The sequence below is a fragment of the Streptomyces sp. MP131-18 genome (assembly GCF_001984575.1).
GTDB classification, from domain to species: domain Bacteria; phylum Actinomycetota; class Actinomycetes; order Streptomycetales; family Streptomycetaceae; genus Streptomyces; species Streptomyces johnsoniae.
Map to the genome: position 1 here is coordinate 1,433,488 of NZ_LZNS01000001.1, position 57,017 is coordinate 1,490,504.

46 protein-coding genes and 4 pseudogenes (2 of these 50 only partly in view) are annotated in these 57,017 nt (G+C 73.2%); 20 read left to right on the plus strand and 30 right to left on the minus strand.

Annotated features, from left to right (window positions below):
• Positions 1-284: the beginning of an isocitrate lyase/phosphoenolpyruvate mutase family protein gene (locus STBA_RS06245; protein ID WP_077058284.1), read on the minus strand. 1,246 nt of this gene lie to the left of the window's left edge; the window shows 284 of its 1,530 coding nt (coding positions 1-284); it begins with the start codon at positions 282-284; its stop codon lies beyond the left edge, outside the window.
• A 65-nt stretch (positions 285-349) separates the two neighbouring features.
• On the opposite strand from STBA_RS06245, the gene STBA_RS06250 reads away from it, so the two are divergent.
• Positions 350-1,024 carry a winged helix-turn-helix domain-containing protein gene (locus STBA_RS06250; protein ID WP_077058285.1) on the plus strand — a complete coding sequence of 225 codons (675 nt, stop codon included), beginning with the start codon at positions 350-352 and terminating at the stop codon, positions 1,022-1,024.
• A 272-nt stretch (positions 1,025-1,296) separates the two neighbouring features.
• Here the strand turns inward: STBA_RS06250 and STBA_RS06255 are convergent, their stop codons facing one another.
• From STBA_RS06255 to STBA_RS06265, 3 genes are all read right to left on the minus strand, one after another.
• On the minus strand, positions 1,297-2,517 hold the full coding sequence (locus tag STBA_RS06255) for a histidine kinase (RefSeq protein WP_077058286.1): 1,221 nt from the start codon (positions 2,515-2,517) through the stop codon (positions 1,297-1,299).
• A 7-nt stretch (positions 2,518-2,524) separates the two neighbouring features.
• Positions 2,525-4,699, minus strand: coding sequence for an MMPL family transporter (locus tag STBA_RS06260; protein ID WP_107484985.1), 2,175 nt, complete (start codon positions 4,697-4,699; stop codon positions 2,525-2,527).
• 306 nt (positions 4,700-5,005) lie between these two features.
• Positions 5,006-5,821, minus strand: coding sequence for a nucleotidyltransferase domain-containing protein (locus STBA_RS06265; RefSeq protein ID WP_077058287.1), 816 nt, complete (start codon positions 5,819-5,821; stop codon positions 5,006-5,008).
• Positions 5,822-7,227: 1,406 nt separating this feature from the next.
• On the opposite strand from STBA_RS06265, the gene STBA_RS06270 reads away from it, so the two are divergent.
• The 6 genes and pseudogenes from STBA_RS06270 to STBA_RS36285 form a co-directional block, all read left to right on the plus strand.
• Complete coding sequence (locus STBA_RS06270) at positions 7,228-8,340, plus strand: non-reducing end alpha-L-arabinofuranosidase family hydrolase (RefSeq protein WP_077058288.1); 1,113 nt, start codon at positions 7,228-7,230, stop codon at positions 8,338-8,340.
• An 86-nt stretch (positions 8,341-8,426) separates the two neighbouring features.
• Complete coding sequence (locus STBA_RS06275) at positions 8,427-9,377, plus strand: hypothetical protein (protein WP_077058289.1); 951 nt, start codon at positions 8,427-8,429, stop codon at positions 9,375-9,377.
• A 49-nt stretch (positions 9,378-9,426) separates the two neighbouring features.
• A complete protein-coding gene (locus STBA_RS06280; RefSeq protein ID WP_077058290.1) occupies positions 9,427-11,076 on the plus strand; it encodes a glycoside hydrolase 43 family protein in 1,650 nt (549 codons plus the stop codon).
• Between the two features lie 79 nt (positions 11,077-11,155).
• Positions 11,156-12,268, plus strand: a complete 1,113-nt coding sequence (locus tag STBA_RS06285) for an endo-1,4-beta-xylanase (protein ID WP_079251756.1) — start codon at positions 11,156-11,158, stop codon at positions 12,266-12,268.
• A gap of 173 nt (positions 12,269-12,441) precedes the next feature.
• Positions 12,442-12,663, plus strand: a pseudogene (locus STBA_RS06290) (amidohydrolase family protein); the annotation flags it as partial.
• Positions 12,664-12,983: 320 nt separating this feature from the next.
• Positions 12,984-13,133 (plus strand): annotated as a pseudogene (locus tag STBA_RS36285) (IS630 family transposase); the annotation flags it as partial.
• Positions 13,134-13,767: 634 nt separating this feature from the next.
• Here STBA_RS36285 and STBA_RS06300 read toward each other — a convergent pair.
• From STBA_RS06300 to STBA_RS06315, 4 genes and pseudogenes are all read right to left on the minus strand, one after another.
• Positions 13,768-14,406 (minus strand): M15 family metallopeptidase, encoded by a 639-nt coding sequence (locus tag STBA_RS06300; RefSeq protein ID WP_107484987.1) that lies wholly within the window; start codon positions 14,404-14,406, stop codon positions 13,768-13,770.
• A complete protein-coding gene (locus STBA_RS06305) occupies positions 14,403-14,849 on the minus strand; it encodes a hypothetical protein (protein WP_171987657.1) in 447 nt (148 codons plus the stop codon). The genes STBA_RS06300 and STBA_RS06305 overlap by 4 nt, the downstream gene beginning before the upstream one ends.
• Entirely contained in the window at positions 14,834-17,164 is a 2,331-nt protein-coding gene (locus tag STBA_RS06310; RefSeq protein ID WP_253194569.1) for a glycoside hydrolase domain-containing protein, read from the minus strand. The genes STBA_RS06305 and STBA_RS06310 overlap by 16 nt, the downstream gene beginning before the upstream one ends.
• 385 nt (positions 17,165-17,549) lie before the next feature.
• Positions 17,550-17,765: pseudogene (locus STBA_RS06315) on the minus strand (transposase); the annotation flags it as partial.
• 665 nt (positions 17,766-18,430) lie between these two features.
• On the opposite strand from STBA_RS06315, the gene hydA reads away from it, so the two are divergent.
• Positions 18,431-19,834, plus strand: coding sequence for a dihydropyrimidinase (gene hydA, locus STBA_RS06325; protein ID WP_077058294.1), 1,404 nt, complete (start codon positions 18,431-18,433; stop codon positions 19,832-19,834).
• A 25-nt stretch (positions 19,835-19,859) separates the two neighbouring features.
• On the plus strand, positions 19,860-20,873 hold the full coding sequence (locus tag STBA_RS06330) for a TIGR03842 family LLM class F420-dependent oxidoreductase (RefSeq protein ID WP_077058295.1): 1,014 nt from the start codon (positions 19,860-19,862) through the stop codon (positions 20,871-20,873).
• A 79-nt stretch (positions 20,874-20,952) separates the two neighbouring features.
• On the opposite strand, the gene STBA_RS06335 is transcribed toward STBA_RS06330, so the two are convergent.
• Together STBA_RS06335 and STBA_RS06340 are read right to left on the minus strand one after the other, a co-directional pair.
• Positions 20,953-21,822, minus strand: coding sequence for a hydrolase (locus tag STBA_RS06335; protein ID WP_077058296.1), 870 nt, complete (start codon positions 21,820-21,822; stop codon positions 20,953-20,955).
• Between the two features lie 48 nt (positions 21,823-21,870).
• Positions 21,871-22,620, minus strand: a complete 750-nt coding sequence (locus tag STBA_RS06340) for a Sir2 family NAD-dependent protein deacetylase (protein ID WP_077058297.1) — start codon at positions 22,618-22,620, stop codon at positions 21,871-21,873.
• Between the two features lie 23 nt (positions 22,621-22,643).
• Here STBA_RS06340 and STBA_RS06345 point away from each other — a divergent pair, with 23 nt between their 5' ends.
• The 5 genes from STBA_RS06345 (at position 22,644) to STBA_RS06365 (ending at position 29,623) form a co-directional block, all read left to right on the plus strand.
• Positions 22,644-24,452: a gamma-glutamyltransferase gene (locus tag STBA_RS06345; protein WP_077063142.1), complete on the plus strand. Its 1,809-nt coding sequence runs from the start codon at positions 22,644-22,646 to the stop codon at positions 24,450-24,452.
• A 116-nt stretch (positions 24,453-24,568) separates the two neighbouring features.
• Positions 24,569-25,942 carry a hypothetical protein gene (locus STBA_RS36295; RefSeq protein WP_143659442.1) on the plus strand — a complete coding sequence of 458 codons (1,374 nt, stop codon included), beginning with the start codon at positions 24,569-24,571 and terminating at the stop codon, positions 25,940-25,942.
• Positions 25,943-26,036: 94 nt separating this feature from the next.
• Complete coding sequence (locus tag STBA_RS06355; protein ID WP_077058299.1) at positions 26,037-26,855, plus strand: inositol monophosphatase family protein; 819 nt, start codon at positions 26,037-26,039, stop codon at positions 26,853-26,855.
• A 110-nt stretch (positions 26,856-26,965) separates the two neighbouring features.
• Entirely contained in the window at positions 26,966-28,387 is a 1,422-nt protein-coding gene (locus STBA_RS06360; protein WP_077058300.1) for an NAD(P)/FAD-dependent oxidoreductase, read from the plus strand.
• Between the two features lie 99 nt (positions 28,388-28,486).
• The gene (locus STBA_RS06365) at positions 28,487-29,623 is read left to right on the plus strand and encodes a glycerate kinase (RefSeq protein ID WP_077058301.1); all 1,137 of its coding nucleotides are present in this window, start codon (positions 28,487-28,489) and stop codon (positions 29,621-29,623) included.
• A gap of 431 nt (positions 29,624-30,054) precedes the next feature.
• On the opposite strand, the gene STBA_RS06370 is transcribed toward STBA_RS06365, so the two are convergent.
• From STBA_RS06370 to STBA_RS06385, 4 genes are read right to left on the minus strand one after another with little or no spacing between them, the layout of a single operon-like run.
• Positions 30,055-31,491 (minus strand): hypothetical protein, encoded by a 1,437-nt coding sequence (locus STBA_RS06370; RefSeq protein ID WP_143659443.1) that lies wholly within the window; start codon positions 31,489-31,491, stop codon positions 30,055-30,057.
• Between the two features lie 34 nt (positions 31,492-31,525).
• Entirely contained in the window at positions 31,526-32,167 is a 642-nt protein-coding gene (locus STBA_RS06375; protein WP_077058303.1) for a GNAT family N-acetyltransferase, read from the minus strand.
• Positions 32,168-32,183: 16 nt separating this feature from the next.
• The gene (locus STBA_RS06380) at positions 32,184-32,741 is read right to left on the minus strand and encodes a hypothetical protein (RefSeq protein ID WP_077058304.1); all 558 of its coding nucleotides are present in this window, start codon (positions 32,739-32,741) and stop codon (positions 32,184-32,186) included.
• Positions 32,738-33,886, minus strand: coding sequence for an ROK family glucokinase (locus tag STBA_RS06385; protein WP_077058305.1), 1,149 nt, complete (start codon positions 33,884-33,886; stop codon positions 32,738-32,740). The genes STBA_RS06380 and STBA_RS06385 overlap by 4 nt, the downstream gene beginning before the upstream one ends.
• A 243-nt stretch (positions 33,887-34,129) precedes the next feature.
• On the opposite strand from STBA_RS06385, the gene STBA_RS06390 reads away from it, so the two are divergent.
• Positions 34,130-35,170, plus strand: a complete 1,041-nt coding sequence (locus STBA_RS06390; RefSeq protein ID WP_171987658.1) for a LacI family DNA-binding transcriptional regulator — start codon at positions 34,130-34,132, stop codon at positions 35,168-35,170.
• A 352-nt stretch (positions 35,171-35,522) separates the two neighbouring features.
• On the opposite strand, the gene STBA_RS06395 is transcribed toward STBA_RS06390, so the two are convergent.
• From STBA_RS06395 to allB, 3 genes are all read right to left on the minus strand, one after another.
• Complete coding sequence (locus tag STBA_RS06395; protein WP_107484988.1) at positions 35,523-35,978, minus strand: ribonuclease domain-containing protein; 456 nt, start codon at positions 35,976-35,978, stop codon at positions 35,523-35,525.
• 131 nt (positions 35,979-36,109) lie between these two features.
• Positions 36,110-37,237, minus strand: coding sequence for an allantoicase (gene alc / locus STBA_RS06400; RefSeq protein ID WP_077058307.1), 1,128 nt, complete (start codon positions 37,235-37,237; stop codon positions 36,110-36,112).
• A complete protein-coding gene (allB, locus tag STBA_RS06405; protein WP_077058308.1) occupies positions 37,234-38,601 on the minus strand; it encodes an allantoinase AllB in 1,368 nt (455 codons plus the stop codon). Before allB ends, alc begins: the two co-directional genes overlap by 4 nt.
• A 128-nt stretch (positions 38,602-38,729) precedes the next feature.
• Here allB and STBA_RS06410 point away from each other — a divergent pair, with 128 nt between their 5' ends.
• The 3 genes from STBA_RS06410 to aceB are packed head-to-tail and all read left to right on the plus strand — an operon-like array spanning position 38,730 to position 41,781.
• A complete protein-coding gene (locus STBA_RS06410) occupies positions 38,730-39,545 on the plus strand; it encodes an IclR family transcriptional regulator (protein ID WP_077058309.1) in 816 nt (271 codons plus the stop codon).
• A gap of 4 nt (positions 39,546-39,549) precedes the next feature.
• The gene (locus STBA_RS06415; protein WP_077058310.1) at positions 39,550-40,137 is read left to right on the plus strand and encodes a nucleotidyltransferase family protein; all 588 of its coding nucleotides are present in this window, start codon (positions 39,550-39,552) and stop codon (positions 40,135-40,137) included.
• A 45-nt stretch (positions 40,138-40,182) separates the two neighbouring features.
• Entirely contained in the window at positions 40,183-41,781 is a 1,599-nt protein-coding gene (aceB, locus tag STBA_RS06420) for a malate synthase A (RefSeq protein WP_077058311.1), read from the plus strand.
• A 19-nt stretch (positions 41,782-41,800) separates the two neighbouring features.
• On the opposite strand, the gene STBA_RS06425 is transcribed toward aceB, so the two are convergent.
• The 9 genes from STBA_RS06425 to STBA_RS06465 all read right to left on the minus strand — a co-directional run bounded on the left by STBA_RS06425 (position 41,801) and on the right by STBA_RS06465 (position 49,770).
• The gene (locus STBA_RS06425; protein ID WP_077058312.1) at positions 41,801-43,042 is read right to left on the minus strand and encodes a sulfite oxidase; all 1,242 of its coding nucleotides are present in this window, start codon (positions 43,040-43,042) and stop codon (positions 41,801-41,803) included.
• Positions 43,043-43,366: 324 nt separating this feature from the next.
• A complete protein-coding gene (locus tag STBA_RS06430; RefSeq protein WP_077058313.1) occupies positions 43,367-45,124 on the minus strand; it encodes a caspase family protein in 1,758 nt (585 codons plus the stop codon).
• Complete coding sequence (locus STBA_RS37635; RefSeq protein WP_171987659.1) at positions 45,121-45,528, minus strand: hypothetical protein; 408 nt, start codon at positions 45,526-45,528, stop codon at positions 45,121-45,123. The genes STBA_RS06430 and STBA_RS37635 overlap by 4 nt, the downstream gene beginning before the upstream one ends.
• 78 nt (positions 45,529-45,606) lie before the next feature.
• Positions 45,607-46,986, minus strand: a complete 1,380-nt coding sequence (locus tag STBA_RS06440) for an 8-oxoguanine deaminase (protein ID WP_077058315.1) — start codon at positions 46,984-46,986, stop codon at positions 45,607-45,609.
• Positions 46,987-47,003: 17 nt separating this feature from the next.
• Positions 47,004-47,894 (minus strand): factor-independent urate hydroxylase, encoded by an 891-nt coding sequence (gene pucL, locus STBA_RS06445; RefSeq protein ID WP_077058316.1) that lies wholly within the window; start codon positions 47,892-47,894, stop codon positions 47,004-47,006.
• Positions 47,895-47,901: 7 nt separating this feature from the next.
• A complete protein-coding gene (uraD, locus tag STBA_RS06450; RefSeq protein ID WP_077058317.1) occupies positions 47,902-48,744 on the minus strand; it encodes a 2-oxo-4-hydroxy-4-carboxy-5-ureidoimidazoline decarboxylase in 843 nt (280 codons plus the stop codon).
• 32 nt (positions 48,745-48,776) lie between these two features.
• Positions 48,777-49,157, minus strand: coding sequence for a helix-turn-helix domain-containing protein (locus tag STBA_RS06455; RefSeq protein WP_077058318.1), 381 nt, complete (start codon positions 49,155-49,157; stop codon positions 48,777-48,779).
• The gene (locus tag STBA_RS06460; RefSeq protein ID WP_077058319.1) at positions 49,154-49,408 is read right to left on the minus strand and encodes a hypothetical protein; all 255 of its coding nucleotides are present in this window, start codon (positions 49,406-49,408) and stop codon (positions 49,154-49,156) included. Before STBA_RS06460 ends, STBA_RS06455 begins: the two co-directional genes overlap by 4 nt.
• Before the next feature lie 62 nt (positions 49,409-49,470).
• Entirely contained in the window at positions 49,471-49,770 is a 300-nt protein-coding gene (locus STBA_RS06465) for a DUF5955 family protein (RefSeq protein ID WP_077058320.1), read from the minus strand.
• 328 nt (positions 49,771-50,098) lie between these two features.
• Between STBA_RS06465 and STBA_RS06470 the strand changes: the two genes are divergently transcribed.
• Positions 50,099-50,782, plus strand: a complete 684-nt coding sequence (locus STBA_RS06470) for a hypothetical protein (RefSeq protein ID WP_077058321.1) — start codon at positions 50,099-50,101, stop codon at positions 50,780-50,782.
• Between the two features lie 42 nt (positions 50,783-50,824).
• Here STBA_RS06470 and STBA_RS06475 read toward each other — a convergent pair whose 3' ends face one another.
• Genes STBA_RS06475 through STBA_RS06490 form a run of 4 tightly spaced genes read right to left on the minus strand, consistent with a single transcriptional unit; the run spans position 50,825 to position 55,752 of the window.
• Complete coding sequence (locus STBA_RS06475; RefSeq protein WP_077058322.1) at positions 50,825-51,973, minus strand: XdhC/CoxI family protein; 1,149 nt, start codon at positions 51,971-51,973, stop codon at positions 50,825-50,827.
• Positions 51,974-51,986: 13 nt separating this feature from the next.
• A complete protein-coding gene (gene pucD, locus STBA_RS06480; RefSeq protein ID WP_077058323.1) occupies positions 51,987-54,365 on the minus strand; it encodes a xanthine dehydrogenase subunit D in 2,379 nt (792 codons plus the stop codon).
• A gap of 2 nt (positions 54,366-54,367) precedes the next feature.
• On the minus strand, positions 54,368-54,865 hold the full coding sequence (locus STBA_RS06485; protein WP_077058324.1) for a (2Fe-2S)-binding protein: 498 nt from the start codon (positions 54,863-54,865) through the stop codon (positions 54,368-54,370).
• Positions 54,856-55,752 carry an FAD binding domain-containing protein gene (locus STBA_RS06490; protein ID WP_077058325.1) on the minus strand — a complete coding sequence of 299 codons (897 nt, stop codon included), beginning with the start codon at positions 55,750-55,752 and terminating at the stop codon, positions 54,856-54,858. The genes STBA_RS06485 and STBA_RS06490 overlap by 10 nt, the downstream gene beginning before the upstream one ends.
• Positions 55,753-55,951: 199 nt before the next feature.
• Here STBA_RS06490 and STBA_RS06495 point away from each other — a divergent pair.
• Positions 55,952-57,017: pseudogene (locus STBA_RS06495) on the plus strand (PucR family transcriptional regulator ligand-binding domain-containing protein) (its annotated part continues 554 nt past the right edge of the window); the annotation flags it as partial.

Here is a 57,017-nt window from a genome sequence, read left to right on the forward strand (position 1 = left end):
GCACGCACCACCCGCACCCGGACTTCCCCCTCGGGCCCCGACGCCGCCGTCCGCCGCAGCGCGGCGGGGTCGAGCCGGGCCAGTTCGGCCGCCACCAGAGCCCGCCGCCGATGCGGCTCACCGGAGCTGAACCGGGCCACGGTGGCACGCAGCCACGCGACACTCGCCCCGGCCCGGCCGCCGTCCGCGGCCGGCAGCTCGGGGACGAGCGCCGGGTCGGCGAGCGCCGCCCGCACGTCCGCGGGACGGCCGAACTCGTGCGTCGTGTGCGTCGTGTGCGTCATGGCCCTGACGCTAGAGCCGGAACGGTTCGGCGCCGCCCGAACCATCCCTGCGGCATCATGACCCCATGCCCACGCTCGCCGAGACCGCCGGCCTGTTCGCCGACCGCACCAGGGCCGCCTTCTGCCAGGCCCTGCTCGACGGGCGCGCCTGGAGCGCGGGTGAGCTGGCCCGGCATGCGGGAGTGCGGCCCTCCACCGCCAGCGAGCAGCTTTCCCGACTCGTCGCGGGCGGTGTGCTGACCGAGGAACGCCAGGGCCGGCACCGCTACGTCCGGCTGGCAGGACCCGAGGCGGCCGCCCTGGTCGAAGCCCTCACCTCGTACGCCCCGGACACCCCGCGCCCGCGGAGCCTGCGCGCATCAGTACAGCTCGGCGCCGAAGCCCGGGCCCGCACCTGCTACGACCACCTGGCGGGGCGACTGGGCGTGGCCCTGGCAGACGCCATGATCGCCCGGGGCCTGGTCGCCGACGAATCCGGGCTCACCGTCACCCCGGCAGGCCGGGCGTGGCTGGCCGGCCTCCTGGGCCGCGAGCAGCCGCCGGGTGCCCGGCGGCCCCTGGTGCGGAGCTGCCTGGACTGGACGGAGCGTCGCCCCCACCTCGCCGGAGCGCTGGGCGCGGCCCTGTGCGCCACGGCGCTGGAACGGCGGTGGGTGCGGCGAGTCGGCTCCGGTCGCGCGGTGCGGGTGACCCCGGAAGGGACCGGGGCGTTCCGGGAGCTGCTGGGGGTGGAGGTCTAGTGCCGCGTCAGCCAAGGTTTGCCCGTCAAGGAGCGGCGTCCGGTGCGGTGCTCCGCCACCCCTCTCTGGGGCCTGGGGGAGCCGGATCGCCCTCGTGCACGGGAGCACCTCCCTGGGAGCACCTCCCTGGGGGCACCTCCCAGCCGCCAGGCTGGGGGAGTGCCGTGCGCATGGGGGAGTCGCGACGGGGCAAACCCTGGCTGATGGGGCACTAGGTCCGCCGAGGGCGCGGGCCGCGGAGCGCCGTTGTCCGACACGCATGGCGACACCGGTCATGCTTGCTGTCCGAGCTCCTCGATCACGGCGATGGCGGGGAGTTGGGCGGTGACGGCGAAGCCGGGGGCGTCGTCGCGCGGGGCGGCGGCGAGGGTGCCACCGATGCTGCGGGCGCGTTCCCGCATGCCGGTGATGCCGAAGCCGGGCTCGGCGTCCCGGGCGGCCTCCGCCCGGACGCCACCCGCCGAGCCGTCGTCGACGACCCCGAGGCGGAGCGCGGCGCCCCGACGCACTATCGACACGTCGACGGAGACGCCGGGCCCGGCGTGACGGACGGCGTTGGTCAGCGCCTCCTGCACGATGCGATACGCCGCCGCGCCGGTGACCGGCGGGACCGGGCCCTCGGCGTCCAGGGTCAGCGTCACCTCGGCGCCGGCCGCCTTGGCGGCGCGGACGAGACCGGGGATGCCGCCGAGGCCGGGCAGCGGGTCGTGGCCGCCGCGGTCGGGCTCGTCGCCGCGCAGCACTTGCAGCGTCGTCCGCAACTCGACGCGGGCGTCGCGGCAGGTCTCGGCGATGCTGTCGAGGGAATCGGCGAGTGCGGTGCGGTCGAGGCGTTCGGGGTCGGCGATCAGGACGTGGGAGGCGACGGAAGTCTGCACACCGATGAGGGTGATGCTGTGGGCGAGCAGATCGTGCAGGTCGCGGGCGATGCGCAGGCGTTCCTCGGCGACGCGGCGGGCGGCCTCCTCCTCGCGGGTGCGTTCGGCGCGCTCGGCGCGCTCGCGGATGGCGGCGATGTACTGGCCGTGCCAGCGCACGGCCTCGCCGAGCACGATGGGCACCAGGAACCAGCCGGAGACCCGCACCATGTCCACACCGGTGTCGGTGTCGGTGTTCATCCAGATGACGGCGATGAGGACGGGGACCCCGGTGGCCAGCACCAGGCTGCGGCGCAGCGTTCCCGACACGGCCACCGAGTACAGGGCGAGTCCACCGGCCAGCAGCGGCGCGAGGTGCGGGTAGTCGAGCGCGTGATACGGCTGCACGACGCACGCGTGCGCGAAGAGGACCGCCAGCGGACTGCGGCGGAACCAGGGCAGCGGCAGCATCGCGCCCGCGAGGAGGAGCCAGCCGGTGAAGTCGAGCGCCCTGCCGTCCGGCTCGGCGACGACAGCCGCCAGCGCGCAGAACGCGCTGACGAGGACCGCGACGAGTATGTCGTGCCGCGGTACACGGGCGTCCGTGTACCGCGGCAGCTTGAAAGCCCTCACCATGCAGCCATCATCCGGCACCGGCACCGGACTTGTGGGAAATGAGCTCCGGAGAACCGGGCTCGGGGGAAGCGGACTTGCGGGAAAGGGGCCCGGGCGACCACACGCGGCGGCCCAGCAGCCAGCTCGCGGCGGTGACGATGTAGGTACGCACCAGGAAGGTGTCGAGCAGCACGCCGATCGCGACGATGAAGCCGATCTCGATCATCATCACCATGGGCATCGACATCAGCACCGCGAAGGTGGCCGCGAGCACGATCCCGGCGGAAGCGATCACGCCGCCCGTGGTGCGCAGCGCGGTGAGCGCCGCCTGACGCGTCTCCAGACCGTTCAGATTCTCCTCGCGCATCCGGTGCATCAGGAAGATGCCGTAGTCCACGCCGAGGGCTACTCCGAAGACGAACGTGATCACCGCCATCGACTGGTCGATGCCCTCGAAGCCGAAGACGGAGGAGAACAGCAGACCACCCAGGCCCATGGCCGCGCCCCAGGAGGCGACGACGGCGGCGAGCAGGATCACCGGGGCGGTGACGCTGCGCAGCAGGGCAATGAGGATCAGCAGCACAGCGCCGAGCACGAGGGGGATGACGAGCGTCCGGTCGTCGGCATTGGTGCTGGCAAGGTCCAACTGCTCGGCCGTGGAACCGCCGACCACCGCATCGGCGCCGTCGACGGCGGCCAGGTCCGCGCGCAGCGTCTCGATGGTGCTCTTCTCGCCGTCGGACTCGGGCGGATCGGTGGCATAGACACTGAGCTCGGTCCAGCCGTCGCCGCTGCGGGCTGTCTGGACGTCGGCGACGCCCTCGGTGGCCCGGGCGACGTCGAGGACGGCGTCGGCCTGGTCGCTGTGCGCCATGACCACGATGGGCTGGGCGCTCTGCTCCGGGTACGCCTCGCCCAGTTGTTCCATGGCGGCGATGGACTCGGGGGTGTCGACGAAGGAGTCCTCGCTGCTGAGGGGGCCGGGCATGCTGAAGTTGCCCAGCGCCAGCGCGCCCATCAGCGCGAGGCCGCCGGCGAGGATGGCGACGGGGCGGCGGGTGATCGAGCCGCCGACCCGTGCGAAGTAGCCACGCTTGGCGTCGGTGCCCTCGCTGCCGTAGACGGGGACGAAGGGCCAGAACACGCGCCGTCCGCACATGACCAGCAGGGTCGGCAGCAGGGTCAGCATCACCAGCAGCGAGCAGATGATGCCGGCGACGCCGACCGGGCCGAGTCCGGCGGTGCTGTTGAGGTCGGCGGCCATGAGGCAGAGGAGACCGGCGGAGACGGTGGCGGCGGAGGCCAGCAGCGCCGGACCGCAGCCGCGGACGGCGCGGACCATCGCGTCGTAGGGGCGTTCGTGGCGGCGCAGTTCCTCGCGGTAGCGGGCGACGAGCAGCAGTGCGTAGTCCGTTCCGGCGCCGAAGACCAACACGCTCATGACCGCGAGGTTCATGCCGTTGACGGTGACGTCGAACATCTCCACCAGGCCGTAGACCAGTGCCCTGGAAGCCATGACGGCGACGCCCACGCAGAGGAGGGGAAGCAGCCACAGCATGGGGCTGCGGTAGGTGAGGATCAGCAGGACGGCGACGATCGCGGCGGTGGTCATCATCAGGGTGCCGTCCACCGAGGCGAAGACCTCGTCGTTGTCGAGGGCCAGTCCGCCGGAGCCGCCGACCATCACGGTCAGGCCGTCCGGGAGCCCTTCGTCGACGTCCTCGCGGACGTCGCGGACTGCTTCGATGCGTTCCTCGGGATCGGCGATGCCGGTGATCGTGACCGGGTACATCTCGGTGGTGCCGTCGGCGGAGGGGATGCCCTGCGGCGTGGCGTCACCGGCGATCTCGTAGCGGGCGGCGATGCCGTCGACCTGTGCACGGGCCGCCTCGCGGTCGGCGGCGGTGAGGCCGCCGTCGCGCTCGTAAACGAGGATCAGTTCGGTGGTCTCGCCACCGGGCAGGCGTTCCTGGAGTTCGACGACCTGGGTGGAGTCGGCGCTTTCGGGCAGGTAGTCGATGGTCTCGTTGCTCTCGACGTCCCCCACCTTGCCGCCGAGGGGCGCTGCGATGGCGAGCAGGCCGACCCAGAGCGCGACGATGCCCCACAGTATGGCCCGGCGGCGGCCGGGCGGGGACGCGGATGGGCGTTCGGGCGGGGGCGACGTGCGGCTCGGCCCGGTCTCGACGGTTGCGGCTCCCATGCGGGGCTCCTTTGGCGTCTTCCGTGAATCGTGGTCCCAGGCTCCCGTGACGGAACGGCGGATTCGTCGGCCGCCGGAGCGAACTCGGCGTTACTGCGGACGGCGGAGCGGAAGGGGCGTTACTCCCCGGGGAGTACACCGGCGGAGGGCCAAGCCGGGCAGGGCCTCACGGCATCTCGCATGCCGGGAAGCAGACTTCGTTCCCACTCCGGCCGCCCGGCGAGGGCTCACGGCCGATCGGCGCACGGCCCCTGGCCGAGGCACACGCCGGACCGCGGCCGGGTGATGGGCTCTCAGCCGTTCCGGTCACCGGGCGAGCTGGTCGCACACCTCGGCGGTGAGCCTGTCGGCCTCGTCGAGCGCCGCGGTGAGCGCCGCCGGGGTGGTGCCGAGCGCGGAGAACAACGCATGAGCCCGTTCGGCGAAGTGCACAGAGCCGGCAGCGAGTTGTCCGGCGGCCCGCACCGCGCCCTTCTCGTTGAGCACCCAGCGTCCGGCGTGAGCGTGGAGGGCGTGCACGAGAAGCCCGACCGCGCGGAAGAGACAACCGGCAACGTAGAAGGTGTCCCCGCCGGCTGCCCCCTTGCGGGCGCCGGCCAGGATGAATGGCGCCTCCCATTGCGCGTTGCCGATGAGCGCTCGGCGCAACGGCTCCGGATAGCGCCGCGTCTGCTCCTGGAGAATGCCGAGCTCGCCGCCGGGATCGGCGAGGACACGTCCGAGCGCCACCTCACCGGCATAGGCATGGGAGTACACCCCCAGGGGGTGGCCGGGCTGGGCACCGATCTCGAAGTGTCCGGCCTGGCACTGCTGCCAGACACGGTGCACCCGGTCCAGGTCGCGGTAGATCCAGTCGACGCGATGGCCGTCGATGGTCAGCCAGCCGCCGCCGTCCACCCACGGTCCCCAGCCGCCCGGCTCGGTCACGTCCACCGGCCCGCCGGTCAGCTCGGCTGCCAGCAGACGCAGAGCACCGGTATCCAGCAGCGGCCGGTAGTACAGCCCCAGGTCGTAGTCGGAATCGGGACCGTGCGTTCCCCTCGCCCGGCTGCCGCCCAGGCACACCCCGACGATGCCGCCGATGTCGGCCAGCCGATTCGCGATCTCCACCAAACGGTCCACGGGCCCCAGTCTGCATACCCGGACCACCGCCCGCGACCGGCTTTCTCACGTCGGCTCGGGGTCTTCGGGCAGGGTGCGGGCCTGGCGGGCGAGCAGGCGCTCGGCGGCGTCGTAGCTCCAGTGACGGTCGACGACGAGACACGTCCACCGGCCTGTCCGCACCGCCGAACAGAACGGTGCAGACCGCCGCCAACGGCCTCCTGGCCAAACACGGGCTGCGGCGCGCGCGGCGCAACGGCACCACCGCGCGACTACTCGCCCTCGCCGCCCGCGATGCACCGCGCGTGCCGAGGAATCGGCCAGACGCATGAACGCGGCGTGGGCAACGGCTCGTCGGCAGCCGGTGTTTCTCGGCGGCCTCGGGCGGTTATCGACGGAAATTCCCTCCGCATAACCGGTGCCCGCCAGCATGAGAAGGTTGCGGTAATCAACCTGCACCAGGTTGCGCGCACTCGCGCCGGCCCCTATCGCGGCTCGCCCGTATTTTCGTGCGTACGGTTCCACAGGTCGACGGCCGCGCCGATATCCGCCCGGGACCAGAAAGTCGGCCGTTCGGCGCCCCTGGCGGGGGTCGTCAGTTCGGCGGCGGCGAGGGCTGCCCCTGGGGCGATGGGCCGGCTGACGAGGGAGGGGGACGTGGGCTCACGGCGGCTCCGTGGACAGAGGAGGGACGGATCCCGGTATCTTCCGCACCCTTTCCGGAAGGTTCCGCGGGGGATACAGGAGCCAGGTTGACCGCCTACCTCACGGTTCGTCAATCCCCTGCGTCGGTCCGGATGTTCGGCTGGGCGGTCTACCTGCTGTTCTCCACGGAACTTCTCGGAGCGCTCCGGTCGGGCCGGCCACTCGGGCGCCGGACCCGGACCCGCGGCGGACACTCACCCTCCGGGTCTGGCTCAAAAGCGAGGCCGGATGAGGGAATTCGTGCGTTCTCGCAGTTTTCCGATCCCTGCTGTGGGGATATGTAGCACTCAACTCGTGAGGGTTCTCCGTTATCCGGGAGCGCGCACCCCCGGCCAGCATTCGTTTTTCCCTTTGACCAGAGTGCGGCTCGCCCGGTATTCGAGAAATCGGGTCAGACACATTGACGGACTCTGGCGCCCTCCCTATTCTTTGTTCGCACGGATGAACGCGGTTCGAGATTTCGGACGCCATCGGCCAGGGACAGCCGGTTGGCCCGTCGAACGACCCGGTTCCACTGTCCGGTCGAGCCCGCCCGCACCGCGCCCGGTGCGGTTGACGGAAAGGACACTCATGTCCGACCAGCGCAATCCCGCCCGAGGCCGATCGCGGGCACCACCCCGAGCACTGACCCCAGGTCAATCTCCGCGTGCAGGCGTTCCGTTCGCGGAGTTGGTTCGGAACCGCCGGGGCCGTTCCCCCCACACACCAGCCTTGGAGTTCTCATGTCCGTTCAACGACACCGGGGCCGCCGCCGCCCGCTGCGCGCGGCGCTGGCCGCCTTCGCCGGCCTGGCGATGGCCCTGACCGTGACGCCCGCCATGTCTTCCGCCTCGGCCTCGGTCGAGGAGCCCGCCGCCGGGCAGCCGTCGGCCGCCGACCTGCCCAGCAGCTTCCAATGGACCTCGCCAGGCCCGGTGGTGTCGGTCAAGCCCGACTCCAGCCATGACGTGGTCTCCGTCAAGGACCCCACCGTGGTCCAGTACGACGGCGAGTGGCAGGTCTACTTCACCGTCGCCAACACCGACGGAGCCTGGAGCCTGGCCCACACCAGCTTCACCGACTGGTCCCAGGCCAACGAGGCCCCGCACACCTTCCTGGACACCAACCCCGACATCGGCAACCGCTACGCCGCCGCCCCGCACCTGTTCTACTTCGAACCACGCGACGAGTGGCACCTCGTCTACCAGACCGGCCTGCCCTCCTACTCGGTCTCCGACGATCCCGGCGACCCCCACAGCTGGTCGGCCCCCCGCAACTACCAGGACGAGATGCCCGACATCGTCCGGGAGAACATCGGCAACGGCCACTGGCTGGACTACTGGGTCATCTGCGACGACACCATGTGCTACCTCTTCTCCGCCGACGACAACGGACACCTCTACCGCGCGGAGACCACGGTCGCCGAGTTCCCCGAGGGCTTCGACAACACCCGGATCGTGCTGGAGGACACGCCCAACAACCTCTTCGAGGGCGAGGCGGTCTACTACGTCGAGGACACCGGCACCTACCTGCTGATCATGGAGGCGATCGGCAGCGACGGCCGACGCTGGTACCGCTCCTTCACCGCCGACACCCTCGACAGCCCGTGGCAGCCCCTGGCCGACACCCAGGACAATCCCTTCGCCCGGGCCAACAACGTCAGCTTTCCCCAGGGCGCCTGGACCCAGGACATCAGCCACGGCGAACTGCTCCGCAACGGCTACGACCAGCGCATGACCATCGACTCCTGCGAACTCCAGCTGCTCTACCAGGGCCTGGACCCCGCGGCAGGCGGTGACTACTCCCAGCTCCCCTGGCACCTCGGCCTCGCCACCCAAACCAACTCCGCCTGCTGAAAGCTGAGTTGACGGTGTGGCCGGTCCGCCGGCAGGCGGCCGGCCACACCGGGAGTCACGGCCCACCCCCACACCAGGAGCCACTCATGTCCCCCACCAGGCGCACTTTTCTCACCCTCGGCGCCGGCTCGGCGCTCGCCATCGGCGCGTCCGCTCCGACGGGCAACGCCCTCGCCACCCCCACCGCTCCTTCCCACCCCGCCAGGGTGCGGCCCGTGGCCGACGCGCCGGCCGAGCCGTTCGCCGTGGGGTTGCGCGAGTTCAACTGGAGTCGCGGAGACCGCGCGTTGGTCACCCGCGTCTGGTACCCCGCGCAGGGCTCGCCCGGCGGCGACCCGATCCGCGACGCCCCCGTCGCCGGCGGCCCGTTCCCCGTCGTCGAGTGGAGCCACGGCCTGTACGGCACGCCCGAGGTCTACCTCTCGGAGATCCTGCCCCTGGCCGAGGCGGGGTTCGTCGTGCCGGCACCCGTCTTCCCCACCACCGCGGAGGGCACCGAGGGCAACATTCAGGACGTCTACAACGGCAACCAGTCGCTGGACGTCTCCGAGGTCATCACGCGCACCCTCGCGCTCAACGACACCTCGGGCGACCCCTTCGCCGGGCGCCTGGACGTGGCGGCCGGAGTCGGCGCCGCGGGCCACTCCCTTGGCGGGATGACCACCCACGGTCTGCTCACCGCCTGGCCGGACAGCAGGATCAGGGCTGCCGTCCCGTTCGCCTGTGTCGACATGGGCGACCCGACCGGCGAGGTCGCCGCCAGCACCCTGTTCATCCACGGCGACCAGGACCCGGTCTGCCAGTACTCCCTGGCCCGCCAGGCGTACTCCGAACTGGCCGCGCCGAGGGCCTTCCTGACCCATGTCGGCCAGGGCCACGACGAGTACGTCTGGGGCAACGGGGCGACCTACCCGCAGACTCGCGCCACCTTCGTGGACTGGATGCGCTGGAGCCTCTACGCCGACACCGCCGCCCGCGACCGGCTGGCCGACGACGCCGCCTCCGACGGCACCACCTGGGAAGCCGAACTCGGCTGACCCGGCCCGCCCCCACGCCCGTCCCCTCCCGGGAAGGACACCTCCAGCGATGTCACCCACCCCCCACCCCAGCCGTCGCGGCCTCATCGCGGGGGCATCCGGCCTCGGCCTCGCCGCCGCCCTGCCCACCTGGGCCTCCGCCAACTCCCCGGCATCGGCGGCGCCGACCGGCGCCGACGCCTCGGCCGCCGGCGTCCGCCCGCTGGCGGACTTCACCAACCCCGTGCTCTGGCAGGACTTCGCCGACATCGACGTGATCCGCGTCGACGACACCTTCTACTACTCCGCCTCCACCATGCACTACTCCCCGGGCGCGCCCATTCTGCGCTCCTGGAACCTGGTGGACTGGGAGTTCGCCGGACACTCGGTGCCCCGGCTGGACTTCGGCGCCAAGTACGACCTGGACGGCGGCCGGGCCTATGTGGACGGCATCTGGGCCTCCACCCTCAACCACCGGGCGAGCGAGGGCCGTTTCTACTGGCTCGGGCAGACCGACTTCTCCCGGACCCATGTCTGCACCGCCACCGATGTCGAGGCGACCTGGCAGAGGATCGCCACCATCCCACGCGCCTACTACGATGCCGGGCTGCTCTTCGACGGAGACACCCCGTATGTCGCCTACGGCAACACCCAGATCTCCGTCGCCCAGCTGTCCGACGATCTGACGAGCGAGGTGCGCGACGAGCAGGTGTTCAGCACCCCGCCCAGCATCGGCACGTTGGAGGGTGCCAGATTCTACAAGATCAACGGCAGCTACTACATCTTCCTCACCCGGCCGGCCAACGGCCAGTACATCCTCAAGTCCGCCTCGCCCTTCGGCCCCTACGAGCTGCGGGAACTCCTGCTCGACCTCCCGGGCCCGATCCGGGGCGGCGGCGTGCCGCACCAGGGCGGGCTGGTCGACACCCCCGGCGGCGACTGGTACTACCTGGCGTTCATCGACGCCTATCCCGGCGGCCGGGTCCCCGCGCTGGCCCCGATCAGCTGGACCGGCGACGGCTGGCCCGAACTCCAGCTGGTGGACGGCGCCTGGGGAGCCTCCTACCCGGAGCCCGACGTGCCGGCGCCGCCGCGCGAGACCAGGCCCATGACCGGCCTCGACACCTTCGACGGCACGGCGCTGGCCCCGCACTGGGAGTGGAACCACAACCCGGACACCAGCAGGTTCTCCGTCGACGACGGGCTGACCCTCGCCACCGCGACCGTCACCGACGATCTCTACGGCGCGCGGAACACCCTCACCCGCCGCATCCAGGGCCCCACCTCCACCGCCACCATCGACATCGACCACAGCGCGCTGACCGACGGAGACCGCGCCGGCCTCGCGCTGCTGCGCGACTCCTCCGCCTGTATCGGGCTGGTCCGCGAGGGTGGCAGCACCCGGTTGGCGATGGTCGACGGCATCACCATGGACAGTGACTGGAACACCGTCTCCACCGGCACCGAACGGGCCACGGCCGAGGTCTCCGGCACCCGGATCTGGCTGCGCGCCCAGGCCGACATCAGCCCCGGCGCCGGGCGGCAGGCCCACTTCTCCTACAGCACCGACGGCTCCAGCTTCACCCCCCTCGGCCCCGGCTTCACTCTCAAGAACGAGTGGCAGTTCTTCATGGGCTACCGCTTCGCGATCTTCCACTACGCCACCCAGGCCCTCGGCGGCAGTGTCCAGGTCGCGAGTTTCGACCTCACCGCCCCCTGATCCAGGGGCGTCCCCCACCACGGCGCCGCCACCTCGCGGGCGCTGATCCTCTCCCCCACCGAAAGAAAGAGGAGCTTCCATGACCAGCACTTCCCAGAAACGCCCCGCACGCCACCGCGCCCGGACAGCGGTCGCCGCGTTGACGTCCGCGGGACTGGCGGCGACCGGGCTGCTCGCGTTCGCGGGCAGTGCGCACGCGGCGGACACCCTCGGTGCGGCAGCGGAGCAGAGCGGCCGATACTACGGTGCCGCCATCGGGCCCCAGTTCCTCGGCGAGGCGGACTACGCGTCCACCCTGAACCGGGAGTTCAACAGCGTGGTGGCCGAGAATGCCATGAAGTGGGACGCCACCGAGCCCAGCCGCGGTCAGTTCAACTTCAGCGGCGGCGACGAGATCGTCAGCCACGCCCGGAGCCAGGGCATGGAGGTGCGCGGCCACACTCTGGTCTGGCACTCCCAGCAGCCCTCCTGGGTCGGCGGGCTGGGCGGGAACGATCTGCGCCAGGCCATGCTCAGTCACATCGACGGGGTGGCGGGGCACTTCGCGGGCCAGATTTCGTCCTGGGACGTGGTCAACGAGGCGTTCGAGTGGGACGGCAGCCGCCGTCAGTCCAACCTCCAGCAGCAACTCGGCGACGGCTGGATCGAAGAGGCGTTCCGTGCCGCCGACGCCGCCGACCCGAGCGCCAAGCTCTGCTACAACGACTACGGCACGGACGGCATCAACGCCAAGAGCGACGGCATCTACGCGATGGTCGAGGACTTCCTCGCCCGCGGAGTGCCGATCGACTGCGTCGGGTTCCAGAGTCACCTCGCCTCGAATTCCGACCTCTCCACTTACCAGAGCAACCTGCAACGCTTCGCGGACCTCGGCGTGGACGTCGAGATCACCGAGCTGGACGTCGGCGGTTCCGGCTCCGCCCAGGCCAACGTCTACCGCGGGGTCACCGAGGCGTGCCTGGCCGTCTCCCGCTGCACCGGCGTGACCGTCTGGGGCGTCACCGACAAGTACTCCTGGCGGTCCGACGAGTCCCCGCTTCTGTTCGACGGCAACTACCAGAAGAAGGAGGCGTACCAGGCCGTTCTCGACGTGCTGAACGGTGCCTCGGCCGAGGGCGAGGGCCGGGGCGGAGACAAGGCCACCGCCTACCATCCGGCCACCTGGCGCGAGAGCGGCAACGCCACCCCCTGATCGCCGGTCCGACGCGCCGGACGGGTCCGCTCCGATGAACCGGCGCCCGGAGTTCCCGAACCCGGGCGCCGGCCGCGCTGATCATTTACGGTGACGCTCTTGCCACGGTGTGTGATGTGGTCTACGGTCGCCCCCTCCGGGATCTGAAGTCGTGGACGAGAGGAGGCGGGCGCATGGGGCGCATCGTCATCCGGGGCGGGCTGGTCATCACCGCCGCCGACGAGATCGAGGCCGACGTCCTCGTCGAGGACGAGAAGATCGTCGCACTGGCGGCCGGCGGCAGCTCGCAGGCCGAGACGTGGACGGCCGGGCAGGTCATCGACGCCACCGGCAAGTACGTCATCCCCGGCGGGGTGGACGTGCACACACACATGGAGATGCCGTTCGGCGGCACGAACGGCGCATAACAGCACACGTTCAGCGGCGCCGCCAACCCGGACCTCCTGCTCGAAGCTCCGAGCAGGAGGTTTCTTCATGACTGGTCCCCGCATCATCGGCGCACTTAGCCTGTCCGTCACGCGCGATGAGAGCACTTCGGAAGAGCGCCGACGAGCGGCCATCGAACGCGTCGAGCGGGCACTCGGCGGCGGCATCGTCGACTGGGCGCGGGACCGGGGCGTCTCCGCGTCCAAGGTGCCGCCGTTCAAGCGGCCGAGTCTCGGCATGTGGCCGATCGGACCTGAAGACTTCGATGTACTCGCCTTCTGGCGTCTGGACCGCGCCGTCAGAACTCGAACGCGACATCCGCCAGTGGATCAACGAGTGGAACAAGAACCCCAAGCCGTTCGTGTGGACAAAGACCGCCGACGATATCCTCGAAACCCTCGCCGCGCACTGCACACAAATTAACGACTCAGGACACTAGCAGTCGGGTCGCCCGGGGGAGTTTCACCCCCGGGCTCCCCCGGAACGGAGCGTGACAATCTCTCGTCACTCCGCTCTTGTCGTCCTGGACCTCTCCCATGCCGGGGCGCCCAGGTCCAGTGAGCGAAGCACTTCGGGCGTCGCGTATGGCCTTCGGCCAGCCGCCGCAGGGCTTGTTTCATCCCGACCCGGTACTTCTTCTGAATCCACCGCAACAAGTAGGTGTTGATGCGGTCGAGCAGCGGATACAGCGCTGAGCGGTAGAAGCGCCCGTAGTAGTTCCGGGTTGACCAAGCGAGCCAGGTCGGATGTCTCCTTCGCGGTGCACCGGTGCAGCCGCCATGACCGCACCGTCTTGCTCAGCTGATTCCGGACTTGCTTGCTGATCGCGGGAAGGAACGCGATGAACACCACCCCGTGCTTGTCCTTCGCTCCTCGCGGCCGGAACGTGAATCCCAGGTACGTGAACTCCGTGCCCGGGAACCGGACCCGGCGGTTGTCGTCCTTGCAGTACACGATTCTGGTCTTGTCCGGATGCAATTCCGGACCGACCTCGGCCATCCTGGACCGCAGCGCGGCCAGGGCCCGTTCTGCCTCCGCCAGTAGGTCCTGTCTGGACCTGACCCAGGGCCGGTTCAGCCGATCGGCACCGTCTGGTTGACGGCGCCGGCTCTCCTGCCGGGTGCGGCGCCGCGGATCAGGTCCGCGAGGCGTGCCAGGCGGGCGTCCCCGGGGCCAACGGCGATCTCGAAGTGGCTCTCCTTCGGGGTCTGTTCGTCACCGCCCCACCCGACGACCCCCTCGCACTCGGCCAGGATGTGGCGGACGGCGGCCCGTTGCTGCGGGAAAAGCCCGTCCTGGACGCCGACGGGGTGGGCGCCGGGCCGGAGAGCGATGGCCGTGCCCGACAGGTGGTTGCTCTCGTACGGCTGCGCCACCGCCCGTTCGGTGAGGTGGCCGGTGACTTCGCCGCGTCTCAGCTCGTGGATCTCGTAGTGGTAGCGGCGGGCGACGTGGAGGAGCACCACGGACACGTCTCCCACCAGCAGGCGGACATCGAGGCCGCTGCCCTCGATCCGGTGGGAGTCGGCCTCGTCGACGACAGGCCACCCGTTGGCGCTGTTCTCGTCGCGCCACCGGCTGTCGTCCGCAGGCGCGGCGTGGGCCGTTCCGCCGGTGCCCGTGCTCCACAGGGCGGCGGCGCCGGCCACTCCCAGGCCGGTGGTCAGCACGTGGCGGCGTGATAATCCGTGCGGGCGCGGGGTGTTGGTCATGCGGGTGGCTTCCCTTCGGGTAGGCGTCTGAGCGGGCGAGTGGGCTGCTCCGGCGCTCCGCCCGCCGCCGCGCGGCGTCTGGCGGCCCGTAAGAGGGCGAGCGACAGCAGTCCCGTGAGCACGGTGATGAACAGCAGGCGCATGGTCAGGTCGTCGACCCAGCCGTATTCCACCTCGGCGGTGAGCCCGTTGGCCCAGGTGCAGACCGAGCGCACCGGCAGCACCTCGGACGACAGCTCGACCGCGACCTCGGGAGGCGGCCACTGGTCGGGGGGCAGTTCCCGTCGGCACTCATCAGTTCTGTTCTCGTCGGAGAGCCAGACGTCGGGGATTTTGAAGCCGAGGAGAAAGACGAGCACAGTCAGCACGCCAGACAGGATGCTGATCCGCCGCAGGATAATACCCCATCGGCCGGCACGAGAACGTTTTATCCGAGTCGCCATGTCCGGAGTCTACCTTCGGGCTCCTCGTCTATGCGCAGGCTGATCACTTCCTCGAATCCGCGGATGAAATCGTCCACATCGTCGTCAGGAAGGTCCCCCGGACTCGTCACGCCCCCCAGGAGCTTGCCGCGTCCGTTGTTCATGATGAGCCCGAGGTCGCCGAGCAGAGCTTTCCTGACGATCGAGTGGAACGTCGCCGATTCGCTGCCGAAGCGATTCATCCACAGCTGCCGGAAACGGTGCTGGTACTGACCGCCGCTGCCGAAGACACGCTGGAGCTCCTCCGGCAGGCTGGCGCCGAAGCGGAGTGCCGTGCCGATCTCCAGGGCGTCGATGTCGGCGATCATGTCATGATTGGCGAAGGAGTTCTCGCCGCCGATTTTGGCTAGTTCATCGAGGCAGTACTCGAACCCGGATACGCCGGTGCGGCCGTGCGCCCGCCGCCAGTCCGCGTAGAAGGTGATTAAATCGCCGGCCCAGGTGGCCATGTCCGCCTCGTTGAAGTTGGTCCTGGGGTCCGGTATGCCTTTGAGGAGGACGCCGTTGCACGAGGCGCCGAAGTGGCTGACATCGTACAGATCGCCAGCCGCAGGGTCCCGGAAGCGGGTCATGCGCTCTAGCCCGGAATCATTGACGTACTCGACGAATTGATGGTCGATGGTGCCGAGCAGCGCCCACCAGGCGACGTCGTTGTAGCCGTCCGCGCGAAGGTACTCCATGACGCGGAGGGCGGGGTCCCCGCGGTCGTAGTCGAGCGCCAGGCTGTAGACCTCGTTGAGCCATACGATGAACTGGTCGACGCTCGACCCCGAATTGCCGACGGATGCGGTGCCCGGGTCCGAGCCTGAGCGCCAGACATTCCTGTCGATGGCTATCTGTCCGGCGCCGGACCCGATCGAGATCTCCGCGATCTGGTTGAAGGCCCAGTTCCTCGGCAGTGGAAAGCCCATGTTCCCGCTGAACCCGGTGGACATGCCGCTGACGAATGACCAGCGCGCGTCGGTCGCCTCGGTCACCCGGATGCACACGTTGCGGGACCCGTAGACGCCGTGCCGGTACCGCCTGCCCCTGCTGCGCAGCCCGGCGACGACGCCGTCGAAGTAGGGGATGATGTGAGAGTCGATCTCCTCGTCCGTCGCGTCGTAGTCCACCGCGAAATAGATCACGGTGCTGGCGTCGAAGCCGTAACGTGCGGCGGCCGTATGCGCTTCGGTGGCATCGGTGAAGCCCTGCGCGTAGGTGAAGTAGCCGACTTCCCCGCCGTAGTACTGGGAGATGGGGAACACGCGCAGGTCATTGGCGAAAATGGTGGCCAGCTCGCCGGGCTGGATCTGCTTGTTGAGCGGCCGGTCGCTGGGACGTTCGTCCAGGTACCGGCCGATGATCCAGTAGCCCTGGGCAATGAGCGTGCGCGCTCTGTCCGGGGTGACGGACGTGATGGCGTCGGAGCCGATGGCGGGCCGGGTCGGGTCGCCGGTGGACACCAGCAACTGCGCCCAGGTGGCGAAGTCGGCGCGCCCGTTGAGTGCGAGCTGGGAGAACCCCTGGAACTCCAGCACGTCTTCGGCAAGTGCCGCGTCGAAGCTGTCGTTGAAGGTCTGCGACGCGTCGTTGAACACCATCCCGGCGCGGAAGAGCCGCACGAAGACACCCGAGTCCCCCTGCGCCAGGGTGTTCTCCCGGAGGCCGGCCTGGGTGCCGGGGCCGAAGACTCCGTTGGCCACGTCGTCGGACATGCCGATCTCGTACTGGATGCCGAAGATCAGGGCCTTCTGTACATCACGGGAGTAGTGCCCGTCGCACGGCATCAGAAAGAACTGGGACCGGTGGAAGAAGCGGCCGTTGAGCCAGCGCTGAATGCTGCGGACCACATCGGACCCGCCGGGCGTCAGCACGTAGGCGTCCATGGTCAGCAGCGCCTTGAAGACTTTGGGCTGCACCACGGTCGTCGTGTCGGAGAGCCCGGCGTTCTGCTTGAGGTCGTACACGGCGTCCTGGGTGAGGATGTCCCAGGTGCCGCGGCCGTCGCCGCCCCAGTAGCCCTTGCAGAAGAGGGCGTGCTGCACAATGATCCGGATGTTCGCTTTCGGCTCGTTCGGGCCGATGGCGCCCCGGGACGCGAGACGGCTCAGCGTCGTCGGCCCGAAGTTGTCGGATAACGCGGTGATGCCCAGCTCGTGCTGGAGGGCCCGGGTCAGCGAGTACATGGTGGCCCATCCCGTTGTGCCGTTCTCGGGGCAACGGTTGTAGCCGCTGACATTGCCGTAGGTCGCGTTGACCCATCTCTGGGCCGCCAGGACCTTTTCGTCCATCATTCCTCCTGGTGTAGGGCGTGCGGAATTCCGGGCATGCGGCGTCAGGGCCCGGTGGCCCCGGCACAGCAGAGGCACCGGAATGAGCAACCGTGCCGTAAAGGGATTTCAGGAAGTGAGGCGCATTACGCAGAAAGCCGCTGCGGCTACCGCATCGGCGAGAAAGGATGTGGTGACCCGGCCCGAGAAAACATGGCGCAGCCCCCTCGGTGAATATGCGGCCGTCATCCCACCCCTGGGTGGCCACCCACAGAACCATAGGTCTCTCGAACAGGGGGCACAACGGTCCGACCGCGGGGAGCCTCGTGACGTGAATCACGAGCGCTTTTGGTTTTGTCGACTCCCTCCTTTGGTGGCGAAGTCACGTTCGTCAGGAACTTCACCGCAGCGCAGCGCAGCGGTCCCGGTCGGATGTCCAGGACTTGGGCAGGTACAACTCGCGGTCGACCAGCGCCCGCCCCGTAGGCGAGGTGTAGGCGGCAAAGACGCCTATCCGGCAGTTCTCCGTGCGTCCGGCGGTGCCGGTGTACTGCCACTGCACCCCGGCCGAGGTGGTGCCCTTCTTCAGGAACCCGGTGTCGTCGATGACAAGGACCCCGTCGGGGGCGGCCCCACCGTGCTGGTGTGGGACAACCTCGCCGTTCACCGCATGCCCCAGGTTGCTGATGAGATCGCCACCGCTCTCTCCCGCTGGGAGACGTTGAAGGACAAGGAAACCGCACCCTTCTCCGAGATCCTTGATCTTCTACGACTCGCTCCGGGTAGCCGGTGCGGTGGATGTCATATGCCCGAGAGTGCCGCATCGAGAGCCTGGCGGGTGGCGCTGGGGAGGCGGCGGGCGGCGTTTCGGCGGACTTGGCGGACCATGGCACGGCAGCGGAGGGACTGGACTGCGGGGAGGCGTTCGGCAATGACGTTGAGGGTGTCGGCCGCTTGGTGGCGGTCGTGGTCCAACAGGTGTGCGTTGGCGAGGTGGACGCCGTGGAGGAGGACCAGCCGAGGACCAACGTAAGGGCCGCAGCCCTGCAGGACTATCCGTTCCAAAATCTGGCTGCCCTGCCAGCGATCCCAGCCTGCACAACTGAAGATCCGGCGCTGCGCAGACGCTTCGCCCCAGTGCTCCAGGGCTCTCTCGCGAGGTGAAAAGACTGATCGGCCCTCAATGCCTCCGCACTGATCATTTACGGTGACGCTCTTGCCACGGTGTGTGATGCGGTCTACGGTCGCCCCCTCCGGGATCTGAAGTCGTGGACGAGAGGAGGCGGGCGCATGGGGCGCATCGTCATCCGGGGCGGGCTGGTCATCACCGCCGCCGACGAGATCGAGGCCGACGTCCTCGTCGAGGACGAGAAGATCGTCGCACTGGCGGCCGGCGGCAGCTCGCAGGCCGAGACGTGGACGGCCGGGCAGGTCATCGACGCCACCGGCAAGTACGTCATCCCCGGCGGGGTGGACGTGCACACACACATGGAGATGCCGTTCGGCGGCACGTTCGCCTCCGACACTTTCGAGACCGGGACGCGTGCCGCGGCCTGGGGCGGGACCACCACCGTGGTGGACTTCGCCGTGCAGACCCGGGGCCGGTCGCTGCGGGAAGGGCTGGACGCGTGGCACGCCAAGGCGGCGGGGCAGTGCGCGATCGACTACGGCTTCCACATGATCCTGTCCGACGTCGACGACGGTTCGCTGAAGGAGATGGATCTCCTTGTCGACGAAGGCGTCACCTCGTTCAAGCTGTTCATGGCCTATCCCGGCGTCTTCTACAGCGACGACGGGCAGATTCTCCGGGCCATGCAGCGGGCCGCGGGGAACGGCGGGACGGTCATGATGCACGCGGAGAACGGCATCGCCATCGACGTTCTGGTGGAGCAGGCGGTGGCGGACGGGCGGACGGACCCGCGCTATCACGGCGAGGTGCGGAAGGTGCTGCTCGAGGCCGAGGCGACGCACCGGGCCATCCAGCTGGCGCGGGTGGCGGGCGACGCACCGCTGTACGTGGTGCACGTGTCGGCCCGGGAAGCGGTCGCGGAACTGGCGGCGGCACGCGACGCCGGGCTGCCCGTGTTCGGCGAGACGTGTCCGCAGTACCTGTTCCTGTCCACCGACAACCTGGCCGAGCCGGATTTCGAGGGCGCCAAGTACGTGTGCAGTACGCCGCTCCGCCCTGCCGCGCACCAGGCCGCGCTGTGGCGGGGCCTGCGCACGGACGACCTCCAGGTGGTCTCGACGGACCACTGCCCGTTCTGCTTCAGCGGGCAGAAAGAGCTGGGCCGCGGGGACTTCTCCCGTATCCCCAACGGGCTTCCCGGCGTCGAGAACCGCATGGACCTGCTGCACCAGGCCGTCGTCGACGGGCATCTCACGCGGCGCCGCTGGATCGACATCGCGTGCGCCGCGCCGGCCAGGATGTTCGGACTCTACGGGCGCAAGGGCACCATCGCGCCGGGCGCGGACGCGGACATCGTCGTCTACGACCCGGCCGCGGAGCAGACGCTGTCGGCCCGGACGCATCACATGAACGTCGACTACTCGGCCTACGAAGGCAAACGGGTCACCGGCCGCGTGGTGACCGTCCTTTCGCGCGGCCGGACCGTCATCGAGGAACGGCAGTACACCGGGCGTGCCGGGCACGGAGTCTTCCTGCCGCGCGGCACCTGCCAGTACGTCGGCTGAAGCGGCTCAAACGAGGGGTGTCGGCATGGACTTCGGGCTCGTCCTCCAGACCGATCCGCCCGCGGCGGAGGTCGTCGCGCTGATGCGGCGGGCCGAGGACGCCGGGTTCCGTTATGGCTGGACGTTCGACTCGGCGGTGCTGTGGCAGGAGCCGTTCGTGATCCACAGTCAGATCCTCGCGCGGACGGACCGGCTGCGGGTGGGGCCCATGGTGACCAACCCGGGCACCAGGACGTGGGAAGTGACGGCCTCCACGTTCGCCACGCTGAACGAGATGTTCGGCAACAGGACGGTGTGCGGCATCGGGCGCGGCGATTCGGCGATGCGGGTCGCCGGCCGCAGGCCCGACTCGCTGGCCAGACTCGGCGAGGCGATCGGCGTCATCCGCGATCTCGCCGAGGGCCGCGAGGCGGTGGTGGGCGGTGCGGCCATGCGGCTGCCGTGGGTCAGGAACGGTCAACTGCCGGTATGGATGGCGGCCTACGGGCCGAAGGCGCTGGCGCTGGCAGGACAGCGGGCCGACGGGTTCATCCTCCAACTCGCCGATGTCTTCCTCACCGAGTGGATGGTGCGGGCCGTCCGGACGGCGGCGGCGGAGGCCGGGCGCGACCCGGCGGCCGTCACGGTCTGCGTGGCCGCTCCCGCGTACGTGACGGCGGACGACTCCCCCGCGGCCCTGGCGCACGCGCGGGAGCAGTGCCGGTGGTTCGGCGGCATGGTGGGCAACCACGTGGCGGACCTGGTGGCCCGCTACGGGACGCGCTCCGGGCTGGTCCCTGAGGAGCTGACGGCCTACATCGCGCGGCGGCGCGGCTACGACTACCGCCACCACGGGCGGTCGGGGAACCCGGACACCGGCTTCGTGCCGGACGGCATCGTGGACCGCTTCTGCCTGATCGGCCCGCCGGAGGCGCATGTGGCGAAGCTGCGACGGCTGCGCGCCCTGGGGGTCGACCAGTTCGCGGTGTACGCGATGCACGACGCGCGCCGCGGCGTGGTGGACGCGTACGGCGCCCACGTCATCCCCGCGCTCGCCTGACGGCGGAACACCCCGCGCACCCCGGCGCCCGCCACGGGCCGGGGCCCGAGGGCGCCGGGGCGGCAGCCCTCGGGCGGGGTCAGCAGCCGGTGCGGGAGGTGCCCACGGCGATGTTGTCGTACCAGAGGGTGTCGGCGCCCTCGCCGTAGCTCTCCCAGCCGAACCTGAGGTTGACGAGGTCCGGGTGCCAGTCGCCGCGGTTCAGCCATTGCGAGTCGATGTCGTGCGTCGGGGTGCCGTCCACGGCGAGGCCGGTGACGGGTTCCCCGTTCAGCCAGGTGGTCAGGTGCCCCACGGCCGGGTCGATCTCGTACTCGACGCAGACCCACTCGTCCAGAGGCAGCGGCGCGCTCAGGGCCACGCCCGCCGGGCTCTGTTCGGGGAGGGTGGCGTCGTCGGATTCGCGGTTCCACTGGAGAGCGGCGTTCTGCCCGCCCATCCGCAGGTCGCGGCTGCCGTCGGCGGCGTCCTCCATGGTCAGGAACGTCACGTGCTGGGTGGGCAGCGCGCTGGTGTGCCGCACGTAGTAACGCACGTACAGGCCGGCCGTGGTGTCGACGTCGGCGAGGTCCGTGCCGACGAAGACGTGGTTGCAGTAGCCGGTGCCGCCGTCGACCCGCAGGGAGGTGGTGCCCTCCTGGGCGACGGACGTGTCCACGCTCGCGGTGCCGGTGCCGGAACAGTCGGGGAACTCGGTGGCCCACCGGCCCGAGGGTTCGCTTCCGGTCTGGCTCTCGAAGTCCTCGCAGAAGCCGTCGGTGGTGCAGGCGGCCGCGGGTTCCGGCTGCTCCGCGGGGGCGGGCGCGGCCGCCGCCCCGGTGGCCGTGAAGGCCAGGGCGACGGCCGCCGCGGCCGACCCGGCCAGCCGGAGTCCCGGCCGGGGCCCGACCGGTGCGGTGGCGGGGCGCGCGGCGGGGCGGGTGGAGGAACGTGTGGGGGGATGCGTCATGTCGGGCTCCTCGTGAGTGCGGCTCTTGGGAGCGCTCCCACGCGGACCTTAGCCGGAAGCCGCCAACCGGTCCAGAAGGGCGGGCAGGGCCCGGCCGATCGGTTCGCGCACGACTTCGGCGGCCTGCCCGTCGTACGGGGTCGGCTCGGCGTTCACGATGATCAACCGGGCCCCGTGGTCCGCGGCGAGCCCGGCGAGCCCGGCGGCCGGGTGCACCTGGAGGCTGGTGCCGACCGCGATGAACACCTCGCACGCCTGCGCGACGGCGGTGGCCGCCGCGAGCACCGCCGGGTCGAGGGGCTGTCCGAACATCACGGTGGCCGTCTTCAAAATGCTGCCGCACTCCAGGCAGGCCGGGTCCTGCTCCCCCGCCGCGACGCGCCGCAGTGCGGCCTCGGTCGTGGAGGTGGCCGCGCAGCCGGTGCACACCACCGACCGGGCGCTGCCGTGGAGTTCGAGAACTTTGCGGTCCGGCAGCCCGGCGGCCTGGTGCAGCCCGTCGACGTTCTGGGTGAGCACCCGCACCGGCACGCCGGACCGTGCCAGGCGGACGACGGCCTCGTGGGCGGCGTTGGGCCGGGCGCGGAACGCCGGATTCTCGCCACGCATCAGCCAGGAACGGCGGCGGATGTCCGGATCGTTCATGTAGTAGTCGTAGGTCACCAGCTTCTCGGCCTCGGGGTCGCGCCGCCACAGGCCGTTCGGCCCGCGGTAGTCCGGGATGCCGGAGTCCGTGGAGATGCCGGCGCCGCTGAGGATGGCCACCAGGGGCCGCCGGGAGACCTCGTCAGTGTTCATGCGAAAAGCGTATGCTCCGCCGCATGTTCACCACCCGGCCCACGCTCCGAGGCACCTTCGGCATGGTCTCAAGCACCCACTGGCTGGCCTCGCAGTCCGCGATGTCCGTGCTGGAGAACGGCGGGAACGCGTACGACGCCGCCGTGACCGCCGGGTTCGTGCTGCACGTGGTGGAGCCGCATCTGAACGGTCCGGCCGGGGACGTTCCGATCATCCTCGCGCCGGCCGGCGGCGAGGTCCGGGTGCTGTGCGGACAGGGGCCCGCGCCCGCGGGGGCCACCATCGCGCACTACACGGGGCTCGGTCTCGACCTGGTGCCGGGCACGGGGCCGCTGGCCGCCGTGGTGCCCGGCGCGTTCGATGCCTGGCTGACACTGCTGCGCGACTACGGCACCAAGGAGTTGGCCGAGGTGCTCGATCACGCGATCGGGTACGCCGAGGGCGGGCACCCCGCGGTGGAGGGGGTCGGGCGGACGGTCGAGAGCGTGCGGGAGCTGTTCACCGAGGAGTGGACGACGTCCGCGGCGGTGTACCTGCCGCACGGCCGCTCCCCCGCCGCCGGTGCGCTGCTGCGCAACGCGGACCTGGCGGCCACCTGGCGGCGGCTGCTGAACGAGGCGGCGGCGGCGAACGGCGGGCGGGAGGCGCGCATCGAGGCCGCGCGCCGCGCCTGGCGCGAAGGCTTCATCGGCGAGGCGCTCGCGGCGCACGCCGCGCGCCCGGCCATGGACTCCTCGGGCCGCCGGCACGCGGGGGTGCTCACCGGCGAGGATCTGGCGGGCTGGTCCGCGGGCTACGAGGCGCCGGTCACCTACGAGTGGCGCGGCTGGACGGTGTGCAAGGCGGGGCCGTGGAGCCAGGGGCCGGTACTGCCGCAGCAACTGGCGCTCCTGGACGACGGGATCGACGCCCGCGGCTACGGTTCGCCGGATTATGTGCACGCGCTCGTCGAGGGGGGCAAGCTTGCCATGGCCGACCGGGAGGCGTGGTACGGCGACGCGGCGCCCGTTCCGCTTGCCGAGCTGCTGTCGCCGGAGTACAACGCGGACCGCAGGAAGCTGATCGGTGCCGGCGCCTCGCCGGAGCTGCGCCCCGGCTCTCCCGGCGGCAGGGCCCCGCGGCTCGCCGGGCACGTGCGCGCCGCCTTCGACGCGCCGCGGGCCGCGGCGGCCGGACTCCGGACGGCGGCGGGCGCGGGGGAGCCGACGGTCGCGCGGACCGGCGAGACCAGCGGCGACACCTGCCACGTGGACGTCGTGGACCGCTGGGGGAACATGGTGAGCGCGACGCCGAGCGGCGGCTGGCTCCAGTCGAGCCCGGTGGTGCCAGGACTCGGCTTCCCGCTCGGCACCCGCCTGCAAATGACCTGGCTGGAGCCGGGGCTGCCGTCCTCGCTCACGCCGGGGCGCCGCCCGCGCACGACGCTCAGCCCGTCGCTCGCGCTGCGCGGCGGCGAGCCGGTGCTGGCGTTCGGCACCCCGGGCGGGGACCAGCAGGACCAGTGGCAGATGCACTTCTTCCTCGCCGCGGTGCTGCGTCCCGCGGTGCGTGGCGGCCTCGACCTCCAGGGCGCCATCGACGCGCCGAACTGGCATCAGGAGGCGTTCCCCAGCTCGTTCTTCCCGCGGGGGGCGCGGCCCGGCGCCGTCACCGTGGAGCCGGGAATCGGCGCGGAGACCATAGCCGGGCTGCGGCGGCGCGGCCACGAGGTGACGGTGGCGGAGCCGTGGTCCGAGGGGCGGCTGTGCGCGGTGGCCCGCGACCCGGAGACGGGGGTCGTGTCGGCGGCGGCCAATCCGCGGGGGATGCAAGGTTACGCCGTCGGTCGCTGATCGCATTCGATCGGCTGCGCGGTGGATGAAAAACAAAGGCCCGCCGGAGCAGTACGAAAACTGCCTGTAGCCGTCCGGAAACAAGACTCGTAACATGCCTTGGATTCAGTACGCCCATGGCAGATGTGCCTTCGGTTCACCAGGACATGGCGGCAGGACGCGCGGCCTTCACGGCCGAGCTGCGCACGCTCACGGGCGTCCTCGACCCGGACGCGGGCTGGTATGCGGCCTTCGCCCGGCGCGAGGGCGGGGAGTTGGCGGACTGGCTGTCGGGGCGAAGACTTCCGCCGTGGGACGCCGTTGCCGATCTGCTCCAGGACCTCGCGGGCCGGCAGGGCACGGCCGTCGCCGAACGGGTGGGCCGGCGGCTCAGGTCCGCCTACGAGTCGGCGGTGGACGCCGAGGACGCGCTCCCCGGCAGCCGCGGGACACTGACCGGACGGCTGGCGGAGCTTGACCGCCGGGAGCGTGAACTACAGGGCAGGGAACGGCAGTTGTCCGCCGCCATGGATGTCGCGCAGCGGGCGGGGCAGTCGCGGGAGGCCGACCGGCTGGCGACCTTGAAGCTGTGGGCGCAGGACGACGCGGGCCGCGTCCTGTCCCGGCGCGCGGAACTGCGGTCCCGGCTGGCGGCGCTCGGGGCAGGCGCCGGGGGAACGGAGCCGGCGGGAGCGCCCCCGGGGCCGGGGGCGGCGGAGCGGCAGGAGACCGGGCAGAAGAACGCGGGAAAGGGAAGGAAGAAGGACAAGGACAAGGACAAGGGCAAGGACCGGGCGAAGAAGACGGCGGCGCGCAGGCCGCGCGGGGCCAGGTTCGCCGGGCTCGATGAGACGGCCGAGCCGGGGCCGCCCGCGGTGACCGCCGCGGCGCCCGAGGCGGCGGTGGCGCCGGCCCCCGGCGGCTCGCGGTTCGCCGGTGCGGTGCGAGAAGTGCCGCGGGAGCGGCCCGTGCCGCGGCTGGCGGCGGAGGACCGGCAGGCGGCGCTCGACACCGCCGAGCGGCTGCGGCGGCTGCGGGCGGACGGGCAGGGCGGGGCCGCGCACGTGCTGTTGTGCGAGGCGGCCGGGGGGTCCGCGGTGCGGCTGCCGGTGCTGGTGGCGGAGCTGGAGCGGACGGGGATGCTCTCGGACGTGACGACGCTGCTGTGGGAGGCGGCACTGCTGCCGGCCGGTCCGCTGGCCGCCGCCGCGGAGGCGCTGGCCGCGGCCGGGCGGGCCGGGGACTGCGGGCAGTTGCTGCGGCAGGCCGCGGCGCGCCCCGCCGCGGAGGCGGGCTCGATCGCCGCGGAGCTGTGTGCCGCGGGCCACGAGAGCGAGGCGATCACTCTGCTGGCGGCCCTGGTGCGGTCGAGAACGGCGGAGGAGGCGGTGCGGGCCGCGGCGCCCGCGCCCGGCGTGGTGGTGCCGCTGCTGCTTGACGCGGCGCGCACGGTGTCGGCCGGGCACCACTGGGCGGTGACGAGCGAGCTGCGGCGCGCGGGCATGGCCTGACGGTGCGGGCACGTCCGGACCGGTTCCGCGGTGCGCGTCACCGGGTCGGGGCCCCGTGGCGAGCGGTGCGCGGGGGCCGTGCTTCGATGGACAGGTGATCGATGAACAGCTGGCCGGACAGGTCGAGGAGGCCGTGCGCTCCGCCGCGGCGGCGGAGATCATGCCGCGCTGGCGGCGGCTCGCGGTGGACGAGGTGTCCGAGAAGACCGGGCCGCACGACCTGGTGACGGACGCCGACCGGAACGCGGAACTGATGCTGGCGGCGGAGCTGGGCGCGCTGCTGCCCGGTTCCGTGGTCGTCGGCGAGGAGAGCGTGCACGCCGACCCGGCGGGCTACGCGCTGCTGTCGGGCGACGCGCCGGTGTGGGTCGTCGACCCGGTGGACGGGACGCGCCCTTTCGTCCGCGGCGAGACGGGCTTCTGCACGCTGGTGGCGCTGGCGCACCGCGGGGAGCTGCTGGCCTCCTGGACGTTCGCGCCGGCGCTCGGCCTGCTCGCATTCGCGCGCCGCGGCGGCGGCGCGTGGCTGAACGGGGAACGGCTGGCGGCGGGCTCCCCCGCGCCGGGCTCGCCGCTGAGGGTGGCGTACTCGCACCCGGACTACACCTCGGGTGCGCAGAAGGACGCGCTGTCGGGGCTGTGGGCGGCGGGCGTCGCGCCGCGTCCGTGCGGGGCCGCCGGGATGGAGTACGTGGGCATTGCGCGGGGCGAGGTGGACGCGGTGGCGTTCAGCTGGGAGCTGGCGTGGGACCACGCGGCGGGGCTGCTGCTGGTGGCGGAGGCCGGCGGGACCGCAAGGACGCTGGCGGGTGAACCGTTCCGCCTCGTGGGCGGCAATGCGCTGCCGTTCACCGCGGCACGTGACGCGGCGACGGCCGAGCGGGTGCGGGATCTGCTCACGGTGCCCGCGTGAGGAACTGACGGGCCGTCGGCGCGGCGGCCCGGCCGGAGGGGTGCCGCGCGGTCCGCCGGGGTGGCGCGGCGTATCCTCGGGGTGCTGTCCGCCGGTGAGGGGAGTTGCACGTGCCGTCGTTGCGCGACGTGGTCGTGGTGGGCGCCGGGCCGAACGGGCTGACCGCGGCCGTCGAGCTGGCCCGCCGTGGGATGTCCGTGGAGCTGTTCGAGGCGCGGGACGCGGTGGGCGGCGGGGCGCGGACGGAGGAGCTGACGCTGCCCGGGTTCCGCCACGACTCCTGTTCCGCCGCGCATCCGACGGGGGTGGGTTCGCCCGCCTTCCGGGCGATGCCGCTCCACGAGTACGGCCTTGAGTGGCTGCACGCGGAGCTTCCGCTGGCGCACCCGTTCCCCGACGGCTCCGCCGCGGTGCTGGCCCGGTCGGTCGGTGAGTCGGCCGCGTCCTTCGGGCCGCGCGACGCCAGGGCTTACCGCAGGCTGGTCGCCCCCTACGTGGGCAAGTGGGACACGCTGGCGGCCGACTTCCTGAAGGTGCCGTGGGACGGGCTGCCGCGCGATCCGGTGACGCTGGCCCGGTTCGGGCTGACGGGACTCCAGCCCGCCTCGTGGGTGTCGCGGCGGTTCCGGGACGACCGGGCCCGTGCGCTGTTCTCCGGCCTTGCCGCACATGTCATGGCGCCGCTGTCGACGCCGGCCACGGGTGCCATCGCGCTGGTCTTCGCGCTGGCGGCGCACGAGGTGGGCTGGCCGCTGGCCCGCGGCGGCTCGCAGGCCATCTCGGACGCGCTCGCGGCCTATCTGCGCGATCTCGACGGCGTGGTGCACACGGGTGTGGAGGTGAAGCGGCTGGACGAGCTGCCGCCCGCGCGGGCCTACGTCTTCGACACCTCGCCGACGGCCCTGGCCCGGATCGCCGGGCTCGGCCGGGCCTACCACGGCTTCCGGTACGGCCCCGGCGCGTTCAAGATCGACTATGCGCTGGATGGCCCGGTGCCGTGGACGGCGCCGGAGGCGCGGCGGGCGGGGTCGGTCCACATCGGCCCGAGCAGCAAGGAGATCGGGGCGGCGCTGCGGGCCGCTTCGGTGGAGGGGCGGGCGCCCGAGGTGCCGTTCCTGGTCACGACGCAGCCGACGCTGGTCGACCCGGACCGCGCCCCGGCGGGCAAGCACGTGTACTGGGCGTACGGGCACGTGCCGAACGGCTGGGACGGCGATCTCACGGACGCGGTGGAGCGGCAGATCGAGCGGTTCGCGCCCGGTTTCCGCGATCTGGTGCTGGCGCGGGCCGTGGCCGGGCCGCCGCAGCTGGCGCGGCGCAATGCCAACTACGTGGGCGGCGATATCGGGTGCGGGGCGTTCTCCGGCCTCCAGACGATGCTGCGTCCGCGCCCCGCGTTCCATCCTTACGGCACCGCGCACCCCGCGGTCTTCCTGTGTTCCTCGGCGGCCTGGCCGGGGCCCGGGGTGCACGGGATGGCCGGGCACAACGCGGCCAAGGCCGTGTGGCGGCGGCTGCGGGGCAACCGCTGACCGCCCGGGTGTGATCCATCCGGCGAAGGCGGCCCATGGTCCCCGGCCGGGGGTGGCGGATAGGGTCGCTGCGAGCCGAGTGATCAAAAAGGGCGGAACATGACGGACACGGGGCGCGTACTGATCGCCGCGGACAAGTTCAAGGGATCGCTGACGGCGCCGGAGGTGGCCGAGCACGTCGCCGCGGGCATCCGCGCGGCCCGGCCGGCGGCCGAGGTGGTGGCGCTGCCGGTCGCGGACGGCGGGGACGGCACGGTGGACGCGGCCGTGGCAGGGGGCTTCTCGCCCGTCGAGGCGGAGGTGACGGGGCCGCTGGGACTGCCGGTGCTCGCCTCGTTCGCGCTGCGCGGCGACGTGGCCATCGTGGAGATGGCGCAGGCGGCGGGGCTGCGGCTGCTGCCGCCGTTCACGTTCGCGCCGATGACGGCGACCACCTACGGCACCGGAGAGCTGATCGAGGCGGCCCTGAACGCGGGGGCGCGCACGGTGGTGCTCGGAGTCGGCGGTTCGGCGACCACGGACGGCGGCGCGGGCATGCTCGCGGCGCTCGGGGCGCGGCTGCTCGACGTCGACGGCGACCCCGTGGCGCACGGCGGCGGGCCGCTGCGCGAACTGGTGGCGGCCGACCTCTCGGGGCTCGACCCGCGGCTGAAGGACACCGAGTTCGTGCTGGCCGGCGACGTGGACAATCCGCTGACCGGCCCGCTGGGCGCCGCCGCGGTCTACGGGCCGCAGAAGGGCGCCGACCCGGTGGATGTGGAGACGCTGGACGCGGCGCTCACCAACCTGGTGTGCGTGCTGGAACGTACCGTGGGCGCGCGGGCCGTGGAGTGCGCCGACGCGCCGGGCGCCGGCGCCGCGGGCGGCATCGGATACGCCGCGCTGCTCGGCCTGAACGCCACCTTCCGCCCGGGCATCGAGGTGCTGCTCGACGTGCTGGGCTTCGCCGCGGCGCTGGAACGGACCTCCCTCGTCATTACCGGCGAGGGCTCGCTGGACGAGCAGACGCTGCACGGCAAGGCACCGGCCGGCGTGGCCGCCGCGGCACGCGCCGCGGGCCTGCGGACGGTCGCGGTCTGCGGCCGCCTCGCGATCGGCGAGGACGCGCTGCGCGGCGCGGGCATCGAGAAGGCGTACCCGCTGACCTCCGTCGAGCCGGACGTGGCGGCGTGCATCGAGAACGCGGGCCCCCTGCTCGAACGGGTCGCCCGGCTCCTCGCGGAGGAACAGCTCTGAGGGCTCCGCCCCCGCGGCACCGGCACCGGACGCCGCCCGGCGCCCCGGGCCGGCGGTCACCCCGCCCCCGGCGTCCGGCGGGTCGGTGACCCCGAGATCCGCACGATCGGCACACCGCGGGGAGACCACGGGCCGGTCCGTGCGCACCGGGGGCCAGGGCCTGTCCGGTGGATCTTCGTGGAGCAGTGAGCGGCGTCCGGTGCGTGCGATCGCATGGGCCCCTCTTGCACGATGCGTGCAAGAGCGAGCCGGATCGCAGCTCGTACGTGGGGGTACCTCCCTGGGGGCACCTCCCGGACGAAGTCTGGGGGAGGAGTCCGGGGGACGTACTCGCGCGATTCGGCAACGCAGCGTGGGGGCACCTCCCAGCCGCCAGGCTGGGGGAGTACGTGCCGGGCGTCGCGAGCCCGCGAAGATCCACCGGGCAAGGCCTAGGGCCGGGCGGAGCGGGCGCGGGCCTCGCGGGATTCCCCGGCCGCGGTGAGGGCGAGACCGCCGGCCAGGACCACGAGGCCGGCCCCGGTGACGGCCGCCCACGCCCAGGCGAGGCCGAGGCGCTCGTCGGCCACCGGGCGGGCCCAGTCCAGCGGATCGGCGGACACGTCGAGCTCGGCGCCGGCGTGGACGGCCTCGTTCGGGCCCGTCCACATGCGGCCGAGGTCCTCGCCGCCCGAGCGCTCCTCGACGGAGTAGTGCGTGCCGAAGTCGTACCTGGTGCCGTCGGCCTTCTCCCGCGCGGTGACCAGCGCCGCGGTCCGGTCGCCGAGCAGTTGGTGGTAGGCGAGTGGCCCGGTCAGCGCGACGACCGCACAGGTGGCGCAGGCGGCCACGGCCGGGGCCGTACGCAGCAGGGCGCCGCTGCGGCGCGGGGCGCGGCGGGCGGCGCCCGCCGCGGCGAGGCCGACCGGGATGGCCAGGATCATGCTGGTGTGCAGCATCCACGGCCCGATCTGCGCGGCGAGTGCGAACAGCAGCACCGCCAGGGCGAGCAGCCCGGACAGCAGCGACGTGGCACGGTGCGTCCGTCCGGCGGTGCCCGCGGCGGGCGGCGGGACGAAGCCGGGTGTGAGGCCGTCGATGCGGTCAAGATCGGCGCGGGCGGCGGCCAGGTCGGCGGCGAGCGGCGCCACGTCGGGCGGCGTTCCCGGCTGGTTCCCGGCCCGCCGCTTCAGCTGTGCGGCGGCGGCGCGCTGCACCTCGCGCAGGCGGCCGGACGCGGCGTCGAGGGCGGGCAGCAGGGTGCCCTCCGCCGCCTCCCAGCGCTCCCGCCAGTCGCCCCACGCGGCGGTGTCGCGGGCGGCGGCCCTGCGGGCCGACCTGAGCGGGCCCGGTGGCGCGGCGGCGGCCTCGCGTGCGAGCCGGTCGTGGTGCGCGCGAAGTTCGCGGGCGGGGACGGCGCCCGCGCGTTCCCCGATCGCGGCCACGGCCTCGGCCCGCTCCCCCAGGGCGGCGGCGCAGGCGCGGGCGTCCCGCAGCACGGCGGCCAGGTCCTGAGGGCTGCCGGCGAGCAGGCTGTCGAGGCGTTCGCCGTACTGCCGTGCCTGGTGGGCGACGACGCGGGGCAGCGCGGCATGGTCCGGCTCACCCCGGTCCCAGCCGCCGCGGGGCGCGGCGCACTCGGTGAACACCACCCACAGCACCGTGGCGAGCGCGGCGCCCGTCGGGACGGTGACCAGCGGCGAGACACCGGCGAACGCGGCACCCACGGCCCACGCGAGGCCCGCGAGGACCGCGAGCACGCCGGACCAGGCGAGCAGGACGCGGACCGCGGCATTGTTCAACGACGGTTTGTGAACGGGCAGTTGTGCGGTGACCGGCTTGTCGGGCCCTGCGGCCACGGTCCCCCCCGGGTGGTCGGTTGCTGACACAGCGCAGGAGCGTAGCGCCCGCCGGGCGCCGGTGTCAGCCGCTCACGAACAGCACCTCGGCGCAGACCGGCCGGTAGCCCGCGGCCTGGAAGGCCCGGACACTGCGGGCGTTGCCCGGGGGCTGCTGCGCCCACAGCGGCGCGTTCTCCGGCATCAGGTGGCGGGCCGCGGCGACCAGCGCACGGCCGAGGCCGCGTCCGCGGGCGGCCTCGGCGACTTCCACGGCGATCTCCCAGCGTCCGGCGACCCCGCGGCCGAGGACGACGATGCCGCCGTCGGCGGCCCATACCCGCACGTCGTCGCGGTACTTCCGCGCGCGGCTCACCCGCGGATGGTCCTGTTCGCGGATCTCGCGCAGCGGCAGGTCCGGCGGCCCCGGCAGCGGGGCGGCGCAGGAGAGGAGGTCGGTGTTGCCCGCCTGGCGGGCGGTGCGTGCGGTGAAGGCGGTGAGGAACGGCGGGCTGAGCGACGCGGCCAGCGGATCGGCGGGCGCGGCGCGCAGCGCGGCGGCGACCCACGCGGGGTCCTCGTCCGTGAACACGACCGAGTGGGCGGTGAACGCGAGCACGCCCGCGTCGCGCGGGGACGGCTGCGGAACGACGGTGTGGCCGCCGTCCGGCGGGGGGAAGGCGCCGCGGGCCGCGGCGTGGAGTATGCGCGCCAGTGCGTCGTTCATGCGGGTGGGTCCCGGGTCAGGGCTCGCTGGTGGAGACCACGAACACCCGGGGACGTTCCTCCCGGGTCAGGTCGACCGTGACGGCCACCTCCGGCTCGTCCGGGGACTGCTGGACGACCGTGCCCGCGAAGGTGTGCGCGGGGTCGTCGAACTGCCAGCCGACGACGTCCGCGGAGTCCCGGCCGATGGTCACCGTCTCCTCCAGGGCCGACAGGTCGGTGCCCAGCTCCTCGACGAAGGCGCTCAGCTGCCGTGGCGAGCAGCGGAACTCGACGTACAGGGTGCTGCGGTCCCAGGAATTGGTCTCGTAGTGGGCGACGTAGGCGGAGCCGCCGGGAATGGGCACGTCGTAGATGCGGCGCTGGACCTTGCTCGGCCACTCGTAGATCAGCGCCCGTGCGGACGCGGAACGGGCCTTGTCCTCGCCGCTGTCCCGGCTCTGGTAGGCGGAGAGCACGAGGTAGCCGGCGGGAATGGCGATCAGCAGCGCCACCACGATCGCCGCGAGCCAGCGATGGCGGGGGCGGTGCGGCGGGCGCGGCGGGGTGGCGGGGGCGGCGGTCGTGGTCGTCACGGTCTGGCCTCCCGGCCCAGCGGTGGCAGCCGCAGCTCGAATCCGGTGCGGTGGGCGCGCTCGGCGCGGCGCCGGTTGGCGCGGCGGAAGCGGCGCGCCACGAGGCGGGCGAGGTCGGCGGCGCCGACCATGCCGGCGTCGGTGCCGAGCCTGGCCCGTACGATCTCGGCCTCGGGCCGGTAGCCGCGGCCGGTGAGGTGCCTGCGGAACGCCTCCCTGGCGGGGCCGATCAGGAGGTCGTCGGCCTCGCTGACGCCGCCGCCGATGACGAAGCGGGCGGGGTCGAGGGCCGCGGCGAGGTTGGCGATGCCGATGCCGAGCCAGCGCCCGATGTCTTCGAGCAGCTCGACGCACATGGGGTCGCCCGCGCGGGCCAGCTCGGTGATCAGGGGGCCGGTGATGTCGCGGGTCTGGCCGCCCACCCGGTCCAGGAGGTGATGGGCGACGGGCGAGTCGGCGACGGCCAGCTCCCTGGCCTCGCGGACCAGCGCATTGCCCGAGCTGTACTGCTCCCAGCAGCCGCGGTTGCCGCAGGGGCAGCGGTGGCCGGCCGGCACGACCTGCATGTGGCCGAACTCGCCTGCGACGCCGTAGGTGCCGCGCTTGACGCGTCCGCCCTCCAGTATCGCGCCGCCGATCCCGGTGCCGAGGGTGATCATGACGAGGTGGTCGGCGCCGCGGCCGGCGCCGAAGCGCCATTCGCCCCAGGCCGCGGTGTTCGCGTCGTTGTCGACCATGATCGGCACGACGAGGCGGGCGGCCAGCGCGTCGCGCAGCGGCTCGTTGCGCCAGGCGAGGTGCGGGGCGAAGAGCACGCGGGAGCGGTCGGCGTCGACCCAGCCGGCGGCGCCGATGCCGACGGCGTGGACGTCGTGCCGGTCGGACAGGTCGAGGACCAGCTCGGTGATGGTGTCCTCGACGACCTTGGGGCTCTTCGACTTCTCCGGGGTCTCGGTGCGCACGCGTTCGAGCACCGTGCCGTCGGCGTCCACGACACCGGCCATCACCTTCGTGCCGCCGATGTCGATGCCGACGGTGGGCACCCGGGGCGCGGACAGATGCGAGCGGCGCTCGCGTGTGGCGATGGCGCGCAGCACAGTCGCCCGCGCCGTCTGGCGATGCGCACGGTCACGGTTGGTACTCATCGGGACCGATTGTGCCCTACGCCTCCGCCGGGTGAGCGGGCGACCGCGATGTGGCCGGACCGGGGCGGCGGCACCGGTGGCGGGCCGGGCCGTTGAACGGGAGCGGCGGCTCGTGAATCATGCGACGCGTGGCCGCCAACGGCTCGGGAGCGAAGGACGGGCCGCGCCGCGCGGCGGGGCGGGGCGGGTGGCGCGTGCCGGGGACGGCACGCCGTGCTGGGAGTTGCGGTGAAACGTCCGACGATGCAGGACATTGCCCGGCGGGCCGGGGTCACGAAGGCGGCGGTCTCCTTCGCGCTGAACGGCAGACCGGGGGTGTCCGAGCCGACCCGGCGGCGGGTTCTCGCCATCGCCCACGAGTTGGGCTGGCAGCCGAGCAGCGCGGCGCGCGCGCTGTCCGACGGCCGGGCGGGCTCGTTCGGCCTGGTCATCGACCGGCCCGCCCGCACCCTGGGCCTCGAACCGTTCTTCATGCAGCTCATCTCCGGCATCCAGGCCGAACTGGTGCGCGACGCCACGCCGTTGCTGCTGACGATGGCGGAGGACCAGGCGGCCGAGATCGCCCTCCACCGCGGCTGGTGGGCGCGCCGCGTGGTGGACGGGGTCTTCCTCGTCGACCTCCGGGTCGACGACGCCCGGGTGCCGGTGCTCGCGGAGCTGGGGATGCCGGCCGTGGTGATCGGCGCGCCGCTGGGCACCGGCGGCCTGCCGGCCGTGTGGAGCGACGACGACGCGGCGGTGGTCACGGCGGTGCGGCACCTGGCGGGCCTCGGGCACCGCCGCCTCGGCCGCGTCTCGGGCCCCGGCCGCCTGCGGCACACCGCGATCCGCACCGCGGCCTTCGAACGGGTGACCGCGCAGCTCGGGCTCACCGGCACCACGATCGAGGGGGACTACAGCGGCGGGACCGGGGCGGCGGCGACCCGCGCACTGCTCGGCGCGCCGCGGCGGCCGACCGCGCTGCTCTACGACAACGACGTGATGGCCGTCTCCGGCCTGACGGCCGCGCAGGGTCTCGGCCTCGCGGTGCCGGGGGACGTGTCGATCGTGGCGTGGGACGATTCGGCGCTGTGCGGCCTGGTCCACCCGCCGCTGACCGCGCTGAGCAGGGACATCGCCGCCTACGGCGCGCACGCGGCGCGGCGGCTGCGGCAGGCGGCGGGCGGCGGCCCCGTGGCGGACCTCCAGGACGCCGCACCGTCGCTGACGCTGCGCGGCTCGACGGGGCCGGTGCCGCGGCGGGTGGCCGGAACCGGCGAACGGCGTGAGCGGGACCCGGAATGACGCGGAGGTGCGCGCCACCGCGGTGCGCACCGTGTGGGAGACGCTGGGGCCGGAGCGCCCGCCAGGGGCGCCAGCGCTCCCGGAGCCCGGCAGACGGTTCCGGACGCGACGGAGCCCGGTCGGCCGGACAGGACGGGCGACGAACGCCGTCCGATCACCGACGGCACCGGGTCGCGCTCGTCTGCGCACGGTTCGGCGTGGGCGGGGGCGCCGTTCCTCGCCGCCGACCGCCGGCGCCGGGTCGTGCCGGCGCCGCTCCGGGGCGCGTGCGCGCGACCACGGGAACGCGGGCGCGGGGGCGGCGCCGGGGCCGCGTGGGGGACGGCCCCGGCACCGCGGTGGGGGGACGTGGTCAGCAGGCGTAGTCGATGAGGTCGAACGACGCGTAGTGGTCGGAGGTGTAGTAGTCCTCCTCGTACGAGTCACCGGTCACGATGCGCCGCGCACCGCGGTCATCGCTGCCGGGGGTCTCGACGGTGTACTCGTGGTAGTAGCCGGTCGGCTGACTGGGCAGCAGACCCTCGCGGTTGTAGAAGGTGCCGCCGTCCTGCGGGTGGGGGAACGGGCCGCCCTGCGCGATCAGGTCGAGCGTGTCGTACGCCTGGGCGGGCAGGTCGCTGTGGCAGATGTCGCCGTAGGCCAGCGGGAGTTCGGCGGTGACGGAGGCGGCGGGGGTGAGGGCGGGGGACGTGGGGGTCGCGGCGGTGGCCGGAGCCTGGCCGCCGATGAGCAGGCCGGCGACCAGAGCGCCGAGGGCGCCGGTGCGGAGGGTCCTGCGCGCGGTCCTGGAAAGGTAGTTCATGCCCATGCCAACAGTGTGACGCGCGTAGCACGGGCGGCGTCAACCATGCCCCCGGCTTGTTCCCCGGGAGTTCACACGGCCCCTCCGTCGCTCCACACCTTCCCCGCAGCCGGGCCCGGGCGGTGCCCGTCTCGCGGTCAGCCCGCGAGGCGGCGGGCGAGTTCGGCCAGGTGCCGCGCGCCCTCGGGGGTCAGCGAGCCGTACAGCCGCAGCCGCGCGATGCCGCCGTCCGGGTAGACGTCGAGCCTGGCGTGCGTAGCGGGCGGGGCGGTGGCCGGCAGGACGAAACGGTGCACGGTGTCGGGTTGCAGCGCCGTGCGCGGCAGCACCTCGCGCCAGCCGCCCGCCGGGTCCGTCTCCCGGTCCGCGCCGTCCGCGCCATCGGCGTCGCGGACCGAAAGGGCAGCCCAGCCCGGTGCGTTGCCCTTGTAGCTGCCGGTGTCGATCTCCACGGCCCGGATGACGCCCTGGGCCGCCAGCCGGTACCGCAGCCAGTCATGGCCGCGGTCGCGGCGGCGCCTGGTCTCCCAGCCCTCGGCCATCGTCCGGGGACGCCCCGGGTGGATGGTGTGCACGGGCGGCGAGTAGAAGCGGTCCGACGCGTCCTCGGCCCGCCCGCCGTTCTCCAGCGCGGCCAGGTCGAACGTGCCGAGCGCCGCGAGCCACTCCGGGTCGGGCACCGGCTCGCCGTGCGCCCGCAGCCGCGCGATGCCGCCGTCCGGGTACTGGCGGAGACGCAGGTGCGTCAGGCGCCGGGGCACGGCGACGCGGAAGGCGTTCGCCGCGTGGCCGCCGACCTCGGTGCGCGGCACCAGCGCGGTCCAGCTCGCGTCGTCCCGCGGGGTGGCGGTGCCCTCGACGGCCACGGCCTGCGGGTGGTTGCCGCGGAAGTGCGCGGTGTCCACGACGAGGCCGTGCACCACGCCCGGCACGCCGAGGCGGATGAGGGCCCAGTCGTGGTCGTCCTCGCCCGGGTGCGGCCGGTCGGCGGAGGGGCCGCGGCGGCGGCGCGTCTCCCAGCCGTCCATGACCTTGCCCTTGTGCCCGAACGCGGCGGGGTCGAACGCGGGCCGCTCCGGCCGAAGCAGGTTCTCCCGTTCCGCGAAGAACTCGTCGCTCGCGGCGACGACCGAGCCGCCGAGCCGCCGGTCGGCCAGGTCGGGGAGGTCCGCGAAGGGGACCGCGTCCTGGTCCTGCGGCCGGTAGTCGGCGTACGGGTCGCCGCCGCGGTAGGGCTGCGCGGCGCCGGTGAAGCGGGTGATCATGCCGTTCCCCTTTCGGTGTCCGCGGCATCGGTGCGGGCGAGGAGCCGCCCGCACCGCCGGGTGACGCGGCCGTCCTCGGCGATCGGCCGGCCGCGGAGCCAGGTGGCGCGCACGACGCCGCGCAGGGTGCGGCCGGCATAGGCGGTGACCCGGTTGCGGTGGTGAAGCGCCGCGGGGTCGACGGTGAACTCGGCCTCCGGGTCGAGGACGGCGAAGTCGGCGTCGTGGCCGGGCGCGACGGCGCCCTTGCGGTGCAGCCCGGCCAGCCGGGCCGGTCCGCCTGCCATCCACCGGGCGACGTCGGCGAGGCCATGGCCGCGGCGGCGCGCCGCGGTCCACACGGCGGGCAGGCCGAGCTGAAGGGAGGCGATGCCGCCCCAGGCGGCCCCGAAGTCGGGCACCTTGAGGTCGGCCGTGCAGGGCGAGTGGTCGGAGACGATGCAGTCGAGGGTGCCCGCGGCGAGCGCGTCCCACAGCAGGTCCTGGTTGGCCGCCTCCCTGATGGGCGGGCAGCATTTGAACTCGGTTGCGCCATCGGGGACTTCCTCGGCCGTCAGGGTCAGGAAGTGCGGACAGGTCTCCGCGGTGACGCGCACCCCCTCGGCCCTGGCCGCGGCGATCAGCGGCAGGGCCGCGGCGGAGGACAGGTGCAGCACGTGCACGCGCGCGCCGAGGCGGCGGGCCGCGCCCAGCAGCAGCGCCACCGCCTCGGTCTCCGCGGTGTGCGGCCGGGAGGCGAGGAAGTCGGCGTACCTGCGGCTGCCGTCGGGCGGCGGGGCGGCGGCCAGTTGGGCCGGGTCCTCCGCGTGCACCACGAGCAGCCCGCCGAACGCGGCGATCTCGGTCATGGCGGCCGCCAGTTCCCCGGGCGTCAGCTCGGGGAACTCCTCCACCCCGGAGGGCGAGAGGAAGCATTTGAAGCCGAAGACCCCGGCCGCGTGCAGGCCGCGCAGCTCCGCCGCGTTGCCGGGGACCGCGCCGCCCCAGAAGCCGACGTCGGTGTGCACGGCCGCCCGCGCGGCCGCGCGCTTGACCGCGAGGTGGGCGGGCGTGGTGGTGGGCGGGATGCTGTTGAGCGGCATGTCGAGCAGGGTCGTGATGCCGCCGGCCGCCGCGGCGCGGGTCGCCGATGCGAAGCCCTCCCACTCGGTGCGGCCGGGGTCGTTGACGTGCACATGGGTGTCGACCAGGCCGGGGAGCAGGGCCGCGTCGCCGTAGTCGACCAGTGCCGCGCCCGCGGGCGGCGGCGTGCCGTGCGGGAGCACGGCGGCGATCCGCTCGCCCGCGACGGCGACGTCGGCGGCGCGGACGCCGTCCGGGGTCACCACGCGGGTCGAGCGCAGTACGAGGCCGGTACCGGTCAACGGGCCATCCCATCCCTTCAGCCGTCTGCTCCGCCGTTCTCCGCGGCCTTCAACGTTTCGTTGAAATGGCCGTTTCGATCCTCGGGTGACCGGGGCGGGACGTCAAGAGCCGCCCGGTAGGCTGCCCCATGACCGCCCGAAAGGAACGCGACGTGCCACCGTCCGACGTGCGCAAGCCCGCAGCCAACGGCGGCGGGGTCCAGTCCCTTGAGCGCGCCTTCGCGCTGCTGGAGCACATGGCCGATGCCGGCGGCGAGACGGGGCTGAGCGAGCTGGCCACCAGCAGCGGGCTGCCGCTGCCGACCATTCACCGGCTGATGCGCACCCTGGTCGCCTGCGGGTACGTCCGCCAGCAGCCCAACCGCCGTTACGCGCTCGGCCCGCGCCTGATCCGGCTCGGCGAGAGCGCGGCCAGACCGCTGGCGACATGGGCGCGCCCGCACCTGGCCCGGCTGGTGGAGGCGACCGGCGAGACGGCCAACATGGCGCTGCTCGACGGCGACGACGTGGTGTACGTGGCGCAGGTGCCCTCGCGGCACTCGATGCGTATGTTCACCGAGGTGGGCCGCCGGGTCCTGCCGCACTCCACCGGCGTCGGCAAGGCGCTGCTCGCCGGTCTGCCGGACGCGGATGTCCGCGCCCTGCTGCGCCGCACGGGGATGCCGGCGGCGACGGAGCGGACGATCACGACGCCCGACGCGTTCCTCGACGCGCTGCGGGCCGTGCGGGAGAACGGTTACGCGGTCGACGACAGCGAGCAGGAGATAGGCGTCCGCTGCATCGCCGTCCTGGTCCCCGAATCCCCCACGGCCGCGGCGATCTCGGTCTCGGGTCCGGCAGGGCGGGTGACGGACCAGGCGACGGAGAAGATGGTTCCGCTGCTCAGGGAGGTCGCGCACGACCTCTCGCTCGCCCTGGCCGGCGCCGGCCGGGAGAACGGATAGCCGTATGGCCACCTCCCCCGTCGCCGGGCTGCTGCTGGCCGCCGGGGGCGGCCTGCGGCTCGGCGGCCGCCCGAAGGCGCTGCTGACGTACCGGGGGCGGCTGTTCGTGGACCTGGCGGCCGAGGCGTTGCGCGCCGCGGGCTGCGCGCCGGTGCACGTGGTGCTGGGCGCCGCGGCGCCCGAGGTGCGCACGCGGGCGGCGCTGACGGGGTGTGCGGTGGTGGAGAACCCGGACTGGCCGACGGGCATGGGGTCTTCGCTGCGCGCGGGTCTCGCCTCGCTGCCGGGCGCCGCGGGAGCCGCGCTGGTGGTGCTGGTGGACCAGCCCCGGATCGGGGCGGCCGCGATGCGCAGGGTGGCGGGCGCGTACCGGTCGCCCGCGGGTCTTGCCGCCGCCGCGTACGGCGGGCGGCGCGGGCACCCGGTGCTCATCGGTGCCGAGCACTTCGCGGGCGTGTGCGCCGGGGCACGGGGTGACGTGGGCGCGCGCGGGTACTTGCGGGGGCGGGAGGTTGCGCTGGTCGAGTGCGGGGACGTCGCCGCGCCGGACGATGTCGACGAGCCGGGCGATCTCGTTGATCTTCCAACATGAGGAAACTAATATCCGTTTCCAACCCCGTTGAAGGAGTGACCGCACATGTCAGCCGTCACCGTCGCCGCCCCCCGCACCCTGCCCCGGCAGGAGGAGGTCCTCACCGAAGACGCGCTCGGCTTCCTGGCCGAGCTGCACCGGCGGTTCACCCCGCGCCGCGACGAGCTGCTGCTGCTGCGGGCACGGCGCCGCAAGGAGATCGCCGGCACGCACCGGCTGGACTTCCTGCCCGCGACGGCGCACGTGCGAGAGGGCGACTGGCAGGTGGCCGAGGCGCCCCCCGCGCTCCAGGACCGCCGGGTGGAGATCACCGGTCCGACCGACCGCAAGATGACGGTGAACGCGCTCAACTCGGGGGCGCGGATCTGGCTCGCCGACTTCGAGGACGCCTCCTCCCCCACCTGGGAGAACGTGATCGGCGGCCAGCTGAATCTGAACGACGCCTTCCACCGCCGCATCGACTTCACCGACGAGCGCGGCAAGGACTATGCGCTGCGGCCGGACGCCGAGCTGGCGACGGTGGTGACCCGCCCGCGCGGCTGGCATCTCGACGAGCGGCACCTGAGCGTGTCGGGGCGGGCCGTTCCCGGCGCGCTGGTCGACTTCGGCCTGTACTTCTTCCACAACGCCAAGCGGCTGATCGAGCTGGGCAAGGGACCGTACTTCTACCTGCCCAAGCTGGAGTCGCACCTGGAGGCGCGGCTGTGGAACGACGTGTTCGTCTTCGCGCAGCAGGCCCTCGGCATCCCGCAGGGCACGATCCGCGCCACGGTGCTGATCGAGACGATCACGGCGGCCTTCGAGATGGAGGAGATCCTCTACGAGCTGCGCGACCACGCCTCCGGGCTGAACGCGGGCCGCTGGGACTACCTGTTCTCGATCGTGAAGAACTTCAGGGACGCGGGCGAGACGTTCGTGCTGCCCGACCGCAACGCCGTGACGATGACCGCGCCGTTCATGCGTGCCTACACGGAACTGCTGGTGCGCACCTGCCACCGGCGCGGCGCGCACGCCATCGGCGGGATGGCCGCGTTCATCCCGTCCCGGGACGCGGACACCAACGCGCTGGCCTTCCAGCGGGTGCGCGCGGACAAGGACCGCGAGGCGGGCGACGGCTTCGACGGCTCCTGGGTGGCGCACCCCGGGCTCGTGCCGGTGGCCAGGGAGTCCTTCGACGCGGTGCTCGGGGACCGGCCGCACCAGAAGGACCGGCTGCGCGAGGACGTGGCGGTCACCGCGGACGACCTGCTGGCGGTCGGCTCGCTGGAGGCGCGCCCGACCTGCGAGGGACTGCGCAACGCCGTGCAGGTCGGTACCCGTTACCTCCAGTCGTGGCTGGCGGGCCGCGGCGCGGTCGCGGTGTTCGGCCTGATGGAGGACGTCGCGACCGCGGAGATCTCCCGCTCGCAGATCTGGCAGTGGATCAACGCCGAGGTGGTGCTCGCGGACACCGGGGACCGCGCCACGCGGGACAACGTCCGGCAGGTCGCGGCGGACCAGCTCCTCGCCATCCGCGACGAGCTGGGCGAGGACGCGTTCGTCGCCGGCGGCTGGCAGCGGGCGTTCGACCTGCTGATGCGCCTGTCCTTGGAGGAGGAGTACGTCGACTTCCTCACCCTGCCCGCCTACGACATGCTCGACTGACCGGGGCGGCGCGGCGCCCTCAGGAGGTGACCGTCACCGGGTGCCTGACCACCGCGCCGAACAGGTAGCCCTGCTCGTTGAACTCCGCACGCTCCGGCTGGGTGTTGCCGTGCTCGTCCGTGGCACGGGCCAGCAGCTCGGCCGGGCCCGCGGCGTGCGGGGTCCAGTCGGCCGACCAGCGCACCCAGGAGTCGCGGCGCGGGCGGTCGTGCAGGCGCGCGGGTTGCCACCGCGCGCCGCCGTCCGTGCTGACCTCGACCCGGCGCACGCGCCCGGCGCCCGACCAGGAGCGGCCGGTGAGCCGGGCCGTCCTGCCCACCGGGAACGCGGCGGGAAAGGCCAGTTCGAAGGCGCTCTTGAGGGTCTGCCGGGTGAGCGGCGCGCTGCCCTCCACGGGGTAGGAGGGGCCGAAGAGGCGGTAGAGATCGGTGTTCCACGGCGAGTACAGCGGCTCGGCGGACACCTCGATGTCGCCGACCCACTTCACCGAGGCGATGCCCACCCAGGACGGCACCAGCGCGCGCACCGGGCTGCCGTGGTCGGGCGGCAGCGGCTCCCCGTTCATCTCGTACGCCAGCAGCACATCGTCCAGCGCCTTGGCCAGCGGCAGCGGGCGGCGCACGCGCCCGAGATTCACGCCGCCGGAGACGTAGTCGGCGTCCAGGCCGCGCGGCTGGACGTCGACGGCGTGCGGGCCGAGCCCGGCCAGGCGCAGCACCTCGGCCAGCCGGACCCCGCGCCAGCGGGCGACGCCGATGGCGCCGAGCGACCAGGCGGTGCCGGAGACCGTCTCGCCCTGCTGCGAGGTGTAGAAACCGCGGCCGTTGCCCGCGCACTCCACGAACGCGTCGCTCGTGGTCGCCGGCAGGGCCCGCAGCTCGTCGAGCCCGAACTCCCGTGGCCCGCCGCGTAGTCCGTCGCCCCACACGGTCAGCCGCCAGGCGTCGGCGTCGATGGTGGGGGTGACGGTGTGGTTGCGCACGAAGAACAGGTCGTTCGGCGTGTGGAAGCCGGTGTCGCGCAGCGCGGACCACCGGGTCTCCGCGTTCGTGCCGTGCACGACGAAGCGGTCCGCGGGCAGCGGTTTGACGATTCCGGCGGCGGTCGCCGCCGCGGCACGCGCCGCGGGCGCGGCGGCGAGGACGCCCGCGGCGGCGAGGAGTCGGAGCAGGTCACGGCGGCCGAGCCCGTCGGCACGCGCCGTTCCGGCGAGCCACTGGCGCAGCCTGCGGCGGTCGTAGGCCCTCTCGTCGATGGTCATGCCCCGATCCTGCAACCGGCCCCCCGGCAACTCCATTGCGGCACATTGCCCGTGCGTGAACATTCACGCGCACCGGGGGCGCGGCCCACACACGGAGCGCCGCGCGGCCCGGCACGCCCCTCCGGATCACTCCACGGCGCCCCGGGGTGCCGGCCGACGGCCACATGTTCACCGTCGCGGCCTTACCGCGATGTGTGGTGACGCCGAACGACTCGTGCTCGACTCGGGCACGTTCTCGTCACGTCACGCGCGCCGTGCTGTGGGCAGCCCCCCGCGCCGTGGGCCGAGCCTCGCCGAGCGGGACTCGGCGCCGTGCTCGACGCCTCATTGAGTCTTGGCGCGCGGCCAGAGCATGCCGTCCGCCGTGCGGATGACCACCCAGCGTCCGGGTCTCGGGATGCCGACGACCTCGACGTGTTCGATGCCCGGTGGGTCCGACCGGTCGTTCCGCTCAACGACGTCCTGCCGGTGGAGGGAGTGAAGGGGTACCCCGAGCGGGGGCCACCCGGGCCGTTCCCCTTCCGCTTCCTCCGGCGAAGACGCGCCGTCGTACCGCAGCCACGCGTACGGCGTTGTCACCTCGATCACGCTGAAGCCGTCCGCGCGGCTCTCCGCCACCATCCCGGTCTCCATCACCATGGGGATGGCGTACAGGCCGGAGCTTCGCAGGACGCCGCGTATGCGGAGAAAAAGCCAGGCGTCCTTGAGCCAGGTGAGCGCTCGGATCAGGGAGAAGATGCCGACCAGGAACAAGACCATCCCGCCGGCGCGTTCGTACCACGTGGGACCGGCGAGGGCGCGTCCCACCGCCGCCGCGGCCACGGGAGCCGATAACCACAGCAAGACCCGCCAGGCAGCCGTCCTGAGGCGCCGATAGCCTTTGTCGATCTTGTACTCGTCTGCTGCGGAGCCCGGCGCGAGCGGCGTCCCCGGCCAGCGCCCCCGGGAGTTGGCCTGGCGGAAGGCGTGCACCTGCGACTTCCGCCACTCCACGGTGCCTCTGCCTCGCGGCAGGACGAACAGGACGGCGCCGCCCGAGGTGTCGGCGCGCAGGTCCTGCAGCTTGCGGCCCTTCGCACGGATCCGGACATCGCGCCATGCGACGTCCCCCCAGGTGTACAGCTCGGCAGTGACGGGCGTGCCCTTGCCCGCCGCGATGATCTCGTCGCGGTGGGTTGTCAGGACGCCGCGGTTTCGGGGCAGGCGGACGTGCAGGACACCGCTGAAGTCGGTGTACGTGGCGAGCAGGGACCGGCTTCCGTCAGGGGCAGTGAAAACGGGGCTCACCTGGAGGGGAACGTCCTCGTCCCCCGGGACGCGGTCCGGACCTTCCGCCGTTCCCGGCTCGGCCGGCCGCGTCCGGCGTCGCGCGAGCGGGATGGCGCCAACCCCGGCTTCCGTCTTCATGTGGGGGATCTGCCCGGAGGCCCGGAGCCGGGCGTGGACATACCGGTAGACGTCATACGCCGTCACGAGGCCGTCCCGGCCAGGGGCTCCGGATCGCAGCCCCGTGACCAGGTGACGGGTGAACGGGCTGGCCGCGCCCGCCTCCTCCGCATCGGCGGAGGTATCCCCATGGCTGGAGCTGGTCATCACGAAACGGCCTTGTCCCGCCAGTTGGGCCGTCGGGTCCGTTCCCTTCACGGCGGCGGCTCCGCTGAAGCAGCAGTCCAGGACGACGACGACCGACCGTGCCGCGCAGTCCTCGATCAGCTCGTCGATGTACGCAAGCTCGACGGACCGTGCCCGCACATACGCGGCCGTGGTGTCGCGCGCACACAGGCGCAGTCTGTTCCTGAGGTCGAGAAGGCCGTGCCCGCTGTAGTACAGGAGCAGTTGCTCGTGCGGCAGCGCACTCTCGAAGAACTCCGCGAGTTCCTCCTTGACGCGCTGCGTGGTCGCCTCCAGGACCGTGCGCACGCCGTCGGACCGGTGCAGTCCGGTGCCGGGGTCCGTCAGAGCCGCCGACAGCAGGGAGACATCCGTCGGTGGTCCGAGGAGGGGGCGCAGATGGTCGGGGTCGCCGGGGAACTCGGAATTGCCGATCAAAAGCGCCCGGTACGACCTGCCCGACTCGGTCACGGGGCACCGTCGCCCGGCTCGCCGTCGGCGGTGGAGCCCTCCGCTGCCGCCCGCAGACCGTGCTCCAAAGCGCTGCGCAGCGTCTCGTTGTCGATGGTGGCGCCTGTCACGGTGAGCTCGCCGCGGCGGCCGTCCACGGTCCAGGTGAGACGCACGCTCCGCCCTCGATCACGCTTGAGCCACGCGGCGAGCGCCGCCACGGCGCCTGCGACGATCCCGGGGCCGGTGAGGTGCAGTACCACGTCGGCGAGCGCGCCCTTGGCTCCCGGGACCGGCTCGGAGCGACGGTCCAAAGGACCTGCCGCTTCGTCGAGTGCTCTGTGCAGCAGCTGTACTTGGCTCCGCCAGCGGTCGTCGCTCTCGTCGAACCGGTCGCTCCGAGCTGATAAGTGAACCTTCGACATGGTTCCGCCTCCCCGTTCGGCTCCCGTGTCTTTGTACACGAGGCGCGCGCCACCCGCAGCCTCGTGGCGTCCGGTTGACTACCCGGCCGCCGCGCGGGTGGTCAGGCGGCGGGCCTGGGTGCGGGCCGTGTCGGCGACGGCCTCCTCGTCCGTGGTGAGCAGCCGGCCGTTCTCGACCACGGGGACGCCGTTCACCAGGGAGAGCGTCACCGGCGCCGGAGGGCCGAGGACGAGGGCGGCGACCGGGTCCTCGATGGTGGAGTGGCCCAGGCCGTCGACCTTCCACAGCACCACGTCGGCGAGCATGCCCGGTCCGAGTGAGCCGATCTCGTCCTGCCGGCCGAGGACTTCCGCGCCGCCGCGGGTGCCGAGGCGCAGCGCAGCGCGGGTGGTGAGGGCGGCTTCGCGGTGCGGGCCGAGGCGGTTGACCAGCAGGGCGTTGCGCAGCTCGGTGTGCAGCTCCCCGGCCTCGTTGGACGCGGTGCCGTCCACGCCGAGGCCGACCGGGACACCGGCGGCGAGCAGGTCGGGAACGCGGGCGATGCCGGCCGCCAGGCGGGCGTTGGAGGAGGGGCAGTGGGCGACGCCGGTGCCGGTGCGGGCGAACGCGTCGACGTCGTCGTCGGTCATGTGGACGCAGTGCGCCATCCAGACGTCGGACCCGAGCCAGCCGACGGAGTCGAAGTACGCCGTCGGGCCCATGCCGAACTGCTGGTGGCAGAACTTCTCCTCCTCCACGGTCTCCGAGCCGTGGGTGTGCAGCCGCACGCCGAGCCGCCTGGCGAGCGCGGCGGATTCGCGCATCAGTTCGGTGGTGACGGAGAACGGCGAGCAGGGCGCGACGGCGATGCGCAGCATGGCGCCAGGGGCGGGGTCGTGGTGCTCCAGCACGGCCGCCTCCGTGGCGCGCAGCGCCTCCTCGGTGCTCTCGACCGCGAAGTCCGGGGGCAGCCCGCCGTCCGAGGCCCCGAGGTCCATGGAGCCGCGGGCCGCGGTGAACCGCAGCCCGGTCTCGCGGGCGGCGCGGATCTCGGCGCCGAGCAGGTCGCCGGCGCCGCGGGGGAAGATGTAGTGGTGGTCCATGGCGGTGGTGACGCCGCCGCGGGCCATCATGGCCAGCGAGGCGCGGGCGGCGGCGTGCACCATGGGCTCGTCGAGGCGGGCCCAGACCGGGTAGAGGGCGGACAGCCAGTCGAAGAGGTTCGCGTTCTGGGCGAGGCCCCTGGTCAGCCACTGGTAGAAATGGTGGTGCGCGTTGACCAGGCCCGGGGTGGCCAGGTGGCCGGCGGCGTCGATGCGGCGGGACACGTCGGGCAGCCCCGCGGGGGCGGGGCCGGGGCCGACGGCCTCGATGCGGTTGCCTGCGATGACGAGATGCCCGTCGGCGTACTCCGTCTCCTCCGCGTCAACGGTCGCGATAGCGCAGTTCTCGATCAGGATTCGCGGTGAGGCTGTCACGAAATGGCCTCCTGGGCTCAGGTATTGGTCAGGTCGACGGGAATCCGGGCCTCCGCGCCCTCGCGCAGCACGGTCGCTTCGATCAGGCCGTAGGGGCGGTCGGCGGCGATGTAGACCGCACCGTCGGGCCCCTCGTTCCTCATGCCGAATGGTTCGAGATCGACCAGGAAGTGATGCTTGTTCGGCAGCGAAAGGCGAATCTCGTCAATACCGGGCAGGTTGTCGATCACTGCGGACCCCATGGCGAACAGCGTCTGCTGGAGCGAGCGCGAGTACGTTCCCGCGAAGGCGGCCAGCAGGTGCCCGCGGGCCACCGCGTGGGAGCCGTCCCAGTCCGCCGGCTCCGCCGCGTGCCGCCACACCGCGGTCACGTCCGTGGCCAGCACGCGGTCACCGGTCTCCGGCAGCGTCGTGAACCGGTCCTTCAGGTAACCGCGGAACTCCGAGTCCGTCGTGTTCAGCAGCGTGACCCCGGTCAGCCCGCTCAGCGTCTCGCACTCCTCGCCTTCGCACGTGACCTGCGCCGTCCGGGTCCCGTTCCCCGCGCGGACGAACGAGTGGGCCTTCTCCCCCGTCGTCGGCACCCGCTCCCACGCGTACTCCTCGATGCGGACGCGGGCGCGGCGGATGGCGGGCCCTGAGGCGACGAAGTGGCGCGCGAGCAGCGCCCCGAACGCCTCGGGCGAGGCGATGCCGTGCTCCCTGGCGAACGCGTAGACGGTGTTCTTCATGGTGTCGGTGGGCAGCACGGCCGCGTTGGACCCGGCGAGGTGTACCTCCGCGAGGTCGCCGGAGAGCGCGACCGACACGTTCAGATCGCGCAGGCGGTGCACTGCCCCTTCGCGCGTGACGCGGAGGACGCGCGTCTCCGCTTTGCCGTACTGGTTCTGGCCGAGCGTGGGCGGCATGGGCGGGTCAGCTCCCTCGGTAGACGGAGTAGCCGAACGGGCTGAGCAGCAGCGGCACGTGGAAGTGCTCGCCCGGCACCACCGCGAAGGTGGTGGTGACCTCGGGGAAGAACGGCGGCTCCGCGCCCGCCCCGGCCGCTCCCGGGGCGATGGCGAAGGTCAGCCTGGCCAGCGTGGCGCCGCCCGGCAGCGGCGGCAGCCCGGCGCAGCGGCCGTCCGCGTCGGTGCGGGCGGCGGCGTGCTCCACCCAGCCGTCGCCGCGGCCCGCGGCGCAGGACAGGGTCACCCGGAGCCCGGCGGCCGGCCGCCCGGCCGCGGTGTCGAGTACGTGCGTGGAGACGGTCGCGGCGGCTTCGGCCAGCCGGGTCAGGCGCAACCGGTTGATCTTCGCCAGCTCGGCGCGCACGACCTCCCGTTCCGCCTCGGGCGTGTTGCCGAGCCGGGCGCGCAGCGCGTCCCGCATCCGCTCCCCCGGCAGGCCGGTGGCACAGATCAGGAAGACGTGGCCGAACCGTTCCTGGTAGGCCAGGTTGAGCCGGCGCATGTCCGCCTTCAGCTCCTCGGGGGCGTCGGCCATGCCCCGCTGCTCGCGCGCGGATGCCGCGTCGCCCGCCTCGGGGCGGCCGATCCGCGGGTGGGCGGCGAGCGCCTCGGCGAGCCCCGCGTCGGTGAGGGCGCCCGCGGCGTCATCCGCGGCCGCCAGCAGGGCCTCGGTGTCGCGGAAAGGGCGCGCGGCGGCGACGGCCGCGCCCCAGGCGCTCGCGGCGCACACGCGGCGCAGAGCCGCGCGCAGCGCGGGCTCCGCCGCGCCGTTGATCCAGTCGAGACCGGGCGTCGGGCTCAGCGTCATGACCGACAGCTAAGTCGCAGCACCCGCACACGTCAACAGTTTGTTGAACGGTTGAGGTAGTTGTACACGGTGAACCGGCTGACGCCCAGGGCCGCCGCCACCGTCTCCACCCCGTGCCGCAGGGCGAACGCGCCGCGCGTCTCCAGGCGGCGCACCACCTGCTGTTTCGTCCTGCGGTCCAGCTCGGCCAGCGGCCTGCCGTGCTGCCGCGCCAGCTCGCCGAGGATGTGGTCCAGGGACTCCGACAGCAGCGGGAGCCGCACCGCGGCGACCGGACCGCCCGCCCACGACAGCACCACGTCGTCGTCGCGCGCCTGCTCGGGGGCCAGCAGCTCCCCGCCGATGGCGTCGACCAGCGGGGTGACGGCGGCTATGAACTCGGCGCGCGCGGCGGCGCCCTCGGCGCCGCTCATACGCCTTCCTCCCCCGGCAGGGCGTTCACCTGGAGGGATATCCGGGTGGCGCCCGCCGCGAGCGCCCGGCGCAGCAGCGTGTCCACGACCGCCACCACCTCCTCGGCCGGGCCCTCCACCGTGTTGCCGAAGGGCCCCACGTCCACCGAGTCGAGCGGGGCCGCCACCACGACCTCGCGGGCCGCCACGGCGTGCGCGGGCGGCTCCTCCAGGTCGAACGGCTCGGTCGTGAACTCAAGTCTCAGTCGCACGGGGCCCAACCTAACGCGCACCCGCGCCCACGCCCCCCGGCCGCCGCCGGGAGGCGTACGCCCTACCTGGTCGCCGGCCGGCCGCGCTGGACCGGCTGATGCGGCACGCCGAACAGCTCGATGGCCTGGCGCAGCTGGTGCACCCCGGCCGCGAGCGCGCTGACCGAGCCGGCCGCGGCCGCGATCAGCAGCAGCGCCTGACCCAGGGCCGCGGTGTCGGGCACCCCGGTGGCCAGCACGCCGTCGAGCGCGACGAGCTCGCGCTCGGCGATCTCACGGTCCGCGAGCGTCGCCGGATAGTTGCGCAGATCCCTGCGCAGCCGGTCCACCGCGGAACGCAAGGTCAGCAGTCGGGGGTCCATCCCGCTGAGCGGGACGCTCCGCACCCCGTGGGCGGTTTCAGCTTCTCCTGCCGCCACTCGGCCCTCCCCTGCCGTCTTGTTTGACGCCGGCCGTGTCCGCCGGTGCACGCCCCGTGCGTGCGGGGCGGCTCGCGGACCCAACAAGGAAAGTAAATATCACTGTCCGCGCACCACGCCACACAGAGGGCGAGACCAGCAGTCACATTCCGGCGAACAAATCCGGTGAAGACGGCAGAACGCGAGAAGGCCACCACCGGGTGGCACGCTCAGGTGTTCGCCGGTGGGAGTGTGGGAATCTCGTCGAGAAGTTCCTTCCCTGGAGCGCCAGATGACGAAAAGCATGTCGGTGCGGTGCCCTTCCTGCCGACGGGAGCACCGCTATCTCCCCCCGCAGTACCCGTGCGCCTGCGGGGCCCCGGTGACCGTCTCCCTGCCGCCGACGAGTTCACCCGTATCGGTGCGCCACCGTTCCTGGGCCGATGCCTGGACGGAGGTGGCCTGCCAGGTCTGCGGGCGCAACGGGCAGTGGCCGCAGGCCGAGTTCGAGTGTCCCTGCGGGGTGACGGTGCGGCTCGGGCCCGGTGACGCGCGGACGCGGTCGGCGGCTGCGGAGGGCGGCGAGCGCCCGCCGTTCCGGCCGCTCACGATCAGGACCGGGCACGACGCGGTGGCCTGCGCGGCGCAGTTCCTGCGCTGGCTCGGCTTCCCCGGCGTGCGCACGGCCGTGCCGAGGCCGCCGTCCGGCGTGGACCTGCACGGCCCCTCGGTGGTCGGCCTGGTCAACGCGGCCACCGAGCCCACCGGCGCCGAGGACGTGGAGACCATCTGGCTGCACGCGCTGGTGGAGCCCGCCGTCGCGGTCGCGTTCTCGCTGGCCGGGTACGACCGCGGGGCGCGCGCCCGGGCGGACGAGCTGCGCCTGCCGCTGTTCGTCCTGGACCTGACGGGCACGCCGCAGCCGGTGAACGAGGCCGCCGACGTACTGATGCGCCGGGGCGCGGAGGGGGCGTGAGCGCATGGCCGGCGCGCCCCGCGTCGGCGCCGTCGCGTACCGTCACCCGGTGGCCGGTGCCCCGATCCGTTCCTGGCCGCCGCCCGGGGCGCGATGGATCGGGACGGTGGTGCCGGTGAGCGGCACGCCGGAGCCGCCGCGGCGGACGGCGACGATCTCGGCGGCGATGGCGAGCGCCGTCTCCCGCGGGGTGCTGGCCCCCAGGTCGAGGCCGATCGGCGAGCGCAGCCTGGCCAGTTCGCGCGCGGTGAGACCGGCCTCGCGCAGCCGCGCCAGGCGGTCGGCGTGGGTGCGCCGGGAGCCCATGGCGCCGATGTAGGCCACGGGCAGCCGCAGCGCGCGGGTCAGCAGCGGCACGTCGAACCTGGCGTCGTGGGTCAGGACGCAGACCGCGGCGCGGCCGTCCAGGGACTGCGTGTCCAGGTAGCGGTGCGGCCAGTCCACGATCACCTCGTCCGCCCCGGGGAACCGTTCCGGCGTCGCGAACACCGGCCTCGCGTCGCACACGGTGACCCGGTGCCCGAGGAACGCGCCGGCCTCGGCCAGGGCCGCGGCGAAGTCGACGGCGCCGAAGACCAGCAGCCGCGGCGGCGGCACGTTCGCCTCCACGAGCAGCGTCACCCGCGCCCCGTCCGCGTCCGCGAGCCCGACCGTTCCGGTGCGCCCCGCGCGCAGCAGCGCGGCGGCCTCGGCCGCGGCGGCGCGGTCGAGCGCGGCACCGCCGTTGAGCGTTCCGGTGTGCGTGCCGTCCTGCGCGGCCAGCAGCGCGCCGCCGCCCAGCAGTTCGGCGGGCCCCGCGACGACGCGGGCCAGCGCCGCGGCGCCGCCGCCGGCCGCGGCCTCGCACGCGGCGGCGGCGATCCGGCGGGCGGGGGCCGCGGCCGGGAGCGGGGTGACCAGCACCTCGACGCTGCCGCCGCAGGTCAGCCCGACGGCGAACGCGTCGGCGTCCTGGTAGCCGAAACGCTGGGTACGGCTGACGCCGGTGTCGAGCGCCTCCCGGCACAACTCGTAGACGGCGCCCTCCACACAGCCGCCGGAGACGCTGCCGACGGCCAGGCCCCCGGCGTCCACGGCCATGGCGGCGCCGGGCGGGCGGGGCGCGCTGCCGTGCACCGCGGTGACGGTGGCCACGGCGAAGTCACGCCCGTCGCGGCACCAGGCGGCGAGTTCCGCTGCGATGTCCAGCATGGCGGCCTTTCGGTCAGCCGGCCCGGGACCCGTCCGGCGCCGTCAGGTGCTCGGGCCTGACCGGGACGCGGTGCAGGGCGCGTCCCGTGGCCCGGCGGATGGCGGCGACGATGGCGGGCGTGGCGGACAGGGTGGGGGCCTCGCCCACGCCGCGCAGGCCGTAGGGGGCGTGCTCGTCGGCGAGTTCGAGCACGTCCACCGGCATGTCGGGGGTGTCGAGGACGGTGGGGATCAGGTAGTCGGTGAACGAGGGGTTGCGGACGCGGCCGTCGTCCCCGACGACGATCTCCTCGAGCACCGCGAGGCCCAGGCCCTGGACGGCCCCGCCGTGGATCTGGCCGACGACGGCCTGCGGGTTGACGGCCTTGCCGACGTCCTGGGCGGCGGCCAGCTCCACGACCTTCACCAGGCCGAGTTCGGTGTCCACCTCCACGACCGCGCGGTGGGCGCAGAACGAGTACTGCACGTGCCCGGCGCCCTGCCCCGTCACGCGGTCGAAGGGCTGCGTGGGGCGGTGCCGGAACTCCAGCTCCAGGTCGATCGCCTCGCCGCCGAGGATGTCGGCCAGCGCCGCCAGCACCTCGCCGTCGCGGCCCACGACCTTGCCGCCGGCCAGCCGTTCGGCGCGGGTGTCGAGCAGCCCGCGTTCGCGGCCGAGGCGCAGCACCTCGGCGCGGACCGCTTCGCAGGTGTTCTTGACGGCGCCGCCGGTCATGTAGGTCTGCCGGGAGGCCGAGGTGGACCCGGCCGAGCCGACGCGGGTGTCCGCGGGCAGCAGGGCGACGCGGGTGACGCCCAGCTCGGTACGGGCGATCTGGGCGTGCACGGTGACACCGCCCTGGCCGACCTCCGCCATCGCGGTGTGCACGGTGGCGACGGGCTCGCCGCCGGTGACCTCCAGGCGGACGCGGGCGGTGGAGTAGTCGTCGAACCCCTCGGAGAAGCCGACGTTCTTGATGCCGACCGCATAGCCGACACCGCGGACCACGCCCTCGCCGTGCGTGGTGTTGGACAGGCCGCCCGGGAGGGCGCGGACGTCCGTGCCGTCCGGCGTCTCCCACTGCCGGGCGGGCGGCAGCGGCCGGGCCCTGACCAGACGCAGCAGTTCGGCGACGGGCGCGGGCGCGTCGACGACCTGGCCGGTGGGCATGGTGGAGCCCTGGCTCATGGTGTTGCGCTGCCGCAGCTCGACGGGGTCCATGCCGAGGGCGGCGGCCAGCTTGTCCATCTGCGCCTCGTAGGCGAAGCACGCCTGGACCGCGCCGAAGCCGCGCATGGCGCCGCACGGCGGGTTGTTGGTGTAGAGGGCGATGGCCTCGACATCGGAGTGTGGCACCTCGTACGGGCCGAGGCCGAGGGAGGCCGCGTTGCCGACGACGGCGGGGGACGAGGAGGCGTAGGCGCCGCCGTCCAGCACGATACGGGCCTTGACGTGCGTGAGCTTTCCGTCCCTGGTCGCGCCGTGCTCGTACGTCAGCCGGGCGGGGTGGCGGTGCACGTGGCCGAAGAACGACTCGTAGCGGTTGTAGACCATCTTGACCGGGCGGCCGGTGCGCAGGGCCAGCAGGCAGGCGTGCGCCTGCATCGACAGGTCCTCGCGGGCGCCGAACGCGCCGCCCACCCCGGCGAGGGTGAGCCGCACCCGCTCCGGGGGCAGGCCGAGCACCGGGGCGAGCTGGCGGTGGTCGACGTGCAGCCACTGGGTGGCGATGTGCAGGTCGATGCCGCCGTCCTCGGCGGGAACGGCCAGCCCGGATTCGGGGCCGAGGAACGCCTGGTCCTGCATGCCGACTTCGTAAGCGCCGGAGACGATGACGTCGGCGCCGGCCGCGGCCCGCGCGACGTCGCCGCGGACGACGGGCTGGCGGTGGACGATGTTGGGGTGCGGGACGTGGGCGGCGTGGTGGTCGGTGCGCCCCGGGTGCAGCACGGGCGCGTCCCTTGCGGTGGCGCTCGCCTCGTCGAGGACGGCCGGCAGCTCCTGCCAGGAGACGCGGATGCGGTCGGCGGCCCGGCGGGCGGTCTCCGGGTGGTCGGCGGCGACGAGGGCGACGGGTTCGCCCTCGTGGCGCACGATGTCGCGGGCCAGCACCGGCTGGTCGGTGAACTCCAGGCCGTAGTGCGTGGCGGCGGGCAGGTCCTCGTGGGTGAGGACGGCGTGCACGCCGGGCACGGCCAGGGCGGCGGAGACGTCGAGACCGGTGATCCTGGCGTGCGGGTGCGGGCTGCGCAGGGTGTGGCCCCAGAGCATGTCCTCGTGCCACAGGTCGGAGGAGTAGGCGAAGGCGCCGGTCACCTTCCCCACGGCGTCGGGGCGTTCGGCACTGGCGCCGACGCCGCCGGGCGCGGCGGTGTCCTGCCGGAGCGCGTCGGGGGCGGGAGTGATACCCATGGTCACGCGCCCCCTTCCGCGGCGGCGCGGTCCGCGGCGGCGCGCTCGGCGGCCAGGCGGACGGCGCCGAGGATGCTCTCGTAGCCGGTGCAGCGGCAGAGGTTCCCCGACAGGGCCTCACGGATGTCGGCGTCGGCGGGGTGGGGGTCGCGGGCCAGCAGTTCGTCGGTGGCCATCAGCAGTCCTGGGGTGCAGAAGCCGCACTGGACGGCGCCCGCGTCGATGAACGCCCGCTGCACCGGGGCCAGGCGCGCGTCCTCCTCGGCAAGGCCCTCGACGGTCGTGACCTCGGCGCCCTCGGCGGAGCCGGCCGCCACGAGGCAGGCGCAGACCAGGTCCCCGTCGAGGCGGATCGTGCACGAGCCGCACTCGCCCTGCTCGCAGGCGTTCTTGGCGCCGGGCAGGCCGAGCCGTTCGCGCAGCACGTACAGCAGGCTCTCGCCCGGCCAGACGTCGTCGGCCGTCCTGGGGCGGCCGTTGACGGTGAGGTTCACGCGCACGAGGCTTCTCCTTCCCGTCCCGTCCGGGACGTGTGGGCCGTCCAGGTCCAGTGCAGGGTGCGGCGGGCGAGCACCTTGATGGCGTGCCGGCGGTAGGCGGCGCTGCCGCGTACGTCGTCGAGCGGGGCGCAGGCCGCGGCGGCCAGTTCGGCGAAGCGGCGCGCGGCGGCCGGCGGCACGGGACGGCCGTGCTCCCAGTGGCCGCCCTCGTCCAGCACGCCGGTGAGGAAGTCCTCCGCCTCGCGGGCCCGCAGCGGGGTGGGAGCCGCGGAGCCGATGCCGGTGCGGATGGTGCGGGCGTGCGGGTGCAGCGCGAGGGCGAACGCGCAGACCGCGATGACCATGGCGTTGCGGGTGCCGACCTTGGCGAACTCCTGCGGCCCGCGCGCCGCGTCGACGTGCACGGCGCGGATCAGCTCGTCGGGGGCGAGCGCATTGCGCTTGGGTCCGGTGAAGAAGTCCTCGACCCGGATCATGCGGGTGCCGCGCAGCGAGGCCGCCTCGACGCGCGCGCCCGCGGCCAGCAGCGCGGGATGGGCGTCGCCCGCGGGGGACGCGGTGCCGAGGTTGCCGCCGACGCTGCCGCGGTTGCGGATCTGCGGGGAGCCGACGGTGTGAGCGGCGCGCGCGAGCCCCGGCAGCCGGGCGCGGAGCGGACCGACGAGGTCGCGGAACGGGACGCTCGCGCCCAGCCGCACGCCGTCGGGTGAGGTCTCCCACTCGTACAGTTCGCGGATGCGGCCGAGGTCGAGGAGCCGCTCCGGGCGACGGCGGTCGAAGTTCAGCTCGACCATCAGGTCGGTGCCGCCGGCCAGGGGCACGGCGTCCGGGTGCGCCGCCTTCGCGGCCAGCGCCTCCTGCCAGCCTGCCGGGCGTAGGAAGTCCATCGGGATGCACACTCCAGGGTCGAACGGTGCGCGCGGGGGGTTCGTCCAGTACAGCGGCGCCCGGCCGCGGCGGGTAGTCACGGAAGGGCCGAAAGCGCCGGGCGGCTCGCGCGCCCGCTCTTGTAGATTCGTACGAAGACCGGGCCCCGGCAACCCGCGGGCCCCCGGCCGGCAATACGCGCGACACGGGCGGAGGGGCATGCGACTGCGCACACTGCTCGACACCGACGCGCTGGGGCTGCGGCTGCTGAGCGGCGGCGGGCCCGAGCTCGACCGGCAGGTGCGGGGCGTGATGACGACCGACCTGCGCGATCCGAGCCGCTATCTGAACGGCGGGGAGCTGGTCCTGACCGGCCTCGCGTGGTGGCGCGGCCCGCGGGACTCCGAGCCGTTCGTGCGCATCCTCGCCGAGGCGGGGGTGGCCGGCCTCGCCGCGGGCGAGGCCGAGTTCGGCCGCGTGCCGGACGATCTGACGGCCGCCTGTGCGCTGCACCGGCTGCCGCTGTTCGCGGTGGCCGAGGAGGTCGGCTTCGCGGACATCACCGAGCACGTGGTGCGGCAGGTGTCCGGCGAACGGGCCGGGGACCTGGCCGCCGTCGTCGACCGGCACCGGCGGCTGATGTCGGCCGGGCCCGCGGGCGGTGGGCCGCGGGCCGTGCTCGACCTGCTCGCCGCCGATCTGGACCTGCGCGCCTGGGTGCTGTCCGCCACCGGCCGCCAGATCGCCGCCGCACGGGAAGGGCCGCTGCCGGAGGGGCTCGGCCCGCGGCTGGCCGCGCACCGGCTGGCCGCCGCCGCGGGCGGGCGTCCAGGACCCTGCCGGGTCGTGCTCGGCGGGGTGGCGCACACCCTGTTCCCCCTCGGCGGCGACAGCGACAGCGACGGCAGCGGCGACGTGCGGCGCACGCTGCTGTCCGACTGGCTGCTCGCGGTGCGCGCCGACGCGCGCGACTGGCCGCCGCAGCGCCTCGACCTGCTGAACGGCGTGGCCCGGCTCATCGCGGCGGAGCGTGACCGCAGGGACGCCGCCCGTTCCGTGCCGCGCCGACTGGCGCAGGAGGTGCTCGCGCTGCTCGGCGCGGGGGCGCCGCCCGCCGAGATCGGTGCCCGGTTGCGGGTGGTCGCACCGGTGCTCGTGCCAGGTCCGGTCGGCGCCAGGTGGCAGGTGGTGGTGGCCCGGGTGGAGTGGCCGGACGCACCGTTCGACGCGGGCCCTCCTGCGCGCGCCGCGCTGGAAGAGCTGCTGGCACCGGCCGCCGAGGCCG

What these genes read in the sequence shown, in the direction of transcription:
- STBA_RS06250 (WP_077058285.1), top strand. Translation starts at nt 350, where the DNA reads ATGCCCACGCTCGCCGAGACCGCCGGCCTGTTCGCCGACCGCACCAGG.
- STBA_RS06255 (WP_077058286.1), bottom strand. Translation starts at nt 2,517, where the DNA reads ATGGTGAGGGCTTTCAAGCTGCCGCGGTACACGGACGCCCGTGTACCG.
- STBA_RS06260 (WP_107484985.1), bottom strand. Translation starts at nt 4,699, where the DNA reads ATGGGAGCCGCAACCGTCGAGACCGGGCCGAGCCGCACGTCGCCCCCG.
- STBA_RS06270 (WP_077058288.1), top strand. Translation starts at nt 7,228, where the DNA reads ATGTCCGTTCAACGACACCGGGGCCGCCGCCGCCCGCTGCGCGCGGCG.
- STBA_RS06275 (WP_077058289.1), top strand. Translation starts at nt 8,427, where the DNA reads ATGTCCCCCACCAGGCGCACTTTTCTCACCCTCGGCGCCGGCTCGGCG.
- STBA_RS06280 (WP_077058290.1), top strand. Translation starts at nt 9,427, where the DNA reads ATGTCACCCACCCCCCACCCCAGCCGTCGCGGCCTCATCGCGGGGGCA.
- STBA_RS06285 (WP_079251756.1), top strand. Translation starts at nt 11,156, where the DNA reads ATGACCAGCACTTCCCAGAAACGCCCCGCACGCCACCGCGCCCGGACA.
- STBA_RS06300 (WP_107484987.1), bottom strand. Translation starts at nt 14,406, where the DNA reads ATGACCAACACCCCGCGCCCGCACGGATTATCACGCCGCCACGTGCTG.
- STBA_RS06305 (WP_171987657.1), bottom strand. Translation starts at nt 14,849, where the DNA reads ATGGCGACTCGGATAAAACGTTCTCGTGCCGGCCGATGGGGTATTATC.
- STBA_RS06310 (WP_253194569.1), bottom strand. Translation starts at nt 17,164, where the DNA reads ATGATGGACGAAAAGGTCCTGGCGGCCCAGAGATGGGTCAACGCGACC.
- hydA (WP_077058294.1), top strand. Translation starts at nt 18,431, where the DNA reads ATGGGGCGCATCGTCATCCGGGGCGGGCTGGTCATCACCGCCGCCGAC.
- STBA_RS06330 (WP_077058295.1), top strand. Translation starts at nt 19,860, where the DNA reads ATGGACTTCGGGCTCGTCCTCCAGACCGATCCGCCCGCGGCGGAGGTC.
- STBA_RS06335 (WP_077058296.1), bottom strand. Translation starts at nt 21,822, where the DNA reads ATGACGCATCCCCCCACACGTTCCTCCACCCGCCCCGCCGCGCGCCCC.
- STBA_RS06340 (WP_077058297.1), bottom strand. Translation starts at nt 22,620, where the DNA reads ATGAACACTGACGAGGTCTCCCGGCGGCCCCTGGTGGCCATCCTCAGC.
- STBA_RS06345 (WP_077063142.1), top strand. Translation starts at nt 22,644, where the DNA reads ATGTTCACCACCCGGCCCACGCTCCGAGGCACCTTCGGCATGGTCTCA.
- STBA_RS36295 (WP_143659442.1), top strand. Translation starts at nt 24,569, where the DNA reads ATGGCAGATGTGCCTTCGGTTCACCAGGACATGGCGGCAGGACGCGCG.
- STBA_RS06365 (WP_077058301.1), top strand. Translation starts at nt 28,487, where the DNA reads ATGACGGACACGGGGCGCGTACTGATCGCCGCGGACAAGTTCAAGGGA.
- STBA_RS06375 (WP_077058303.1), bottom strand. Translation starts at nt 32,167, where the DNA reads ATGAACGACGCACTGGCGCGCATACTCCACGCCGCGGCCCGCGGCGCC.
- STBA_RS06385 (WP_077058305.1), bottom strand. Translation starts at nt 33,886, where the DNA reads ATGAGTACCAACCGTGACCGTGCGCATCGCCAGACGGCGCGGGCGACT.
- STBA_RS06390 (WP_171987658.1), top strand. Translation starts at nt 34,130, where the DNA reads ATGCAGGACATTGCCCGGCGGGCCGGGGTCACGAAGGCGGCGGTCTCC.
- STBA_RS06395 (WP_107484988.1), bottom strand. Translation starts at nt 35,978, where the DNA reads ATGGGCATGAACTACCTTTCCAGGACCGCGCGCAGGACCCTCCGCACC.
- alc (WP_077058307.1), bottom strand. Translation starts at nt 37,237, where the DNA reads ATGATCACCCGCTTCACCGGCGCCGCGCAGCCCTACCGCGGCGGCGAC.
- STBA_RS06410 (WP_077058309.1), top strand. Translation starts at nt 38,730, where the DNA reads ATGACCGCCCGAAAGGAACGCGACGTGCCACCGTCCGACGTGCGCAAG.
- STBA_RS06415 (WP_077058310.1), top strand. Translation starts at nt 39,550, where the DNA reads ATGGCCACCTCCCCCGTCGCCGGGCTGCTGCTGGCCGCCGGGGGCGGC.
- aceB (WP_077058311.1), top strand. Translation starts at nt 40,183, where the DNA reads ATGTCAGCCGTCACCGTCGCCGCCCCCCGCACCCTGCCCCGGCAGGAG.
- STBA_RS06425 (WP_077058312.1), bottom strand. Translation starts at nt 43,042, where the DNA reads ATGACCATCGACGAGAGGGCCTACGACCGCCGCAGGCTGCGCCAGTGG.
- STBA_RS37635 (WP_171987659.1), bottom strand. Translation starts at nt 45,528, where the DNA reads ATGTCGAAGGTTCACTTATCAGCTCGGAGCGACCGGTTCGACGAGAGC.
- pucL (WP_077058316.1), bottom strand. Translation starts at nt 47,894, where the DNA reads ATGCCGCCCACGCTCGGCCAGAACCAGTACGGCAAAGCGGAGACGCGC.
- uraD (WP_077058317.1), bottom strand. Translation starts at nt 48,744, where the DNA reads ATGACGCTGAGCCCGACGCCCGGTCTCGACTGGATCAACGGCGCGGCG.
- STBA_RS06455 (WP_077058318.1), bottom strand. Translation starts at nt 49,157, where the DNA reads ATGAGCGGCGCCGAGGGCGCCGCCGCGCGCGCCGAGTTCATAGCCGCC.
- STBA_RS06465 (WP_077058320.1), bottom strand. Translation starts at nt 49,770, where the DNA reads ATGGACCCCCGACTGCTGACCTTGCGTTCCGCGGTGGACCGGCTGCGC.
- STBA_RS06470 (WP_077058321.1), top strand. Translation starts at nt 50,099, where the DNA reads ATGACGAAAAGCATGTCGGTGCGGTGCCCTTCCTGCCGACGGGAGCAC.
- STBA_RS06475 (WP_077058322.1), bottom strand. Translation starts at nt 51,973, where the DNA reads ATGCTGGACATCGCAGCGGAACTCGCCGCCTGGTGCCGCGACGGGCGT.
- pucD (WP_077058323.1), bottom strand. Translation starts at nt 54,365, where the DNA reads ATGGGTATCACTCCCGCCCCCGACGCGCTCCGGCAGGACACCGCCGCG.
- STBA_RS06490 (WP_077058325.1), bottom strand. Translation starts at nt 55,752, where the DNA reads ATGGACTTCCTACGCCCGGCAGGCTGGCAGGAGGCGCTGGCCGCGAAG.